The following is a 57671-nucleotide window of genomic DNA, read 5'->3' as shown; positions in this document are numbered from 1 at the left end:
CCTGGTGTTCGCCCATACGACGAGTTGTGGTTCACAACCAAACATTCACGCGTTCTTAACCAATCGCTAACCTTCCGCTCTGTGCGGTTGCTTAGACGTTGGGAGCTCCTGAACGGTTGCTTTCCATGTCCTTCGCGAAGAAGGCTCTCTGCTTCGGCGTTCTCTCCAGCTTCGGCATCGCTGCAGCAGCCTCCGCCCAAAGCGTGCTCAATGGCGCCGGCGCTACCTTCCCGGCCCCCTTCTACCAGCGCGCTTTCGCTGGTGCCGCCTCCAAAGGCATCAAAGTGAACTATCAGTCGGTGGGTTCCGGCGCTGGTGTTCGCCAATACGTGGCCGGCACCGTGGATTTCGGCGCTACCGACGAGCCGATCAAATCTGCTGAAGCCGCCAAGGTGAGCCGTGGTGTGGTGCAGTTTCCCGCTGTGGGCGGCACCATCGCCATCGCCTACAACAAGCCTGACTGCAAAGGCCTGAAGCTCAGCCAGAAGCAGGCTGTGGACATCTTCCTGGGCAACATCAAAACCTGGGATCAGCTGAAGTGCGGCAAGGGCCCGATCACCGTGGCGCACCGCTCCGATGGCTCCGGCACCACCTTTGCGTTCACCAACTCCCTGAGCGCTTTCTCCTCTGAGTGGAAGAGCAAGGTGGGCGAGGGCAAGAGCGTGAAGTGGCCCGTGGGCGTGGGTGGTAAAGGCAATGAAGGCGTGGCCGGTGTGATCAACAACACCCCTGGCGCCATCGGTTATGTGAACCAGAGCTACGTGAAGGGCAAGATCACGGCTGCCGCCCTCCAGAACAAGGCTGGTAAGTATGTAATGCCCACCCTGGCTGGTGGTGCCGCTGCTCTGAACAACATCAAGCTCGACGGCAATCTGGCTGGTGAGGATCCCAATCCCGCCGGCGCCAGCAGCTACCCCATCTCCACCCTCACCTGGATCCTGGCCTATCAAAAGGGCAACGGCGCCAAAGCCGGCAAGATCCGTGAAGCGATGCTCTACCTGCTGGGCCCCGCCCAGAACCAGGCTGATGAGCTGGGTTATGTGCCCCTCAAGGGCGACATCCTGAACAAGGCCAAGGCCGCTGTGGCCAAGATCGGCGCCTGATCTGAGGCAAACCTGGACCACAAGGGGGGCTGCGATGGCCCCCCTTTTTTTGCCTCAGACCTTTTCATCCACGCTGATTCGATGGCTGCCACCCCTCAGCCGGCTTTGATCCGGCTCGTGGCTGATGATCCGATCTGGAGGGAGCAGTGTCATCTCGCCCTGGTGCAGGAGGGCTTTCGGGTTGAGCAGCAACCCGCTCCTCAGCAGCTGAAAGACCTGCTCACAACGACCCCCGCAACCGAGCGGCCTGCGCTCTGGGTGGTGAATCTGCCCAGTGAACGGCACGATCTCGTGGCCACCCTGGCGCTGCTGCAGCGCTGGCGCCGCCGCGATCTGCTCACGCCCCTGTTGTTGCTGGCCGATGCGGCGAATGAAGCGGAGCGGGCCGAGCTGCTGGAAACCGGCGCCGATGATGTGCTCGTTCGCCCGATCGGCCTGCGGGAGTTTGTGGCCCGTTGCAGGGCGATGTTGCGCCGGGTGCGCCGGATGGAGCAAAGCGCCCGTTCCGCTCAGGCGGGCACCGTGTTGGAAGCGGGTGCACTGCAGCTGTTTCGTGAGCAGTGCCGCGTGTGTGTGAACGGGCGGGAGGTGGCGCTCACGCCGCGGGAATTTCGCTTGCTGGAGTGTTTCATGCTGCAGCCAGGCCGTGCCCTGAGCCGCGATCAGTTGATCGAGCAGGTGTGGGGGCCGGATTATTGCGGCAACAACAAGAGCGTGGATGTGCACGTGCTCTGGTTGCGGCGGAAACTCGATCAGCCCGGTCAGCCGTCGTTGTTCGTTACTGTTCGCGGTATTGGTTATCGATTTGCGCCTCCCCCTCGCTAGGCAGGGAGGCGAGATAGCGCTGGCGCTGCCGGGAAATCAGCGCTTCATCGCAAGGGTTGTTCTCAACTGTTTTGGAGACGTCCGGCTCGTGGTCCGTCGCTGGATCGCGATTGCTGGTTCTGCTCATGGGTTTCGGTTCGCAGGGGAGGAGGCTTGATCACAGAATTCACCCAGCAGCAACCCGCCACAAAGCTGATGCTGCCCCGGCCTGTGGTGACTAACATGATCATCTTTCGCAATCACGCCACCATAAACCTTGATTTGGGCTAGCGAGTAGCGATGCGCACCATTTGCGGCGTATTGGCTTGATCGTGTCGTCTGCGACACCAAGATTCAGCGAAACTGGGGTTTCTTGTGCTCATCAAAGCTGCGCTCGAGCACTTGGCCCACGGTGAGGCCAATCGGCAGTTTGCCTGCGAAGGCACTACCCAACACGTTCCGGTAGAGCTTGTTGGTGACGAGTCGATAGGTGGAATCCTGCAATGGGATCACACCCGCCTTCTGAGCCACCTTCACCCCTTGCTCCAAGGTGGCCACAATCAGAGAGCGCAGTGCTGGGTTGCTCTTGAGCGCCTGATCATTCACGTAGAAGAACAGCGGGCGCGACAGTGGTAGATAGCGGGAGGACTGAACTGCCGAAACACTGGGGGTCACGCTGCCCCGTAGGCCATCCACAGCCAGAGCCTTCAGGCGGCTGCGGTTCGCTTGGTAGTAGTCGAAACCGAAATAACCCAGGGAGTTGGGATCTTGGGCTACGCATTTCACCAGCACGTTGTCGTCTTCGCTGGCGGTGTAGTCCTGGCGAGAATTGGTCTCGTTACCGTTGATGGCTTTGTTAAACGTGTCGTAGGTGCCTGAATCTTTGCCAGGACCGCAGAGCCGGATGGGTGTGTTAGGCCAGCTGGGATTGACCTGACTCCAGCGCATCACCTTCCCCTGGGCATTGCGCTCCCACAGGGTGCGCAACTGAGCAGTGCTGATCTCTTTGGCGAAGCTGTTGGAGGGGTTTACCACCACTGTGATGGCATCAAAGGCAACGGGCAGCTCCAAGAAGCGAACCCCGTTGGCTTTGCATGCAGCGAGCTCTTTGCTGTTAATCGGCCTAGAAGCGGCGGCAATCACGATGCCTTTGCTGCAGAACTGGCGGAACCCAGCGCTCGTGCCCACTGCTTCAGCTTTGAAGGCCACCCCTTTGTTTTGCCGAGAGGCGTAGGTCTCAATGGCAGCTTTGCTGAACGGATAAACCGTGCTTGAGCCTGAGATCAGGATCGCGCTATTTGGGGGTGTGGCGCTCTGAGCCTGCTTTGCGACTGTGATCAGGCATGGCGCCAGGGCCAGTGCAACGAACCAGCGGGAGCGAAGGGCGATCACATTGACCACGCTTGATTTGAGCCCATTCTTGCCCTGGCCAGCAGCTGGCCGTTTAAGGCAGGGTTAACGCTTGGTTGAGCTGTGCGGCTCCATAAACGCTTCTGCTTGGCTCCTTAACCGGCTCTTAAGCCCTTTCTTGAATTTGCATGAGACGGTAGATGCAAGGGTTTACCGATCGATGGCAGCCTCTGAATCAACAGATCTTTTTGTTCTGAGGCGGCGCCCGCCTCAGGAAAAGCTAGTGGACCAGGGGTTCCGACAGCTTGCTGTGCTGTTGGCCTCACTAGTGGGCTTGGTACTTCTGGGCATCCTACTCGTCGTTTTATTTGGCTCGCGAGAGGCGATGGCTCGCTTTGGCCTCGGTTTTCTCGTGATTTCAGACTGGGATCCCGTTGGCGACACCTACGGGGCCTTCACAGCCATCTATGGCACGATCGTCACTTCGATTCTGGCTCTGTTTATCGCTGTTCCCCTCGGTGTTGGCACCGCGATCTTTATTACTGAGAATCTGATCCCCCTACGGCTTCGGCAGCTGCTGGGGATCATGGTGGAGCTGCTGGCTGCGATTCCCTCGGTGGTGTTGGGTCTATGGGCGATCTTCGTGATGGAGCCCTTCATCCGGCCAGGCCTCGAGTTGCTCCATCAAACCTTGGGGTGGATGCCCTTTTTCTCCACCGTTCCGCAAGGACCAGGCATGGCACCGGCGATCTTGATTCTGGTTGTGATGGTTCTTCCGATCATCACGGCTATCGCTCGCGACTCACTCCAGCAGGTTCCTCCTGAGCTGCGACAGGCTGCTTACGGCGTTGGAACTACGCGCTGGGGCGCCATTTTGCAGGTGATTTTGCCAGCAGCCGTGTCCGGGATCACCGGCGGTGTGATGCTCGCTCTTGGACGTGCGATGGGTGAAACCATGGCTGTCACCATGATTATCGGAAACTCGAACAACTTCAGTTTGAGCCTTTTGGCACCGGGTAACACGATTTCATCGATGCTCGCCAATCAGTTCGGTGAAGCCGATGGTTTCCAGGTGTCCGCCTTGATGTACGCGGCTTTCGTGCTGATGGTGCTCACTTTAATCGTGAATGTGTTGGCGCAGTGGATCGTGCGCCGTTTGAGCCTCAAATACAGCTGAAAACCATGGCACCCTCCACTACTCCCGCTCCAGCTGCATCCGTCTTCGCCCGTTCACTTGATTTTCGGGCCTCTTTGTCGCGCAATCGCTGGAACAGCTTTTTCAGTGTTCTTGCCGGTCTGTTCGCCGTGATTGCGGTGATTCCTTTGGTGCTAGTCCTGGGCTATGTGCTGTTCATGGGTGGCTCTTTGATCAGTGCTCGCCTGCTCACTGAGCTCCCACCAGCCCCCGGCCTTGATGGAGGAGGTATTGGCAACGCGATTCTCGGCACCATCGTTGTGACGTTGATCGCCAGTCTCATCGCCATCCCTGTAGGCGTGGGAGGTGGCATTTATTTGGCTGAATATTCCCGTTCCGGCTGGTTTGCTCAGTTTGTTCGTTTCGGCACCAATGTTCTGGCTGGCGTGCCGTCGATCATTTGTGGTGTGTTCATCTATGGCCTGATCGTCAGCACCCGTGTGTTCTTTGGTCAGAGCTACAGCGCCATGGCTGGAGGTATCGCTCTGGCCGTGTTGATGCTTCCCACCGTGATCAAAACCACCGATGAGGCGCTCAAGCTCGTTCCTCAGGAATTGCGTTGGGGTGCCATCGGTATTGGCGCCTCCAGGTTTGTCACCATCACTCGGATTACGCTTCCCGCCGCTTTCACGCCTATCGCCACGGGTGTGGTTCTGGGCATCGCTCGGGCGGCTGGCGAGACGGCACCCCTGATCTTTACCGCGCTTTTCTCACCGTTCTGGCCGGAGGGAGTGTTCAATCCCATTGCCACGATGTCGGTGTTGATCTTCAACTTCGCAATCATGCCCTATGAAGCACAGAACGCTCTTGCCTGGGCAGCTTCCTTTGTGCTTGTTGTGATGATTCTCGGCGCCAACCTTTTCGCGCGCTGGGTGGGTCGTTTCACACGTGCCTGATCTCTTGTTTCACCTTTGAACCTCTGAATCCCACACCATCCTTGAATCATGACTACTTCCATGCCTTCCCCCTCTCTCACCCATCACAACAGCTCTGAGTTCTGTATGGAACTGGAGAATGTGGGCATCAGCTACGGCGGTAATGAAGCCGTTAAGGGTGTTTACATGCAAATTCCGCGCGGCAAGGTTACGGCGTTCATCGGTCCCTCTGGTTGTGGCAAGAGCACGGTGCTGCGGGCGCTCAATCGGATGAACGACCTGATCGATGGCTGCACGATCAAAGGTCGCGTGATCTTCGATGGCCAGGATCTCTATGCCCCCCAGGTCGACCCTGTGGAAGTGCGTCGCCGGATCGGGATGGTGTTCCAGAAACCCAATCCATTCCCCAAGAGCATTTACGAAAATATTGCCTTTGGCGCCCGAATCAACGGCTATCGCGGCGATATGGATGAGCTTGTGGAGCGCTCCCTGCGCAAAGCCGCGATCTGGGATGAAACCAAGGACAAACTGAAGGAGAGTGGTTATGCCCTCTCCGGTGGTCAGCAGCAGCGCTTGTGCATTGCCCGTGCCATTGCGATTGAGCCGGAAGTGATCCTGATGGATGAACCCTGTTCAGCACTTGACCCGATCTCGACCCTCAAGATCGAAGAGATGATGCACGAGCTCAAGAAGAGCTACACCATCGTGATCGTGACGCACAACATGCAGCAGGCCGTTCGCGTCAGCGATATGACCGGCTTCTTCAACGTCACCCCGAAGGCTGATGGCGATGGCAAGGTGGGCTGCTTAGAAGAGTTTGCCGAAACGGAAACGATCTTCAATGCCCCCACTCAGCAGGCCACACAAGACTATGTCTCGGGCCGCTTCGGTTGATCATGCTGAACACCAATCCATCGCCTGCAGCGCTAGGGTTATTGCACCTCATCGCTCCAAGCCATGACTGAGTCAGCTGGCAGTGATGGCATCCATTCTCCCCTCGAGGGTTTCAGCCACTACCGCGGTGAAGATTGGAGTCCAGAACGCCTCGCCTTTCATCAGAATCTCGAGCAGTTTGCGGATCGCGTCGGCTTGATTGTTGGCCTCCAGGGCAACGGCAAGATTAGCCAGGAGGCTGCCTACGACGAGATCAAAAAGCTCTGGAGCAGCTTGCGGGGTAGTCGTTCTTCTTTGTTTGATTAGTGCGTGGCTGTCGGGTCCGCTACAGCTCCAGGTGATTGCCAGGGCACCTGATCACTGATCAGGATGGCGGTCTTCACCGATCCAGGTTTTTGCTATGCCGGATCAAATTCGTTTCCTGTTTTCTCTTGCTGCCGCCACGTGCATCCATGTGGCGGCCCTGAGTCAGGGATTTGGCTTGTCGAGCATTGTCACCGGCGACATTCATCCCCAGCTCCGCCCTTTGATCGTTGCCCAGCCGTAATTGCATGCCCTGGTGGGGCGTGACTGTGGTGGCCGTTCTCCTCGGCCTTGTGTTGTTTGTGTGGGATCTTGGTTCCATCGGGCTGGTGGACGAAACGCCGCCACTGTTTGCGGCATCGGCCCGCGCGATGGCCGAGAGCGGTGATTGGCTGATTCCCCACGTGAACGGTTTGCCGCGTTACGACAAGCCGCCCTTGGTGTATTGGCTGATGGCTGCTCTGTACAGCCTTCCAGCCCATGCACGGTGGGATCCACTGGGATCCTGGGCAGCCGGCCTGCCTTCGGCGCTGGCCTCCACCGCCACGCTGTTGCTGTTGTGTCTGCTCACGGCCTGGTGGGAGCGGCGTGTGCTGGATCAACCCCAGGGCCTTTGGCTGGTGGCCGGCCTTCTGTATGGGTTGAGCCCGCTGGTGATGCTGTGGAGCCGCATCGGTGTGAGCGACAGTTTGCTCACAGCCCTTGTGGCGCTCGCGCTGGTGAGCTCGTGGTGCGCCTTCACCAGCTCGAAGCTGCCGTGGTGGCTCTGCTGGTTGGTGTTAGGGCTGGCCACCCTCACGAAAGGTCCAGTGGCCTTGGTGTTGTTTGGCCTGTGCTGGGCTGGTTTTGCGCTGCTCGAGCAAGACACTGCGCGGGTGTGGCAACGGCTGCGCCCGCTGCCAGGCGTGCTGGTGAGTGTGGTGGTGGCAGCTCCTTGGTATGCGGCGGCGTTCTGGCGGGAGGGCACGCCGTTTGTGGAGAGTTTCTTCGGCTATCACAACCTGCAGCGATTTACGCAGGTTGTGAATCGCCATGCCTCGCCGTGGTGGTTTTACGGCGCCATGTTGCTTCTGGCGAGCCTTCCCTGGAGCCCGTTGGTGTTGCTGGGCCTTTGGCGGGGCCTTCGCCGCCGCCAAAGCCTGGCGCGCTTCGCCGCCTGTTGGTTGCTCGCTGTGCTCCTTCTCTTCAGCCTGTCTGCCACCAAATTGCCGAGTTATTGGTTGCCGGCTACACCAGCTGCGGCCCTGCTGGCCGTGTCGGTGTTAGCCGAGCGGGATGCAGCCGTGCGTTGGTGTGTTCGCGTGGGGGCGTGTGCTGACCTCGCGATCGGCGTGGCGCTTGCAAGCGCACCCACTTGGCTCGCGCGCCTCCGTGACCCTGATCTGGTGGACCTGCCGCAGCTGTTGGCCGGTTCCCCGCTGCTGCCGAGTGCCGTGGCATTGCTGGTTGCCGGCGCCTTGTTGGCGTTGTGGTTCAGTGCTGCGAACCCTCGCCTGTGGTGTTCGGCGCCGGTGCTTGCGGTGCAGTTCAGTTGGTTGTTGATGGTTCCGGCTGTGTTCTGGCCTCTGCTGCAACTCGGCGATGGCTTGCGCAGCCAACCGATGCGCACACTGGCTTGGCGTGCCCAGGCTCTGCAGACCTCAAGCCAGGCGCAAGGGGCACCAATCGCCATGTTGGGGCTGATTCGGCCGAGCTTTCATTTCTATTCCCGTGCTCCCATCGCCTATGAGGGCACCTCTCCTCAGGCCCTGGTGAACCTCAACCATCGCCTGCGGATGGAACCACGGGTGCGGGTGCCTGAGCACAGCCACCGGATTCTGGTGGCGGCGCCGCTCCAGCTCGAGCAGCACCGCCATTGGGGTGCCCTGCTCAGCCCACGGGTTGCTCAGCAGGGTCGTTTTGGCTTGTGGTGGTTGGATCTAGCGCGGCTGGATCGCAAGGCGCAGCTGTTGCAGCAGCGGCAGGGGCTGACGCCAACCTGGCAGGTGCCTCGCCCGGAGCGCTTCTGAGCGACCACAGCTCCATCAACTCGCGCTGCGCCATGGGGCCTTCGGCCTCCGGGTTGCGCACCACATAGGAGCCGTCCGGTTGCATCAGCCAAGCCTGCTGATCCTCGAGATAGAGCTGCATCAGCCATTCCAGCTGTACGCAGAGGTTTGAGTCGAGCACAGGCACCACCGCTTCCACACGCCGATCGAGGTTGCGTGGCATCCAATCGGCACTGCCCAGGAAGAGTTCAGGTTCGCCGGCATTGGCAAACCAGAACAGGCGTGAATGCTCGAGCAATCGCCCAATCACGCTGATCACGCGGATGTTGTCGCTGATCCCTTCCACACCGGGCCGAAGGCTGCACATGCCGCGCACCACCAGATCGATGCTCACCCCCGCTTGGGAGGCCTCATAGAGCAGGGCGATGAGGCCAGGATCCACCAGCGCATTCATCTTGGCTTGGATGGCGGCGGGCCGGCCGGCGCGGGCGTTGTCGATCTCCCGTTGGATCAGCTCCTGCATCCGCTGGCGCAGCGTCACCGGCGCCACGAGAAGGCGCCGAAAGTGCTGTTGTTTGGAGAAACCGGTGAGGTAGTTGAACAGATCCACCAGGTCGTTCACCAGATCGTCGTTGCAGCTGAGGATGCCGAGATCGGTGTAGAGGCTGGACGTTTTTGAGTTGTAGTTGCCGGTGCCGATGTGGCAGTAGCCCTGCAGCTTCTCGTCTTCGCGCCGCACCACCAGCGTGATTTTGGTGTGGGTCTTCAGCCCCAGCACCCCATACACCACATGCACGCCGGAGCGCTCCAGCTGCCGGGCCCATTGGATGTTGTTGTCTTCATCAAAGCGCGCCTTGAGCTCCACCAGGGTCATCACCTGCTTGCCGTTTTCGGCGGCGCGGATCAAGGCGGCGATGATCGGTGAGTTCTTCGACACCCGATAGAGGGTCATCTTGATCGCCAGCACGTGCGGATCGTCGGCCGCCTGGTTGATGAATTCCTCAACCGATGTGGCAAAGAGATCAAACGGGTGATGCAGGAGCACATCGCCGCGGCGAATCACGCGAAAGATGCTTTCAAAATCCTGGTAGAGCAGGGAACCGTCCTCCAGTTGGCTGCTCTGGGTCGTGCGCAGTTGTTTCGGCGTCCGGCCCCGGAAGGAGGCATCCTTGAGCTGCGGCGCGTTGATGGCGAGCAGGCTCATCAGATCATCGAGGCCCAGGGGGCCATTGATCCGATACACGTCGAATTCGTCTACCTCCATGCCGCGCATCAGCTGATCCACCAGCTCCGCTGGCATTTCGTCGGCCACCTCTAGGCGCACCACCTCTCCGCCCATGCGCCGTTTGCGCAGGCCCTGCTCGAGGGCCTGCATCAGATCATCGGCTTCGAGTTCCCGCAGCTCCAGGTCGGCATCACGGGTCACGCGGAAAAAATGATGGCCTTCGATCAGCATCCCCGGGAACAGGCGCTGCAGGTTGAAGGCCACCAGCTGCTCAAGCGGTAAGCCCATGAACACCGGTTGGGGGATGCGGCCGCCGTGCAGTTCCGGTGGGATGCTCACAAACCGCGGCAGGTTTTTCTGGGGAACCTTGATCCGCGCAAATTGCTGTTGCTGGGTGTTCGGGTCACGGATGGTGACCGCAATGTTCAAGCTGAGGTTGCTGATGAAGGGGAAGGGGTGTGCCGGGTCCACCGCCAGAGGCGTGAGCACCGGAAACACCGATGTTTGGAAATAGCTGTTCGCCCAGTCTTTCTGTTTGCGCGACAGCTGCTCGTAGTCGAGCAGCAGGATTCCCTGCTCTGCCAGGTTGGTTTTCAGGCTTCCCCGGTAGTGATCCTGCTGTTGCTGGAGCAGCGGTTCCAGTTGGCGGCGGATCTGATCGAGCTGTTGCCTTGGCGTGAGGCCATCTTCACTGAGTGCCTGCACACCGGCATGCAGTTGTGACTGCAAGGATGCCACCCGCACCATGAAGAACTCATCCAGGTTGTTGCTGAAGATGGCGCTGAACTTCGCCTGCTCCAGCAATGGCGTGCGTGGATTGAGGGCCTGGGCCAGCACGCGCTGGTTAAACCGGATCCAGCTCAGCTCACGGTTGAGATACAGCTCCTGAGGCAGCTGAGCCGGGGCCATGGATCGCTTGGTGGGTGATTCTGTTGTAGGGGTGCGAGGTTGTGCGCAGGTTATGGATCGGTTGGTCTGAGCAGTCGCCTCAGCCTGAGCGCCACTTCCCAGCAGCGGGTGGATTCCGGATGATCGAGCTCTGTGCTCTGCACGCTGATGTGGCACAGGCTCGAGCGTGAATCCTTCCAATGCATCGTGACGACTACGGCTTCGGATTGGCTCTGGCGCGGCAATCCGGCTTCTCGCAGAAGCAGAAACCCATCACGGCATTGGCGGCGTTGCAGTTCCAGATCCAGGCTGCTGGCGATCAGTGGTCGCAAGCGCAGGATGCTGTCCTGGTGCACCTTCGCCGTCCATGCGAGTTGTGGCATGGCGCAAAGATGGCGGCCAGAGCCACTGTGTTGCCGCATCGGGGCAGCGTTCGGTGTTGCATTGCACCCACCGATGTCGCCTCGGTGATGGTGGGTGCTGGGAAGGGCCGCACACTGGGATCGCAGGTTTGAACGCGTTGGTTGGTCGTGATGGCACCGCCACTCATCCCGTGGTTGGGCGGTTTTCTGCTCCTGTTGGCTGGTCAGGTTCTGGCGCAGCAGCCGGTGCAGTCGCGTCCTGCGCAGGTGCTGCTGATGCGCCATGGTCACAAAGATCCAGCGGCCCATCACTACAACTTGTCGCCCGCCGGGTTTCAGCGTGCCCTGGCCCTCGCCAGTGTGATCCCAGCCTGTTTTGGCAGACCCACCCAGATCACCACCTTTGCTCTCGATCCAGATACCAGCAAGAACGCCCGTAGTTATCAAACGGCCGTGCCTCTGGCAGTGGCCAGTGGCGTGAACATTCGCCTCGATCGTTCTTCACTGCAGGATTCCAGGCTCTCGGGTGAACGCCTCCGGGCGGACCCTGCTCTGCAGGGTGGTCTGTTGGTTCTGTTCTGGGAGCATCGCCATTTGCCCGCCTTGGCAGCTGGTCTCGGCTGGGCGGCCATGCCCCCCATCGCCGATAACGATTTCGACACTCTCTATCGCTTCACTTACCCCCAAGGCTCTTCGACGCCCTTGGTGACGCGCTACAGCCAGTCAGCGTTGCTGGATGGGTCGCAGCGTTGCTCAGCTCTCACTCCCCGTGCACGTCAGTGATGGTTTTTCGCCCAATCCACGTTGCCCCTCGGCCACTGATTACCGCGCTGGCGTTGCTGGTGGGTTTGGTTTCTCCCGATTGTGGACGGGCCGAAATAGCCGGCTCCACCGGCGTGGTGCTCAACCCCGACTCCCTGATCCAGGTTGTGGGCTTGCCGCCTCCCCCGGGTAGCGCTGCGGCCAGAGAAGATCTAGCGATCCTGCTCTGGTTGCAGGGTGCGCGAACGCCTGAGATGGAGGCCAATGCCTGGTTGCTGCTGGAGCGCAATCTGGGCAGTTTCAGCCGTGCGCTCGGGGTTGATATGGACAAATCCACGCCGACGATCAACGCCGCGCTGAAGACGTTTCTCACGTCTGTGGATGCTGTAATGGGCAACCTCAAGAATCGCTATCAGCGACTCCGCCCGTTTATCGCCCACTCTCAGATCAAGCCCTGCCTACCTCGGGAGCAGGGCTACTCCTTCCCCTCTGCTCACTCCACCTGGTATCGCACCGCCTCCGAATTGTTGGCTGATCTGGTGCCCGAGCGTCGCAGCCGTTTAGTGGCCGTTGGAAGCCACGGGGGCAACAGCCGGGTGCTCTGCGGCGTGCATTACCCCAGTGATGTTCAGGCTGGGCAGCGTTTGGGTGTCGCTGCTGCAGCTCAACTGATCACCAGCCCCCAATGGAAAGCGTTCAAGGCCGATCCTGCTGTGATCGCTGAAGTGGAGGCGATCCGTCGGGTGCGGGATCACGCTCTTCCGGAACTGGTGCGCTGAGGCTGTGGTCGGTGGGCTGTGTTGCACAGCACAAGCCTGCCGGTGTGACCTCAATACCTTCGGCTTATCCGCCTCTGTGCAGCATGGCCGAGCGCTTTTTTCTGGAGCTTGAGTCGCCTGAAACAGCGACATGGCCCCACGTGGTGGTGGTGGGTGGTGGGTTTGCGGGCCTGCGGGTGTGCCGCGCCCTGAAGGGCGCGAAGGTGCGTGTCACCTTGATCGATAAACGCAACTTCAATCTCTTCGCGCCATTGCTTTATCAAGTGGCGACCGGATTGGTGTCGCGCGGGGATGTGGCGATCCCCCTGCGCATGCTGGTGGGCGATCAGACGAATCTGCAGATTCTGCTGGGAGAGGTTCGCGAGCTCGATCCGATTGAACGCAGTGTTTCCTTCAATGGCACCCATCTGAGATACGACCATCTCGTGCTGGCCACGGGCTCTGGCAGCACTTACCTCGGCCATGAGGAGTGGCGTGCCTTGGCGCCTCCGATGAAGATCCTCGAACACGCTGAGGAAATTCGCCGTCGCTTGCTGATGGCCCTTGAAGAAGCCGAACGCACGGTGGATGCCAAACAGCGCCAGTTCCTGCAGACCGTGGTGGTGGTCGGCAGCGGCCCCTCCGGTTGTGAATTGGCAGGGTCGGTGGCGGAGCTGATGCGCCGCGCCCTGGCGAAGGACTTTCGCCGCGTTGACCCGGAGCAAACCCGAGTGGTGTTGGTGGTGTCGGGTGGCCGCGTGCTGAAGGAGTTGCCGGAGCTCCTGTCTGAGGCTGCTGCGGCCGATCTGCGTGCCAAAGGGATCGAACTGCTTCCCGGGCGGGTGATTGCCATGCAGCCGGGCGAAGTTGTGATCCGCTGCGCCGATGGCGAAGAGCGTGCGCTGCAGGCGGCCAATGTGTTCTGGACGGCCGGTGTGCGCGCCTCCAAGCTGGGCCAGCGCCTGGCGGAGACCACCGGTTGCCGTTTGGATCGCGGCGGACGGGTGATTGTGGAGCCTGATTTCTCCATCCCGGGCCACCCCAACATCCGTGTGGTGGGCGATCTCTGCCATTACGCCCACGCTGCTGCAGGGGGCAAACCCATTCCCGGCATGGCAGGGCCGGCCACCCAGATGGGCCAATGGGTGGGCCGCGACATCCGCGCGCAGGTGGATGGGCGGAGCCATGCGCGCTTCCGCTATCTGGATTTCGGCAGCATGGCGGTGCTCGGTCGCCTCAGCGCCGTGGCCAACCTGCGCGGCATCAAGCTTGCCGGCTTCCCCGGCTGGGTGCTCTGGGCACTGGCGCACCTGGCCTTCATGCCCGACGACGAAAACCGCATCACCTTGCTTGTGAAGTGGCTATGGGCAATCCTGAGTGAACAGCGCAGTTCGCTGTTGATCACTGGTTTGCCCAATGATGTGCAACCCGGGCAGGGCAACGCCCCCTTCCCGATGGGTTGGGAGAACGAACCCTCGTTTGCCGACCTGCTCGGTCCGATGGCAGAAGCCGTGGAGCAGTACCAGCAGCGTGAGCAACAAAAAGCCTTGAGCGAATGTTGACCAGGCCTTAACGCACGGCTCAATCGCTGTTGCCATGGTCGAGGAGTCACCTCTTCGTCCATGGGCCATCCAAAGAGCGTTCAGGCTTTTATCGAGGAGATTCCCAGCTGGGACGACGGCGACCACCTCGCGGGTCCGCCCCTCTCCTCGATGCAGTGGCTGGTGTGGGCCCTCGCCACCGCGGGCAAGTTCTTCGAGGGCATGATCGTGTTCATGCAGGGGGTGGGCCTGCCGCTGATCAGTGAGGAGTTTGCCCTCACCGATATCGATAAAGGGTTGATCACGGCGGCCACCCTGGCGGGGATTTTGTTCGGTGCCCTCTTTCTCGGGGGGCTTGCCGATCGCCTGGGCCGCAAGCCCGTGTTCATCGGCGAGATGGTGCTGCTGCTGGTCGCGTTGATCGTGGCGGCCTTGGCACCCTCGAAGGAGGTGTTGATCGGAAGCCTGTTTGTGACTGGTTTGGCCCTCGGTGCTGACTATCCGACAGCTCACCTGGTGATCTCTGAAAGCATCCCCTCGGCTATTCGTGGCCGGCTGGTGTTGGGTGCCTTCAGTTTTCAGGCGGTGGGTGCGGTGCTCGGCACGGCCATCGCGGCGGTGATCCTGGGCGCGAAACCCGATCTCGATGCCTGGCGCCTGTTCTATCTCGTGCCGATCATTCCCGTGGCTGCTGTGATCTGGGGGCGTCTGTTCCTGCCTGAAAGCAGCCATTGGCTGGTCACCCGCGGTCTCACCGCCAAGGCGGAGAAACAGCTGCGCAAGCTGCTCAACCGCCAACATCTGCAGCTCAAGAGCGTCCAGGTTGAGTCAGAGTCTGGGCGTCCCCATCGCCGGGGTTCCTGGGATCAGCTGTTCATCGGGAAGTATCTGCGGGGCACGATCCTCGCCTCACTTCCCTGGTTTCTGCAGGATCTTTCCACCTACGGCATCGGCATCTTCACCCCTGTGATCATTGGACTGGCCTTTGGGAAGGCCAGCCACGACCACAACGTGGCCTCCATCATTCATGCCGATCTGATCGGTGCACGGGGCACCGCTCTGATTGATGTGGGCTTCCTTGTGGGGATTGCAGTGGCGATTGTGCTCGCGGATCGCTGGGGGCGAATCCCGTTGCAGGTGATCGGCTTTATCGGCTGTGCCCTTGGTTTGTTCCTCGCAGCTCTGGGTGGTGGCGGGGATGAATCCACCGATCATTTGGTGCTGATCGTGGCTGGTTTCCTTGTGTTCCAGTTCATGACCAACTTCGGCCCCAATGCCACCACCTATCTCCTGGCCGGAGAGGTCTTCCCCACACATATTCGCGGCCTGGGTGCCGGCTTTGCGGCCGCCAGCGGCAAGGTGGGCGCGGTGCTTACCGCCTTTTTCTTTCCCATGTTGCTGAAGGCCTGGGGCACCGAACGCCTGCTGATGGCTCTGGTGATCACGTCGTTGCTTGGGGCCGTTGTCACGTGGCTCTATCGGATTGAAACCAAGGGTCTGGATATGGAAACGCTCTGAGTGTTGGCCATTCGTTGTCCACTGTTCTTCTTCCGTCATGACCATCTCGCCTCAGGTTGCAGCGCCCGCAAGCTACGGCGATGCCCAGCGCACCGGCCTCACCGCCAATGATCTGTTCGATGGGGTTACTGAGCACCTGTTCTTCAGCCAGGGTGCCAGCACCACCGCGCCAACCGATCATGATCTCTACATGGCCTTGAGCTATGCGGTGCGTGATCGGCTCATGGCACGGCACCTGGCCTACAAGGATCTGCAACGGCAGCACCCGGCTAAATCGGTTGCCTATCTCTCGGCCGAATTCCTGATCGGCCCGCAGCTGGGCAACAACTTGCTGATGTTGGGTATCCGCGAGGAGGCCCAAGAAGCCCTGGCTCGCTTCGGGGTGAGCAGCCTCGATCGCATCCTGGCGGTGGAAGAGGAACCGGGCCTGGGTAATGGCGGCCTTGGGCGACTGGCCGCTTGTTATGTGGAATCGCTGGCCAGCTTGGAGATCCCGGCCACCGGCTACGGCATCCGCTACGAATTCGGCATTTTTGATCAGCTGATTGAGAACGGCTGGCAGGTAGAAATCACGGATAAGTGGCTCAAGGGTGGCTGGCCCTGGGAAGTGGTGTATCCCTACAAATCCTGTCGGGTGGGCTTTGGCGGCAGCACGCGCACCTATCACGATCGCGATGGGCGGCTGCGGGTGTGCTGGGAGCCGGCGGAGCAGGCCCTTGGTATCCCCCATGATGTGCCTGTGTTGGGCTACGGGGTGAACACCTGCGGACGCTTACGGCTCTGGCGAGCAGTGGCAACTGAAAGCTTTGATTTCCGAGCCTTCAACAGTGGTGACTATCACGCTGCTGTCGAAGACAAGGTGAACAGCGAGACCCTCTCCAAGGTGCTCTATCCCAACGACGGCACGGATGCCGGTCGGCGCCTGAGGCTCAAACAACAGCACTTCTTCGTGAGCTGTTCCCTGCAGGACATGTTGCGCAATCTGCTCGAGCGTGGCATTCCGATCCAAGAGTTTGAGCATCACTGGGCCGTACAGCTCAACGACACGCATCCGGCGATCGCCGTGGCCGAACTGATGCGCTTACTGGTGGATGAGCATCAACTCGATTGGGATCAGGCTTGGGGGATCACCACCCGTTCACTGGCCTACACCAATCACACCCTGCTGCCGGAAGCACTCGAGTGCTGGGGCCTTGCGCTGTTTGCCAGTTTGCTGCCGCGGCATTTGCAGATCATCTATGAGCTCAATGCCCGCTTCCTGCAACAGGTGCGGCTGCGCTACCCCGGTCGCGACGACATCCTCAGCCGCGTGTCGCTGATTGATGAGCGCGGCGGTAAAGCCGTGCGCATGGCTCACCTCGCGGCCCTGGGTTCTCATCACATCAATGGTGTGGCGGCCTTGCACAGCGAGCTGGTGCAGCGTGATCTCTTTCCTGATTTCGCCGCGCTTTGGCCGGAGAAATTCACCAACGTCACCAATGGCGTGACCCCGCGGCGCTGGGTTGCCTTGGCCAATCCTCCGCTGGCTGCCCTGTTGAGCGAACAGCTGGGGCAAGCTTGGCCCACGCAGCCGCAACGCTGGCATGAGCTGGAGCTCCTGGCTTCGGATTCCACTTTCCTGGAGCGATGGGCTGGCTGCAAGCTGGCGGCCAAGCGCCAGCTCACCAACTTGATTGCAGAGCGCAATGGGTTACTGGTGGATCCCACTTCATTGTTTGATGTGCAGGTGAAGCGGATTCATGAATACAAGCGCCAGCATCTGAATGCCCTGCAGATCGTGGCCCGCTACCTGCGCATCAAGAAGGGTCTCACCCAGGGGATGGTGCCGCGCACGGTGGTGTTTGCCGGTAAAGCAGCACCGGGCTATTACCTGGCCAAGCTGATCATCCGCCTGATCAATGGCATCGCCGATGTGGTGAACAATGATCCCGACTGTAAGGATCTGCTCAAGGTGGTGTTCCTGGCAGATTTCAATGTGAAGTTGGCCGAGCAGGTTTATCCGGCAGCTGACCTTTCCGAACAGATTTCCACGGCCGGTTTGGAGGCTTCCGGCACCGGCAACATGAAATTCATGATGAATGGTGCGCTCACCCTGGGCACCCTGGATGGTGCCAATGTGGAAATCCTTGAGCAGGTGGGCGCAGACCACTTTGAACTGTTCGGGCTCACCACCGACCAGGTGGCAGCCTGGCGTGCCTCCGGCTACCGCCCCTGGGAGGTGTTGCAGGGCTCACCGGTTCTTCAGGAGGTTGTGGAGCTGCTGTATTCAGGTCAGTTCAGCGAGGGCGATGGCGGCCTGTTCGCTCCGTTGCTGGATGGGCTCTCGCATTCCGACCCGTTCTTTGTGTTGGCCGACTTTGAGGCCTATCTGCAGGCGCAGCAACGCATTGATGGGCGTTGGCAGGATCAGCGGGGCTGGCGCCACTCTTCCCTGATGAATACAGCTCGCAGTGGCTTCTTTTCATCCGATCGCTCCATCCAAGATTACGCCGAGCGTGTCTGGAAGGTTGATCCGATGCCGGTCGAGCTGGCCTGCTCGTTGTCAGAGCAGAGCACACAACATCTGTCGTCTTGAATCTGATCCATGGCAGCTCAAGACAGCACCCGCGCCTGGTTGGATGCGGCTGGTCGAATGCCACAGAGTTCATCCCGGTTGGTGATTAGCCGTGGTCAACAGATCCGGGCGGCAGATGCCCCCGAAGCCACCCCTGCCCAGCGCCGTGCTGCGGCGCGGGCCCGCAGCCGCATGATCAAGGAAAATCTGCGCCTTGTGGTTTGTCTGGCCAAGCCGTATCAAGCCCGGATTCAGAGAAGCTCTTCACTTGAGTTCGCTGATCTGCTGCAAGCTGGCACGATCGGTTTGATTCGGGCGGTTGAGAAATTTGATCCGGCTCTTGGTTATTCCTTTTCCACCTATGCCAGCTGGTGGATCCGCCAGTCGATCCGCCGTGAGATTGAAGCCAGCAGCAGTTGCATTCGCCTCTCAGCTCGCCAACAACAGCTGCAGCTGAAGGCGCATTTCGCCCCGCCAGGCCTCACTCAGGCTGAGCTGGCTGTCTATCTAGAGGTTGACCCCGATCAGCTCAGGGAGCTGCAGCAGGCGTGGAGAGCCTCCCAGGTCGACAGCCTCGATCGTCCGCTCGAGATGGGGCACGATCAGCCGCTCAATCTGAGCGATTGCCTCGCCGCGCCACAGGATGGCTCTCTGGATCAGCAGGATTTGCACGATGCAGCAGCGCGGTTGCGCCGCAAAGCTCCCGCTGAGCTTGCCCTGCTCGATCGCCTTGTTCGGGGGGAAACCCAGAGCGATGTTGCCCGCAGCATGGGCATCACTCGCCAGGCATTGAATCGCCGCTTGGAACGGGCCACCAAACGCCTACGGCTTGTGGATCCTGGCGCCCGCGAGCTGCTGGCTGAGCGGGCTTAATTCAGATTGGTGGGAGCAACGCCCCGCCCTGGCTGCGGCTCACAGCCACGATGCCCGGCCTCGGGGGACGGCCGGGCACGCCGGAGGGCCAGTTCGAACCCAACGGCACGCTGCGGAGCTGATCAAAGCGTTGGCCTGAGCGATCCTCCAGCGTGAAGGCCTGCATTTCGAGCTGCTCGCGTTGATGGCAACCGTGTTGCTCTCCCGGATGCTGAACGGCCAGAAACAGGGTGTGTTCCTCGGGATCAAAACAGGGTCCGCAGAGTTCGGATTCGATCGGGCCGCTGGCAAATAGCACCGCCTCCTGATCGCCTGAAACGGTTCGAGGCAGGATCCAGCAGGCGTTCTTGCCGAAGATGTCGCTCTCGCTGCTGCCAAACGAACGATCCGTCACCATCCAGATGTTGCCCCGCTGATCGATCGCCAGGTTGTCGGGGTTGGCGAATCCAAGGCCTCCTTTCCAGGGTGTGCCGCCGGTGGCCACCATGCGCCACTGCAAAGCGCCGCCCGGCACCGTGCCATCGGCTGGAGCGTCGCTCAAGCGCATCACCCAGCCAAAGGGCCAGGGCGTTTCCCCCTTCGGCCCCCGAAAAATCGCGGGGTCAGGACTGCCCGTTTCATCCGAGCCTCCCATGGTGAATGTGATCAGCAGATCACCGCTGATCGGATCGATGTCGGTGTCTTCGGGGCGAGCGGTGGGGGTGGCTCCGATGGCGTTGGCGGCCAGGTGGGCATCGATGAGGATGGCGCCCTGCAGTTCCTCGGCTTCGCCGTTGTAGAGATCGGCCAGCGTTGGATACAAGCTGCGGTAGCGCTCACGTTCCGCAGCGCTGCGCAGCACTTCGCCCCCGGCACGGCGGCGATCACTGTGGGGAACTTCAATCTGGGTCGGACTCCCCAGGATCTCCTCCTGCGTGGAGTTGAAGGGATCGATGGGTGTCTTGGGAGACAGGGGAAGCCACTGGCCGGTGCCATCGGCCTTCAGCTGCGCCACCTCCAGCCGGCCTTCCTCCAGCAGCTGTGAGTTGGCGGGATTGCGGGGATCGCGCACCGGACGACGACTGACAAAGCGATACAGATGCCCGCTATGGCGATCACAGGCTGAATAAACCACCAGCGGTTCGCCGGGCCTGGCGCGTACGGCCACCGCTTCATGGCGGAACCGTCCCAGCCAGGTGTGCTTCACCGCAGGCTTGTTTGGATCTCGCGGATCCAGTTCCACCATCCATCCATATTTATTGCCGGCCAGGCCGAAGGGATTGCCAAGGCCAGCCACGCGTTGGCGTGTGAACTGAAACGGGCGCTGGGATGGCGGCGGTGAGCTGCCGTCGGCATACACCGCCTCAACCACCTGCGATTGGAAGTTCTCTTCAGCAGAGAGCACGGTGCCCCACGGGGTCTGTCCGCCGGCGCAATTGGCGAAGGTGCCAACAATGCGATCACCAAGTCCGTCGTCGTAGCCCAGGCGGTTGCGCTTGCGAAAGACCGCAGCAGCTGGACCACTGCTGCGCAGCCTCTGGTTGGGCTCCTTCAAGCCACTGAGACCATGGATCCGCCGTTCCAGTGGTGTGGGTTCATGGCGCCATCGCCCATCGGCCGCTCGCCGTAAGCCGGCTACTCCGATCCCCAGATCTTCAAGCGCCGCTTGGGCGACCTGTTCCGCCAGGTTTCGCAGTGGGCTCGCCGAGGGCAGGGCAGGGATGTCTGCCCGACCACCGGCTTGTCGCAACAGCTCCTCCAGTGCGGCAAAGGGGAGACTGCGCCCATGGGCTTCCAGATATCCCTCACACCAGTTGAGTGCGCTGATGTACTCAAAGTTGATGGTGAGTAGGGCGCGATCAGGAGCCAAAGGCGTGAAGGCGAGGTAGTCGTTGTTGAACCCCATCACGCCGTCGCCGAGCCGATCGCCCCAAGTGAGCACCACATCCGAGCGGTATCCCTTTGGCACCTCGAGCCGATCCAGCAGGCTGATGCGCCGGTAGGTTTGCCGCTGTTGCGTGCCCGTCAGGCCGTCTCCTGGCAAGGGCATTGGCCCGCTGATCGATGGCCACTCCGCCACTGGCGTTGCTCTCGCATCGGCCTGGCGATCGCTGAACACCCCTGCGGCGGCACTGACGGCCGTTAGCCCTAGGCACTCCAGCAGTGAGCGTCTCTTCATGGCTGCCATTGCGTGCAGGTGGCCGAGCGATGGGGCTGGAGCAGCGCCAATCGGCTGGTCTGTAAGGGATTGCGATTGTCGTCGCTCACCAGCAGCCAACTGGGTTGTTCAGACGACATCGTTGGTCCCAAGCTGAGACCTTCCCAGTTTTCGGGGGTCAAGCCGTCTGCCTGGAGATCCCAGTGGTGGATCGCCCTCTCCACCTGTCCTGGTTCAGGCAGGCGATAGAGACGCAGCTGGTTGCTCCATTGCAAGGGCTCCCGATAACGGCGCCAAAGGGTGAGCAAGAGCGGTGAACCCGGCTGCTGCGGATGCAAGACCTGGAGATCGGTCAGCCCCCAAGGACCATCTGCTGGTGCCTCCAGCGCCCCCTGCTCGAGGGGCTGGGGCGGGTCGAGGCGTGAAGCGCTCTGCCGTGGCCAGTCCCAGCGGAGCAGGCGAATCTGATGGGCTGGGTCCTGAAGGAGGGGGTGTTCGGCTGCCATCAGCAAGGCAAGTGGTTCTCCCGGGCGGCTGAGCCGCGCCAACCCTTCTGGGCCTGCATTGCTGTTGAGGCCCTGCTGGGGTTGCGGCTGCCAGAGCGGCGGCAGTGGTACCGCCTCCAGCAGCGCTCCGCTCACCAGCGAGAAGCGCAGCAGTAGGGCCGGACGCTCCTGGCTGCGTCTCCCTTCTGTGGCCACCCAGGCCTGATCGCCGTCGATCACCAGGCCCTCGCCATCGAGTTGTTGGGTGATCTGCTGGGGCACCCGCAGCTGCAGGGCGTCCAGGCGGCGGGGTGCGCTGTCACCTGAGGGCAGTGTCCAGGTGCTGAGCTCACCCTCTGGCAGGTCGCTCAACAGCCAGAACCGGAGCATCGGGTTCTCAACCGCGATGGCCGAATACCCCCCGCCTGGCCCCGGTAACGGCACGTCGCGGTGGATGGTCCAGCCCGCATCCAATGGGCAGGGCAGCAACGGGCTGACCAGTCCCCAGGCCGGGCCTAACAGCAGCCGCGCCCATCCGTCAGTCATGGTCGATCTGCGCAGTGGAGAGCTCGGCGGCGCTGCACAGCCGTGTCTCCACCCGTAGCCGTTGCAGTTCCCGGCACATCAGCTCCGCCAGATCGCGATCCAGAGGCTGGCTTCGTTGCCACGCACCATCCAGCCAGCTCTGCACTTGCCCAGGAGCGAGGTTCAGAAAGCGGGCGAGGCACTGCTGCACCACAAATCGCTCATGGGTGTGCGGATTGGCCCGCAGCTCCACGCAGCACGGCGCTGGTTCCCGTTCACCGCACTCCACCCGCCGGAGACTGTCGAGGTTGGCCAGCACACTGATCTCATCGCCTGGTTGCAGCGACCAATCCAGGGGAGGGATGGCACGGCCGCTGGTGTGATGACGCCGTTGATGTCGCAGCACATTCATTCCGTAGCCGTTCTCCACCCGGGCGATCGTCAGCCCGCAGAGTTGATCGTTGGGCTCCACCCGGTAGCGCACCACTAGTTGGTTCTGCCCGTTGATCTGCAGCACTCTCTCCACCCGTTCACCAAAAGCCGTGGCCACGAGGGCATCCGCGGCCAGATCCACACTGGAGATCACGCTGATACCTCCGAGTAAGCGGCCCAGTTGATCGCTGGCCTCCATGGCGTGGGCGAGCACCGCGAAGCGACAGCTGGGGTGGCTCTGCTGCAGGGTCAGTGCCGCCTGCACATTGCGGAGCAGATTGTTGCTGAGGAGTCCGATGCCCACCAGTTGTGTGTGTTTGAGCTGCTCCAGCTGACTCTCCAGCCCACTTCGGCCCTCTGCGAAGCAGGCGGTTTGCACGCCGATGCGTTCTCCTTCCAGCAGCGTTCGAATCGGTTCCACCACCTCCTGGCCGCCCACGATCAACACCTGGCGGCTGCCAACCCGAAGGCGCTCGCGCCGTTGCAGCCCCAGCCGTTCGGTGAGCAGCTGCTCGAGGATCAAGGCCACCAAGGCCGATGTGACCAGGGTGCCCAGCAGGGCGTAACTCAGGCCGGCCAGCAGTTGCCACAGGCTGCGCTGACCGAGCAACATCACCGGGTCGACGAATTCGCCCTGCAGCAGCCCAAGGGTGATCAACAGGGCACGCCGCCAGTCGCCAGCTCGCTCGGCAAACAGCACCAATCCCGTGGCGACTGCACCGAGCAAGAGTGGTGCCAGCCAGCCCAGCTGACGCTGCGGTATCGCTCGCCAACGCCGTTGCCAGCCGCGCTGTAGCTGGGCAAGCCGTTGGAGTGTTGTTTGGGTTGGTTGCGCAGCAGCTAAGCCTCGTTGCCGCCGGATGATCCAGAGATCGGCATCCAAACCCCCGGCCTGACGCAAGCGTCGGCCGGTTGGCTCTCGGATGGCTTCAGCTGCGCCCACCACGCTGATGGTGTCGCCCTCCGTATCGCTATCGAGCTGGATCAATCCCGCCTGGGGCTGCACAGCGCTGGCGATCGCTCCAGCGGTGAGCACCAGCGGGTCGACAACCGCCACCTTGGGGAGCCGTTGTTCCAGCAGCTGTCCGATCGCCTGCTCGCCGCTGCTGGAGCGCACGACGACATCGGCATCAGGATTCAACAGCCGTACCAGCAGCGCGGCCTCCAGATTCACCTGACTGTCGGCGCTGAGCAGCAACACCGACCGGCACTGCCGAATCCCGGCCTTCTCCAGCACCTGGGCATGACGCATATCGCCCTGCACCAGTTGGCTGATGCGTTCAGCCAGTTCGGCATGGCGCCACTGGGGCTCAAGCAGATCCACCGCTGACAGCGGAACGTCGAAGGGAAGCAGGCGCTCGAGGCAGGCCTGACCCAGCGCGCCCAGACCGCAGATCAGCACACCTCCGTCGCCGATCGTCACCTTGGCTCAAGACCGCCTGCCTCACCGTAGAAACCGGCTCCACGGCTGTCCTTCACCGTCCCTTCATCAAAGCTCAGCACGATGGTGCAAGGTGCATCACCTTGCATGAACTCCGGTCTGCTTCACACCATGCAGGCCCTCGCCAGCAGCCTGCCCCTGCGCGTGCTCACCGCTGGGGAGGTGTTGTTTGAAGCGGGTGAACCTGGCGACACCATCTTCTGCGTTCTCACCGGTGCGATTGAGCTCGGCTGGGGTGGTGAGGCCCCCGAGCTGTTTGGCCCTGGGGATGTGCTGGGTGTGGGCGCCCTCGTGAGCGAGAACCATCGCCGGCATGGCACGGCCCGAGCCTTGGAGCTCACGGAACTGATTGAGATGGGCCGCGAACAATTTCTGTTTGCGGTGCAGGAAACCCCCCTGTTTGCGATCGAGCTGATGGCCAGTCTTGAGCGAAGGCTGCGCGGCCTCGAAGAATGACGCATCTTCGCTGATTCCAGCGGGTTTTAGCGGCGAGGTGCGGTCCAGTCTTCAAACCAGCCACGCCGCCAGAGGTAGATCGCCTGCATGCTGGCGATCGTGCCCATCAGCACTAGCGAGGCGATGTAGCCATAGCGCCAGTGCAACTCGGGCATGTTGTCGAAGTTCATGCCATAGATTCCGGCAATGAAGGTGAGGGGCGCGAAGATCGTGGACACGATCGTGAGTGTTTTCATGATCTGGTTCATCCGATTTCCCGTGCTCGCCATGTGCGCTTCGGTGACGGCATCGCACTGATGACGCAGGATTTCACAGCTCTCAAAGATCTGCTCCACGTTCTGAGCCATTTCCTGAAATCCCTGTAAACCATCGGGCCCCATCACCGGTTGGTTTTGGCGCAGAAACAGCAGGATCTGATGCCGCAGCGGCCAGAGTTGCTGGCGGATTCGCCGTAGGTTCGCGCGCAGTTGATAAGCGCGGGTGAGCACCCGTGGCCGCGGATCCCGCAGTGCCGCTTCCTCGAGATCATCGAGGCGATTGGCCATCTGCTCCAGCATCGGAAAGATGCCATCGAGGATGTTGTCCACCATGTAATGGAGGAGATCGTCGAGGTCTTCGGCGGCAGCCACCGGGCTCTTCTGCATCAGCCAATCGGTGAGCGAGGCGAAGGGCTCACTGCTCGGCGCTTCTTCGATCGAGATCAGGCAGTTGTGGGTGAGCAGCATGCTCACCTGATCGCTCACCAGATTGAGTGGATCTCTGGAGAAGCGCAGCCGATGCAGCACCACGGCAATCACATCGCCCATGGAATCGACACGGGTGGATTGCGGTGTGTCGAGCACCAGGGGGCTGAAGGCCGCCGGAATCCGGCAGAGCTCGAGAGCCTCGCGGATCAGATGCGGCTGCCCCATGCCGCTCACCCGCAGCCAAATCGGCACCCGCTGGCTCAGCAGATCTTCAAGCTGCCCGCGATCCTTGAGGCGGCACAGTTGAGGGCCTTCCGGCCAGAGCACCAACGCTGAGAAGGTGGTGGGTGCGCGTCCGCCGGCCAGATAGAGGCTGTTGGGCATCTGGCCCGGACGTTCCTCCAGGCGGCGCGAATCCAGGGAGCCGGGCGTTGGCCTCAGTTGGGGGAGGCTCTGCATCCGTCCGTGCACGCAACCATCGGCAAGGTAGCGAGGTGTTCTGAACCCGCCGATGTGAGCCGGAGCACGGCCCCTCGGTGTTGCCTGCCACAGCCCTGCTGCGCGGAATCGACTCGAATACTGCAACGCCCAAAGGCCTTCGCATGCAGAGCATTCGGATCTGGCTGCCGCCGGTGGCCTGCTGTATGGCCATCCAGGGTTTTTGGTTGGGCACCCTGCGCATTCTGAACCCGCAGAATGCACCGGCAAATCTTCAGGATCTGCATCGCTTCGGCGGCAAAACTGCGCCTACGCTCACAAGCAGCGCCCTGAAGCCCCGTGTCTGATACGCCAAGCCTGGAGGCTCATGTGCAGAGCCTTGAGAGCTTTCGCGATTGGTTGCAATCCCTGGTGGCTGCTCAGCAGCCCCTTGAGGAATGGGCGATGAGTCCCGAGGAGCTGCGCCAGCGCTGGTTGCCGAAGCTGGCCGAGCGGGAGCAGTCGTCCAGTCGGCTCTATTTCTGAGCTGGCCACAAAGGCCTGTCCTCAGCAGCTCAGGCTTTGAGCCAGTGATCGGCTGAGCTGCCGGTGGAACTGCTGGTAATCGCCGCTGCTGAGGATGGTTTGGCGGGTGGGTTCATGGCGAGAGGCGGCCTGCAGCAAGCCGAACAGCATCAACGCCTCGCGCTGATTCAGGCAGAGCAGGTGTTCCTTCTGATGCAACGTTTCCCATCGATTGATGCTCTCTTGGGCAGCATCTGAGGCGCTGATTCCATCAGCTTCGGTCTCGGATGTGCCATTGGATGTCGATGTAAGCGATGGCCCCGCCAGGGGTTCTCGGATCAGTGTGGACAGCTTCACGCAGGAAGACTTTTTCAAGGAACGTAGCAGCGCTCCAACGGCAACCAGGGTCCATAACCACCCCTTAACTCCTTAACCTCTGCAGTGTGTTCAGAGTGAGCCTTTCGCTGTTGCCCTGTGGGCGATCTGGATCGGTCAACACCCGTGAGCGCTGATGGTTGCGGTGCGTTTGCTGCCGTTTTGCTCGAGCAGCGTGCGCGCCGTTTGGTGGCCCTGCAGCTCGATGTGCTCGCCGATCGCGATCCTGAGCCGTTGCATCAGATGCGGGTGTGCTGCCGCCAGATGCGCAGCACGGTGGAGCAGTTCGCGGCAGCACTGGTGTTGTCGGAGCAGGTGTCGGCCCAGCGGTTGGCCCGGATCGGTTCGGATCTGGGGCTCACCCGTGATCTCGATGTGATGCGCCATCGCCTGGAGCACCACTGGTTGCCCCTGCTGCCGGAGCGCGAACAGGCGCCCCTGCGCAAGCTGCTCAAGCAGCTCAAGCGTGAGCGCAAGCTGGCCTTCACGATCACAACCGACACGCTCAAGGGTCGCCGCTATCTCAAGCTGCTGGCGCGGCTGCAGCTCTGGTTGCGGGAGCCTGCTTTCACGGCCATGGGGGCAGAGCCCATGGCGGCGTGGTTTGCGGACATGCAGCAGGTGGTGTTGGCTGGCTTGTTCACGCTCCCCGGCTGGTGGGTGGAGCGCCCCCACGAGATCGATGGCGCTGTGGCGCTGCATCAGCTGCGCCGCCGGATCAAGCGAGCCCGCTACGGCCTGGCCAACCTCAGCACCCTTGCCCCTGAAGCCTTTCAGCCCTGGCTGCTGCAGCTCAAACGGATGCAGACGGCCCTTGGGGATCTTCAGGATCTGCGGGTGTTGGTGCTCACCCTGGAGCGCTTGCTGGAGGAGCGCCCCGATGCCGTGTTGCCGGTTCTCTGCAGCCTGATCTGCGAGGCCCGCGATCAGGCCTGGCTGCGCTGGCTCGAGGCCTCGGCTGAGCTGCGGTCACCAGCCGGTCGCCAGCAGCTTTTAGGGCTTCAGTTCAACACCTAACCCAGCCTTAACCGCGCCTCTACCCGGGCTTTGCTCAAGCGCTGGTGATGCTCCATACAGTCCGCGGGTCCCGTCGGCACAACAGCTCGATGGTTTACACACCAAGTGGTCAGCAGGGTCTTCGCAGCTCGCTGGAGGAGGTGTATCAGCGCCGTGATCTGGTGCACCTCAGCGCCGGCAGCAAGGTTCCCCTGCTCCGCAATCACGTGTGGCTGGTGACCCGCGGCATGGTCAAGCTCAGCTGCATGAATGAGCAGGGCGACGACCTGCTGCTCGGCCTGGCGGGCCCCAACGAGATCTTCGGTGAGCCGCTCACCAACATCGATCTCTACGAAGCCACCACCATTGGCGACAGCGATCTGCTCTGTCTGCCGATGGATGAGATCGAATCCACCCCCCATTTGGCCGTCACCCTGGTGCGGGCGATGACCAGCCGCATGCGTCAGTCGGAAGCGCTGATCGCGCTGCTCGGCCTGCGCCGCATCGAGGAGCGGGTGCGCGGATTCCTGGAGCTGCTCGCTCAGGATTACGGCCAGCCCTGCGAGCAGGGCCTGCTGCTCAACCTCCGCCTCACCCACCAAGACATCGCCAATGCCCTGAGCACCACGCGCGTCACGGTGACCCGTGTGCTCGGCCTGCTGCGGGAAGAGGGTTGGTTGCAGCTCGATGAGCAGCGGCAGTTGGTGGTGAGCCATCTGCCCCGGGGTTGAGGGTTCAGGCGGCGCGCGGCACGAGCAACTCGAGCAGTGCGCCGCCATCGGGGTGGTTGCTGGCCCGCACCATTCCTCCTTGGGAGAGGGCGATCTGCTGCACGATCGCCAGGCCCAGTCCACTGCCGCTGCGGGGTGAACGGGCCCGGGCGGGATCGCCGCGATAGAAGCGCTGGAACATCCGCTCGAGGTCGGTGTCGCTCAGGCCCGGCCCGTGATCGCGCACCGACACCATGCACCAGCGGTTTCGGGCACTGATGTCGACATCAATGGTGGCCTGATCGGGGCTGTAGCGCAGAGCGTTGTCGAGCAGGTTGAGCAGCGCTTGATGAAAGCGGGCGGGATCAATGGCCGCCAGTTCAGGTCCACCACCGCCCAGCTGCTGTGCTGAGACCACCTGCAGCTGCACGCCGCGCTCCGAGGCCAGCGGCTCGAGCGTGTTCCACACACGGTTGATCAGGGCCGCTGGATCCACCGCCGCCTGTGGGCTTGCCTCCGTGAAGGGGGTGTTGTCGAGGCGCGAGAGGTCGAGCAGATCGCTCACCAGCACCTGCAGCCGCTCCAATTCCCGCTGCAGCCGCTGCACCAACACCGCCTGGCGCCCTTCGGCTTTGAGGGCAAGGCTGTCGCCCACCAGCCGCAGGGCGGTGAGCGGTGTCTTCAATTCATGGGCCACATCGCTCACCCATTGCTCCTGGCGTTCCAACTGGCTTTCCAGTGGATTGCGCCCCTGCAGCACCACAGCCACCCAGCCGTCGTCGCCGGGCATCACCCGCACGTCGAGGTTGCTGCTGCGCAGCGGCCAGGAGCCGCGTTGGGGCAGGCCCTTGTCGCGGGCCAGGTTCACCAGGTGCAGCAGTTCATCGGAGGGATCCAACAGTGCAAAGGGCTCACCCCGCAGCCCCAGGCTGGAATCCTCCAGTTCGAGCAGCAGTTCGGCGCGGGGGTTGAGCCCGGCGATGCGGTTGTCGCCATTGAGCAGCAACCACCCCTGCGGCACCTCCTCCATCCAGGCGCGCAGTTGTGTTTCGGGTGGATCGAGGGGGCGCTGGCGGCGGCGGCGCCGTTGCAGGCGCGGCTTGCGCCGAACCAGCAGCCCCAGGCTCCCGCCAGCGGCTGCGCCGATCAATAGGGCCAGGGCCGTTTCCTTGCTCACCCGTTACCCGAAGCGATACCCAAAGCCACGCACGGTGACCAACTTGGCGGGATTGGAGGGATCGTCTTCGATCTTTTCTCGCAGCCAACGGATGTGCACATCCACCGTTTTGCTGTCGCCGATGTAATCCACGCCCCACACCTGTTCGATCAGCTGCTCGCGGCTCCAAACCCGGCGCGGGTTCTGCATGAACAGCTCCAGCAGCTTGTATTCCTTCGGTGACAGGCGGATGTCGATGCCATCGCGGGTGACCCTGCATTCACCCGGATACAGCAAGAGATCGAGATGTTCGAGGCTGCTGGTGGTTGGTAGGGGTGTGCGCTGGCGGCGCAGTAGGGCCCGGCAGCGAGCCACCAGTTCGCGCATGCCGAAGGGTTTGATCAGGTAGTCGTCGGCACCCACCTCCAGCCCCAGCACGCGATCGGTTTCGGTGTCGCGGGCACTCACCACGAGGATCAGGGGTGGTGTGCTGCCCTGGCGCAGCTGGCGGCAGAGATCCAGGCCGTTGATGCCCGGCAGCATCAGATCGAGCACCACCAGATCAAACGAGTCGCGGCTAAGCAGATCCCAGGCGCTGCGGCCGTTGGTGGCGGCCGTTACGGCGAAGCCTTCCATCTCCAGGGCTTCGGCCACGGTTTCGCGGATGGTGTCGTCGTCCTCCACCACCAGCAGCCGGGTGGTTGGGGTGGCGTCATCAACCTGGTTCATCGCTCAATTCTGGGCGTGAACCCTTGTGTTGCCCGATACCCGCCCTCAATCGGTGTGAGCGTCTTGCTGGAGGCTGCACTGGGTGAGGGCGGGATCGGTGAGGCGCTCCAGCACACGCTGGAGATCCACCGGCGAGAGTTCACCGTTTTGGCCCCATTTGAGGCTGGTGCTGGAGCCGGCGTCGCGAGGTGTGAGCTGGCCTGACGGGTTGAGATCGGCGCACATGCCGCTCGTTCTGTGCTGGAACGCACACTAAAGCCGCTGGGGGCTGATTTGCTTGTGTTAAGCGTCAGCCCCCTGAAGGTTTCAGGCTGCCTGCAGCTCCGCCGGGCGGTAGGGGATGAAGTTGGCCTTTCGGGTGCCGCAGATCGGGCAGCTCCAATCGTCGGGGATGGCTGCAAAGGCGGTGCCGGCGGCGATGCCCGAGTCGGGGTCGCCCACGGCGGGGTCGTAAATCACGCCACACACCTTGCAGATCCACAGGCCGCTCACCGGTTCGCTGGCCTCGCCGGCCGTGCCGTTGCCCTGCAGCGCTTCCAGGGCGATGCTGTAGCGATCGGCGTGGTGGTGCTCCACGAGGGTGAGCAGGCCGAAGTTGCGGGCCGCGGTGCGGAAGATGCCCGCGTGCTCCTGGGATTCGCTGATCTGCTCGTTGAACTCCGCCTCGGCGCCGCTGTCGCGGTCGGCGCGGGCCTGAGCGGCGAATTCCGGGTACATCGTTGTGTACTCGTAGGTTTCGCCCTCAATCGCCAGCTCCAGGCAGCGGCTCAGCACCGCCTGTTTCTGGGCATCGCTGAGGGAGGCGGGGTCGTCGACGACCAGCTCCGGATGCAGCAGCCGGAAGTGGGCAAACGCGTGTTCGGTTTCCTGGTTCGCGGTGTCGCGGAACAACTTGGCCAGCTCACTGTTGCCGAGCTGTTTGGCTACGTCGGCGAAGAAGAGGTATTTGCGGTTGGCCATGCTTTCGCCGCCGAAGGCGGCTTCGAGGTTGGCCTGAGTGCCGGGTTTGGAAAGGTCCATGGGTTGCGGTGCTTGCGGATGGCGCCCTGCGCTGGCGCGAGCATAGCCCGTCTTAAGCGAAGTCGGTCCGACTTTGAGAAAGTGGGTGGCGTGGTCAGACGCTGCAGGTCTGGTTAGATCTGGGGCAGCTCTTTCAATCCCAGGGTCATGGGTCATCACCAGGTGTTGATCGTGGGCGGTGGTGCGGGCGGCATCACCGTGGCCGCACGCCTCAAGCGGTTCCGCCCCAGCCTGGAGGTGGCCATCCTCGAGCCCTCCAGCGAGCACTACTACCAACCGGGTTGGACCCTGGTGGGGGGTGGGGTCTTCACCATGGCCCAGACCCGCCGCCAGGAGGCCGATCTGATTCCTGCGGGTGTCACCTGGATCCGCGAAGCGGTGGCCGGTTTCGACCCCAGCAACAACAGTGTCAGCACTAGTGGCGGTCAGACCCTTACCTACGACGCCCTGGTGGTGGCCACCGGCCTGAAGCTCAACTGGGACGCCATCAAGGGACTGCCCGAGGCCTTGGGCAAGGGCGGCGTGTGCAGCAACTACTCGAAGGATTTCGCTGCCTACACCTGGGAGTGCATCCAAAACTTCAAGGGCGGCAACGCCGTGTTCACCTGCGCGCCGATGCCGATCAAGTGCCCTGGCGCCCCCCAGAAGATCGCCTACATGGCCGACGACGCCATCAAGCGTGATCCGGCGCTGGCCGCCAAAAGCAAGGTGATTTATGCCACGGCCACTCCCGGCATCTTCGGCATCCCGGCCTATGCCGCACCACTGCGGGAGGTGGTGGCCCGCAAGGGGATTGATGCGCGCTACAGCCACACCCTGATCGAGGTGCGGCCGGAGAGCAAAGAAGCGGTGTTCAAGGTGGCTAAGGACGGGGAGGAACCCCGGGAGGAGGTGATCTCTTACGAGCTCTTGCATGTCACTCCGCCCATGGCGGCGCCGGATGTGGTGGCCCAGAGCCCCCTTGCGGCCGCCAGCGGTTTTGTGGAGGTGGACAAGCACTCCATGCAGCACCTGCGCTACCCGAACGTGTTTGCGATCGGCGATGTGAGTGGTATGCCCAACTCCAAAACCGCCGCTGCGGTGCGTGGACAGGCGCCGGCGCTGGTGACCAACCTGCTGGCCCAGCTCGATGGCGGCAAGGGCGATGGCTCCTACAACGGCTACAGCTGCTGTCCGCTGATCACCGGCTACGGCAAAACCATCATGGCCGAGTTCAACTACGACGCTCAGCCAGAGCCCTCCTTCCCCCTGGATCCCACCAAGGAGCGCTGGAGCATGTGGGTGATGAAGACCACGATCCTGCCGTGGGTGTATTGGAACCGCATGCTCAAAGGTGCCGACCACGAGAAGCGCTTCATCCCCGGCGTGAAGCATTGAGCTTGAGCGTCAGGCGGATGTTCTGCTGACCTGGACAGGGCAGGCGTGCGCTCTGTTCCTTGGGGGCTTTGTGTAGATCAGAGGCCTGTCCAAAAGCGGATATCCATGGATATCCGCTTTTGGACAGCACACCAAGACATCACCCTGAGACAGCGCCCCAAGACAGACCAACAACCCAGCCCGTGAGCACACGGCACCGACTCCTCACCCGCTGATCAGGGAGCTTTGTCCAGCTCGGCGCGTTCGCCCCAGGCGTGAAGTCCATCAAGAACCGGCACGAGTTCATGGCCTAGGTCTGTGAGGGCGTACTCCACCCGGGGCGGCACCTCGGGATACACCGTGCGGCTGATCACACCATCGGCTTCGAGTTCGCGCAGTTGGGAGGTGAGCACCTTCTGGCTCACCCCTTGCTGAACATCGGCCAGGGCCCGCTGCAGATCGGAGAAGCGGCGGATTCCCTCCAGCAATTCCCGCAGGATCAGCAGCTTCCAGCGCCCCTGGATCACCTTGAGGGCCAGCTCCGCCTTGCACTGGCTGTGCTGATAGCTGTTCTGAAAACCCTGGTCCCCACCCATCGCTCACGTTTGGGTAACCACCCCACTTTGCGGTGCGCTCTTGTGTTCCTGCCGCTGCCCAGCGCACGATCACATGTGAAGGGGGCTCATCCGGACCGGCAGCCGCATCAGGCTGCAGATCCCCAGGCGCCCTGGCTGCACATTCAGGAGTTGAGTTCAACCGTGACAACCCCTCTGCCCCCGGACCTCTTGGTGATCGCCGCCAGTAACGGTGAGAACCTAAAGCTGGCGGAGCGCTTTGCCGAACAAGCCCAGGCCCAGGGCCTCCATGCAGAGGTGTTGGATCTCACGGCATTGGATTTGCCGCTGTTTACGCCGCGGGCCTTGGCTGCAGGCGCGCCGCCTGATCTGGCGCCACTGCAACACCAGCTTGAGGCCGCAACGCGCTGGGTGATCTGCGCACCGGAATACAACGGCTCCATTCCGCCGGTGCTCACCAGTGCCATCGCCTGGTTATCGGTGCAGGGCGACGATTTCCGCGCCCTGTTCAACGGCCGTCCTGTGGCGATCGCCACGCACTCCGGCGGTGGTGGCCATGCGGTGATGGCGGCGCTGCGTTTGCAGTTGGCCCATCTCGGCGCCCATGTGGTGGGCCGCCAGTTGGTGAGTAACGCCATGAGCAGCGCTAAGGATGAGTCGATCGCCGACCTGATCCACCGCCTTAAACAGCTCCAACCTCTCCAGCCTTGAGCCGATTGATTGGCCATGACAACCACTCCCATCGCCATTCCCGCCAGCCATGCCGTTCTGGCTCAGGCCCTGGGAGCCGATGCGCTGGTTCTGCGGCCCGCCGCTGAGCGCTTTCACAGTGAGCTCGATTGGCTGGATAGCTGGCACAGCTTTTCCTTCTCCAACCACTACGACCCGGCCTGGATGGGCTTCGGCCCGTTGCGGGTGATCAACGACGACACGATTGCCGCGGGCCGGGGCTTCGGCATGCATCCCCACCGCGATATGGAAATCATCACGGTGATGGTGCAAGGCGAATTGCACCACCGCGATTCGATGGGGCATGCCGAGGTGCTGCGCGCCGGGGAGGTGCAGCGCATGAGCGCCGGCACCGGCGTGGTGCACAGCGAGATCAATGGATCGGATCAGGCCTGCCGCCTGCTGCAGATCTGGGTGGAGCCGAGCTCCACGGGGATCGCGCCGGCCTATGAGCAGAAACCCTTCCCGCTCCAAAGCGGCTGGACCTCGTTGCTCGATCCCCAGCGTCAAGGCGGCGCCCTGGCGATTCATCGGCCGGTGCGCCTTTGGCGGGCGCAGCTTCAGGCTTCAGCGGTGGTGGAGCTGCCTGAGCTCTCGGGTGCCGCCTGGATCCAGATGATCGATGGAACGCTGGAGCAGCCCTGGTTGCTGCAGCGCGGTGACGGGCTCGGCTGGACACCTCGACCCGCTGCAGCTGCGCCTCCGCTCCCACTGAGGGCGGGGGCATCCGGCGCCGATCTGCTGCTGTTTGAGCTGCACTGACCCGGCGCTGACGCGGGCACGGCCGCCTGTGCTCCAGGGCACCCGCCTTCGCGGCTGATCCAATCAGACTGATCGCATGGCTTACACGCCCCGGCAAGCGATCTCCACGCGGCTTTATCGCCTCACCGACCGGCAGGGTCAGCCCCATCCGGTGTTGGATGAGTGCTTCGAGAGCCTTGAGCTGGCGCTGGAAGCGGCGATGGAGTGGCTGGAGTTGCAGGGCCTGGTGGATGAGCGGGCTGATCAGCGCGAACGGGAGCGTCAGCTGGCCCTGCAGGTGGGCATCGAGATGAGCACGCCCAGCGGCTGCTGGCGCACCTTGCGCCATGCCGGTTTTATGGCCTGGCGTGCTTCTGGCTGTTGATGCGAGCGAACCAAAGCCTCGATCGTTCCTTGGCCTGGGCCGGTTTGTTGCTAAATGCCGCTGGCTTGCCCTGGTTGGTGCAGCTGCTCACCAGCGGCGGCTCCATGGCGGCGGCCAATTGGGCGGTGGGGCTCAGCGCGATCCTGCCCGCTTTGGTGCTCGGGGTGGTGGCCTCGGCTGCTTTGGTGAAAGGTCGCCGTTGGGGCCGTGTGGTGGCGATCGTGGCCCTGGGGCTCTCGCTGGCCGTCACCCTCAGCTACGGCGTGGTGTGGCTTGTGCTGGTTCCACTGGCCCGGCCGCTGCTGGCAACCGGGCTGGGCGTGTTGGTGGTGGTTGAGCTGCTGCTGCTGATCTACTGGTGCCTGCCAAGGCCCTGGTGGCGCAACGGCGCGCGCTGAGCCGGCGCTGATCAGATCGCAAATTGGTATCGCTTGATACCAATGAGTCCGCCGTGGACGCCTTGCATGGTTTGGATTGATACACATCGGCCATGCCCAGCGCTGAGCGTTTTGCCGCCCTGCAGACCATCCAGCGGCGCAAGCCCGCGGCGGTGCAGGCCCCATCCGCTCTCTCGGACATCTGGGCCAGCGATGTGTTCACCCTGGATCGGATGAAGGAGGCGCTGCCGCGCAGCGTGTTCAAGTCGATTCAGGCCACGATCCGCGAAGGCGGCCGCCTCGACCCTTCCGTGGCGGATGCCGTGGCCGGCGCCATGAAGGACTGGGCCACCAGCCGCGGCGCGCTCTACTACGCCCACGTTTTCTATCCGCTCACCAACCTCACCGCCGAGAAGCACGACGGCTTCATCGTGCCCAAGGGCGATGGCCGTGCCATCACTGAGTTCACCGGCAAGCTGCTGGTGCAGGGTGAGCCCGATGGCTCCTCCTTCCCCAACGGCGGCCTGCGCTCCACCTTCGAGGCCCGCGGTTACACCGCCTGGGATGTGACCAGCCCCGCCTGGCTGATGCGCACGCCCAACGGGGTCACCCTCTGCATCCCCACGGTGTTCGTGTCGTGGACCGGCGAGGCCCTCGATAAGAAAACCCCGCTGCTCCGCTCCAATGCGGCGGTGAACGCCCAGGCGCGCCGCGTGCTCAAGCTGCTGGGTGAGAAAGAGATTGCTCCGATCAACTCCAGCTGTGGCGCTGAGCAGGAGTACTTCCTGGTGGACAACGCCTTCATGGCGCTCCGCCCCGACCTGCAGCTCTCCGGCCGCAGCCTGTTTGGGGCTCCGCCGGCGAAGGGTCAGCAGTTTGACGACCACTACTTCGGCGCCATCCCCGAGCGGGTGCAGGTGTTCATGCAGGACGTGGAGGATCAGCTCTACCGCCTGGGTGTGCCCGCCAAGACTCGCCACAACGAAGTGGCCCCTGGCCAGTTCGAGATCGCGCCGGTGCATGAGGCCGCCAACGTGGCCACCGATCACCAGCAGCTGATCATGACGGTGCTCAAGAGCACCGCCAAGCGCCACGGCTTCACCTGCTTGCTGCATGAAAAGCCCTTCGCCGGCGTGAACGGCAGCGGCAAGCACGTGAACTGGTCGATCGGGAACAGCACCCAGGGCAACCTGCTCGATCCCGGTAAGACCCCCCACGAGAACATGCAGTTCCTGCTGTTCTGTGGGGCTGTGATCCGCGGCGTGCACCAGTACGGCCCGCTGATGCGCGCGGCCATCGCCACCGCCAGCAACGACCACCGCCTCGGCGCCAACGAAGCCCCTCCGGCGATCATCTCCGTGTACCTCGGAAGCCAGCTCGAGGATGTGTTCAACCAGATCAAGGCTGGCCAACTGAAGAGCTCCACCAGCGGCGGGCTGATGCAGCTCGGCGTCGACAGCCTGCCTGAGTTCCCCAAGGATGCTGGCGATCGCAACCGCACCTCCCCGTTTGCCTTCACCGGCAATCGCTTCGAGTTCCGCGCTGTGGGTTCAGGCCAGTCGGTGGCCGGCCCGCTGGTGGTGCTCAACACCGTGCTCGCCGATGCCCTCAGCTGGGTGGCTGATCAGCTGGAAGCCCGCCTCGCCAAGGGTGAACGCATCGAGCAGGCCAGCTTCGGGGTGCTGCAGCAGATCACCCAGGAGAACGGCGCTGTGATCTTCGGCGGCGACGGCTACTCCAGCGCCTGGCATGAGATGGCGGTGAAGGAGCGCGGCCTCGAGAACCTGCGCACCAGCGCTGATGCGTTGCCGGTGCTCCAGCGTGATGCCATCCGCGATCTGTTCACGCGTCAGAACGTGCTCAGCCCTGTTGAGCTTGAGAGCCGCTTTGAGGTGTACGCCGAGCAGTACATCCTGGCGATCGAGGTGGAGGTGCGCCTGGCGCTGCGCATCGCCCGCACCGTGATCTACCCGGCCGTGAGCGCCTACCTCGGCGAGCTGGCGGGCTCCCTGCAGGAGCAGGAAGCGATTGGTCTGCAGCCCTCCAAGGCCATCGCCCAGCAGATCGCCGGCCTCAATCAGCAGCTGGTGGATCGAGCCAATGCGCTCGAAGCAGCGCTGGGTTCAGCCCCCCACGGCGCGGAAGCGCACATGCGCCACTGTGCCGATCAGCTGATGCCGCTGATGGGTGAGCTGCGCGCCGCCGCCGATGCCCTCGAAGCGTTGGTGGACGACGCTGCCTGGCCGCTGCCCACCTACCAGGAGATGTTGTTCGTCAGATGAGTTGCGGTGCGGGCGAGATGCAAGTCAGAGACTTAAGTCTTGCCCGCTCTCTGTCTCGCTGGCGGCGGCTAGCTATGGCCTGTTGCGCTAGCTCTGCGCTAATTTCTGCGCTATGTCCCTGGTCCCGATAGCGCAGTGGCGAAGCCCGCAACCTGGGACCAGATCCTGCGGAAGCAGGTCAAGCTGGAGCACGGTCGCGGCTGGAGCATTAGCCCTCAGTCCGGTAAGGCCAAGCTCACCCGTCGGCATTCAGACGGCAGCCGGTCCAGCGTGACTCTTTCCATACCGTGGGCAGCTAGCAGCGGTAGCGCCATTAATGCCGCAGTTGCTCGCCTTCGCCAGCTCATGGAAGAGCGGGGCTTGGGGCTTTCCGAGGCTTACGGGCTTATTGGTTTGGCCGATTCCGTCGCTACCGACGAGGGCGGGCTCAATTGGCAGCGGGTGGCGGAACAGTTTCTGGAGAGCCGTGCTGATCGCCGCAGCAGCACCCTTGGAGACCTGCGCTACCGCGTAGGCAATTTTCTGAAGACGCTTGAAACCAAACCCAAGCCGAGAGATGGGCGCAGCCTGATGCGTGCCTACACCGCTCAGCATTTCGCGAAGTGTCCGCCTGGCGGGAAAGGACGCAGAGCCCACCTGGGCGATGTGGCGGCACTGCTGGACTTTGCGGTGACTCGCTGCGGCGCCGATGCCTGCTGGAAACCCATTGAGGGGGACGAGCTGCGCGAGTTGATCGGTTCTGTCCACCGGGTTGCTGGGGAAGAGCTCAGGCGGCCGATCAAGCCGGAACAGCTCGCCGGGCTCCTTGATGCTCTTGCGGCCGACGGAAAACCAGAGCTGCGCCTTGCGGTGGGGCTAGTGGGGCTGTTCGGCCTACGCCCAGCTGAACTGGCCGTTCTACGGATCGATGACGGAGGGCGTCTCAGGGTTGGAGCCGACGTGAAGCGCAACCGCTGGGCGATGAAACGGCCAAAGGCCGAACGCTTGGCTTTGCCTCTCGACATCCCTGGCCGCGAGGGCGAAGGCGGGCGGTTCCTCCAGCTCTATGCCAGCGGACTGGTGAAATTGCCTCCACGCATCCTGACCACTATCGAGCTGGGCGAGTTCAAGCCCGTCGGAGAGGCATTCCGCAAGCTGTTGGAGCGTTACCCCTACTGGCAGAGCCTGGCTGAGGCCAATCCTGGGCTCACGCCCTACAGCCTCAGACATGGCTACGCCTGGCGCGGGCACAAGTCCTACGAACGCAGCCTTTCGGTCCGGGACCTGTCGGCTCTGATGGGCCACACCCCGGCAGTCCATCTCCAGAACTATGGCAAGTGGACCGACGAAGAGGGGCTAATCGAGGCGGTTGAGCGCCTATCGGCATTTGCGAAAGTACAGGAAGTGGCAGCCACCCATCAGATTTCCTAAGGACACATTTTTTACTGTCAACAACTTTCTGGTCGCAGCCAAGAATGCAGCGTTAGCGGTCAGTTCACCAATACGTCAAAAGAGCTCCCCTGAAAAGCTCTAGTGTCGATTACTGCTTGCACCCCCAGATCTGTCCTTTATGGTCTTGTCAGCGACCAAGATCAACCGGACCAGGACAACCCCGCCCACCCAAATTCGGCGTCTCTCTACATCACGCTATTTCCGGCAGCTAATGCTGCTGGCTCCAGTATTGGGCAGGGGCATCCCCCGAGTGATCGCATCGCTACTGACCACGAGCTACTCATGCAATGGCAACCGCATCAACAACATGGGCGACGGCACGTGCTGCCGCCGATCACCTGCAGGTCTCCGAACGCACGCTACTCCGCTGGCGTAATGCTGGATTGCTCAAGCCCGGCGTGCACTATCGACGGAAGTTTGTAACAGCACCAAATTCACCAATCCTCTACCGGTTGGACGAGTGCGAGCAAGCGATGGCAGCCGTCTTCGCAAGCGATTACCTGACCCTCGAGCAGGCGTAGGACTGAGGAAATGCTTTTGACTCCTATCTGGTTGCCGACCCCAGCCGCCGCTTTGGCACTCGGCCGCTCGACGTCCTACCTCAAACGCCTGCGTGACACCCACGGGGGCTTCCTTGAGTCCGGCAAGCACTACTGCGTCGCTCCCAGCAGCAACGCGCCAATCACCTGGCACGTTGAACTTGTTCGCCAAGAACTGAACCGTCGGGGAATGGAGGGCTGAGCCATGTGGATAGCACTTGCCCTCGATGAGCTTTGGAAACGCGAGGCTCAACTCGAAGGAAAAATCAGTGATGAGGACGCAATCAGAGATTACATCGCTACCCACCAAGCAGAAGCAGAACTAGATGTTCTTCTTGATGTGATCCTGATGCAGATCGAAGACATTCGTCAGGGGGAGAGCTGAGCAATGCAGGCGAATTTCTACCTGGATCGCACCGATACTCTCGAATTGGCGAAAGCACTCCTGACTCTGCTGGCAAGGGATACGGAATGGGGAGAACCCGAAGATGCAGCGAGTTGTTGCTGGGTGCAACAGCGTGTCGCCATGGCACTGCGGGCAATTGTTGATTGCACCCCCGAGCAGGCCGACTTTTACGTCGATGCTGCTATGTGCGGCGATGCGGAGTGGCTGGAGCAGATGCCATGAAAAAAGACGCTGCTCTATCAGCGCCAAGAGGCAGGCTCTCATCAGAACATGAGCGGCATCTCTACGAAGAACTTGGAGGCGCCGAAGGAGTCAAGGCGGCGTTGAAGTACGGCGCTCGGTCGATTTCATCCAAGGAGGCGCAATCTCTTGGTTACCGCATCCGTGGTGTCGACGATCAGGTCCACCACCCCGAAGGGCTGCTGCTGCCCTTCAAGGGGGAGTTCGGACAGCTCAGGCCCGACAGTCCCGTCATCCCCAAGGGCGGGAAGAAACCGGCCAAATACATGGGCAGAGCTGGACACAAGCAGACAATTGCCGTGTTTGGCGACGGCGATCCGGTCATGGCCACCGAGGGTTGGAAAGATGCTCTGCGACTTCATCTGGCCACTGGCAAAACAGTCTGCGCCATCGCTGGAGTCTCCGCCTGGAAGCTGCTGCCCCCTTCGGTGAAGCTCCTGATCTATGACGCCGATGCCGCCTGGAAACCTGGCGTCTGGGGTGCGCTCGTAGCGGCTGGCCTTGATCGCTGTGACCTGAAGCTGGCCTTCTTCCCCCCGGTGGACGACAACAGCACCGCCGGTGCTTGTGAGTTCTTCCGTCACCACTCGCCCAAGGAGTTCGAGGCCATCGCTCACAAGGCCTACTCCGCCCGTGAGCTGATCCATTCCATCCGTGAGCACTGGTCTCGAGACATCCGCGCCGATCTGCAGATCTCCAATGTCCGGGCTCTGGCCACCATCGCCTTCCGGGCTGGCTTCGATGAGAACACCGTCACCCTGATGGTGGAGAACGCCGCCAAACAGAACCTGAAGATGCGGGTGGAGCTGGCCCGCAGCATCCTCAAAAAGGTCGCTGGCTACAAAAGCCGCCAGCAGGCACGGCGACGGAAGGCAGAACGGCTTAAAGGGATGCGTGCCGCCGTGGAATCAGCAAGCACCAGCGACACCGACGCCACGCCGCCAGACAAGGACGACCTGGGCAGTCTCGCCACCCGCTTCGGCCACATCGTCCTGAACGAGCTTTTCGATGGTGGCTGCGGCTACGCGTCTATGGGCGACACTCTGTACAAGTTCGTTGGCGATCACCACAGAAAGATCGAGGTATCGGAGCTCACAACAAAGATCGTCTGGTTCGCTTCTCACTACGTGGTGGAGGACCGCTTCGGGCAGGAGACCATCCCATATGCCGCGCCGCAGTGCATCAAGGAGGCCATTGAGTTCCTGCTGCTCAGCACCGTGAAGGACTCGTCAGCGTTCAACCCCGGCGGCTACGTGAACTGCAGCAATGGAGTCCTCCAGCTCTCCTGGGGTGGCGAAGGCGGCCGGACCCTCCAGCATCGATTAATCAAACACAGTCCTGAGCTGATCTTCACCTCCTCTCCCGGGTGTGCCTTCAACCCTGAGGCCAGCCCCGCTGAATTCCAGCGGCTGATGGAGTGCCTCACCCCAGAGGAGGGCGACATGCTTATGGAACGATTCGGCGCGTCCCTGGATGTGCCAACCATCCGCCGATTCCGCGACCGAATCCCCGCCAGTTTCTGCCTGGGGGATGGCAATAACGGCAAAGACACCCTGGAAAAGATGCTGGCTCAGATCGTTGGAGCCGGCGCCGTCTCCGGCTGCCGCATTAGCGACTTCAAGAGCTTTGACACCGGCTCCGGGGCAGGCCGCTTCAACCTCGCAGATCTCGGCACCGCCAGGGTGAACATCTCCTCAGAGAACTCAGCTGGGGTGAAGATTGAACACTGTGAATCCCTGAAGGCTGCCATCTCGGGAGACTGCCTCAGGGTGGAGAAGAAGAACGTGCAGTCCTGGGCTATCAATCCTGAGGCTGTGATGTTCTTCAACTTCAACAAACCCCCGCTGATTGATGCGGCGCAGGCTGCTATCGGTAGCCGAATCGACGTGTTCAGTTTCGACAGGACCTACTCCACAGAAACGCCGCTGCCCCCAGGGACTCTCAAGGCTGACCCCAGGTTCAAGAACGACCCGCAGTGGGTGAGCGCCAAGGTATTGCCGGCCATGCTCAACGCCATGCTCGCTGGCCTCCAGCACGTCGCCCGGCACGGCTTCACCCGCGAGCCAGCACGCGCAGCCATGCGCCGCATCCAGGAGGAGTCCACCCACCTCGTGCGTCTGCTTGAAGACCTGAAGCTGGAGGCAGGCACCAGGAAGGACCAGATCGGGCCACGCTTCGGCCCCTCTGAACTGTGGCCTTACATCCGGTCTTGGTATGTGGCCGAGGGGTGGGCCACCTGGGAGCTTGATAGAAGCGACGCACCCACTGGTCAGCTTCGCTTCACCGTGACGGACAGGGGAGCCGAGGGCGACCCCCCGATTAAGGCTGCGCACCGGATCGTGGCCCTGCTCAAACGGCTCGCGCCCAGCATCGGCACCGTCTCCGCTGGCCAGGGAAAGAAGGTGCTGGTGGGGCTCAAACCGCTGCCTGGCTGCTCTCTTGCGGGGGCGGAGATTGGAGCGACTGCACTAAGCGCTTCCCCGCCACCGGCAGTGGGGTCACCAGGTGACCCTGCCAGAAAAAAACAGGTGACCCCAGATCGATTGCAGCAAAACCAAGGTGACCCTAGTGACCCTATTTCTCGACTCAGTGTAGAAAGTCAAAAGGGATATACATGTGATGAAGAGAGTGCAGGGGACGTATCACCCCTTACGTATAAAGAAGAGGGAGATGTGAAAAAACAGGGTCACCAGGGTCACCTTTTCTCCAGCGCAATGGATCTGGGGTCACCCTCAGGGTCACATGCAGGGTCACCTGGGGTCAGTGAGGGGCTGCACCCCTGGCAGCAGGAAGCCATCCACCTGGCGATTCAGGATCCCACCGCCATCCCCGCTGTGCTGGTGAACCGCATCTCAATCCCACCGCCAGGGCTAACTGGGCGACTGGTCAAAAACCTGCTGGAGACCCCGGCCATCGCCGCCCACATCCAACAGCAGCTCCAGCAGCAGGGTCCAGAAGGTGAGGCCGCATGATCACCCCAGCTTGTGGGTTGGGTTCACCCCCAAGTGCCGGGCCAGAAGAAGTCCAAAGAAACGCACTGGATTTACGAGTGGGTCCTTCTAAAGAGGTGTCTCGAGAGGTGATTCGGATCTCTATCATCACCCAGGCATTTGCCTTCAAAACTTGCCCCGATAATGGACATATGCCAACGTAAAAAGTAGGCAGGAAAACTGTGATCTGCAACCTCACCGAAGCCTCAGCCCTGCTCGGTTACCGCAGCCGCAGCGTCCTGCAGCGGCTTCTGAAGGCCGGCCGCCTACGTAACTACGAACGCGGCAGCCAAGGGCGCTCAGTGCTGCTTGAGACTGAGCCACCAGGTCTATCCAGCCTCCAGGAGGCGGTGCGCTCGCTGACGGTGGCCCGGGTTGGAAGCCCCCTCACTAGGTCAGCCGAAAGGGAATGGGATGCCATCGCCGAGGAATGTAACTCGATGCTTGATCCCGGCCTCTGGGGCCCGCCGCCATGGTCAGCGGATCGGTGGGCGGGGCTGGCTGGTGTTCTGTCAAACGCCATTAGGTAACAATTCGCTAACGGCCCGTTACTGAAGAAGCCTCGCTGACGTCATGGCCAAAATGAGAACCGCAGCCACGAACCTGCTGCGTCGGGCTGGATTCGGCTCGATCTGAGAAAGCCTAGAGGCGGTGATTCCATAACATCGCCGACACCGCTGGCAATGATGCGGCAAGAGATAGGACTTAATCCATAGCTGGACTTGATTCAGCCCCCCCCCCCAAAAAAAATCTGAGCTGCGACCGCCATTGGCCTCCTGAATGGCGCTGATTTTCCAAGGCCTCCCTCAAGGAGCCAACTAGAACATTAAAGAGCAGGCTGGGGCATTTCTATGCTTTAGGGGGCTGCGCCCAATGCAACGCCAACAAGTCACATGCCAGTTGTGGTGACGCCGCCACAACTGGCTGATGCCAAGGAATCAAGTATCGAGCATCACATTACTTCCTGCTCAGAGGCTGAAGATTGCTATGCGAGTCCTGTGAACAACAGGGCGAATCCTTTGGGCTTGTATTGGGCGGACTTTGTTCCTTAAAGCAGAAGTTGTTTGGCTGAGAGTGAACCGCGAACCTCAATTGCGAAGTCATCACGAAGATCCCCATTTGTATCTGCGGTGAGCAGGCCGTTAGCGAAGCGAAGCTCGCCAGCGCTGCCGCTGTAGGGGGATGTACCAATGAAAGTGAGTGGCTCTGGGAATTGTGTGAAATCAATTCGATCGTTGCTAAACAAGTCGGCAATAACGTCACGGCCGCGGAGTCTGTGTCCAACCGGACTGTGGTAGGGGTGGAAGTGGAAAATATCGCTACCGAATCCTCCACGTAATACATCGCCACCTGGCCCGCCGTGAATCAAATCATCACCAGCACCGCCCCATAACTTGTCTCGGCCGAGTCCACCGAACAAGGCATCGTTGCCGGCCAGACCTGCAAGACGGTCCCCGTCATCGCGGCCGCGGATACGGTCCCCCAGGCCTGCGCCGCTGAGCTCGTCGGGTTGGGGGGTCCCGATCAGTCTGAGCCCTTTCCCGGAACCGGAGCCCGAATCGGGATCGCTGGAGGGCACCACCGAGAAACTCTGGCTGGCATCCGGGGTGCTGCTGCCAGGTGAGGTCAGCGTCAGGGTATGCAGGCCTTCACTAAGCAGGGTGAGATCGGCGGCAGGAATGGAGAAGCTCGCGGCGTTGTTTGCTGCGGTGGCGGTGTAGCTGCGGCCATTGAGCCCCAGGGTCAGTGGCTGGCCGTCTGGCATCGATGCAGTGAGGATCGCGACCGTCTGATCGCGCTTGCGTTCCGCAGCCGTGAGGCTGGCGCCGAAGGAAGGATCGATATCGAGAATATGAGGGACATCGGGATTGCCACTGACGACGAAGGTGCGCTCCAGTGCCGGCACCTTGAGATTGGCTGCGGTGCGTGCATCGGCGCGCAGGGTTTCAATGCCAGCGACCAGTCGCTGCAGATCCTGCTGAGGGATCACAACGTTGGCATCGCCGTTGGCATCGGTCGGAGCGGAGTAGGTCTGACCCTCCAGGCTGAGCCGCACGATGTCACCCGCTGCCAAGCCGCTAGTGCCGACCACGACGGTCTGATCGCGACCGATTTCGCTTGCTTCAAGGACCGACCCGAATGCCGGCGCGATTTGATCGATGTGGGCCGTGGGCTTGGCGGGCGGCCTGTCGACAGCGAAGGACTGGCTGGCTGTGGGTGCGGCGATGCCGCCGCGATTGCTAACGCTGACCGTCAGAGCATGCAGACCGGCGGGCAGCTTCTGAAGTTGAGCGGAAGTGAGCGAGAAGCTGGCGGCGTTGTTGATGACCTGACTCTTGACCCGCAGACCGGCCGGTCCCTGGAGCTCGATCGGCCGGCCATCCTCAACGGCCGATGTGGTCACGACAACGGTCTGAGCGGTGGAGGTTTCGTCACTGGTGAGGATGGTGCCGAAGCCGGGCACGATGCCCAGCACATGGGGCGACAGCTGTGCGGGTGCCGGCTCCACGGAGAAGCGGAAGAGCTGGGGCGGGGTGAGATTCCCATCCGTGGCAGCGATCAGCGTGTGCAATCCAGCATCCAAGGCATCTAGCTCTGTGGTTGACAGGCTGAACACGGCCTGGTTGGCCTGCACCAGAACGGCGTTGGAGAACGAGGCGCCATCGAGGGTGAGCCGCATGGTCGTGCCATCAGGCAGATCGGCCGTGCTGACGATGACGGTGTGATCAACGCCGAGCTCGTTGCGCTCAATCACCCCCCCGAAATCAGGCGCGATGGCGGTGATGCGCGGTGCTGCCGCCGGTGTGGCGCTGCGATCGACGCTGAATGAATAGAGCAGTTCGGGAGCATCGAGACTGGCACTGCGGCCGTTGATGCGCAGGGTTTGGCTGCCCTCTGCCAGAGCCTGGAGGTCAGCGGTGGTGAGGGTGAACGTCGCTTGGTTGTTTTGCAGCGTGGTTGAGAGATTGCGACCGGCCAGATCGAGGGTGAGCGTGTCACCATCGCTGAAATTCTCGGTACTCACCACCACGGTCTGGTCCAGAGCGCTTTCTGAAGCGTCAAGTAGGTGCCCGAAACTGGGCACGATTGAAAGGAGATGCGGTGGCGGGGAGAAGATTGTGGTTTTGCTGAAGCTCTGCTGTGTAGCCGGAGCCTGCAACAGTGCATTGAGCGGCCCGGAAACGCTCAGCAGGTCACTCCCGGCTGGTAAGGCCTGCAGATCGGCTGCGGGGAGAGAGAAGGTGGCGCGGTTGGTGGTGACCGTTGCGTCGTAGGTCTTCCCGAACAGGCTTAGGCGCAGTGTGGAGCCATCAGCAATGCCGTCGCTGGTGACGATCACGGTTTGATCGCTCATGGCTTCCTGGGAGGTGAGTTCAGCTCCGAAGGACGCCACGATGCTGGTCAGCTGGGGTGCCAGGGCATGGATGCCCTCCACTGAGAAGGGCAATTCGGAAGCGATCGCCTGCAGCCCTGAGGCGTTGGTGCCGCTGATACTGAGGCGGTGTAGGCCGCTGCGCAGGCCGGCGATCAGGGCTGCGGGAAGGGTGAAGGTGGCTGTCCCCTTGTCAGAGACGAGACCGCCTGTGATCCCCGGATCGGCTACGCCATCAAGCAAAAGCTGCAGCCGGTCGCCCGCCGAGAAGCGCCGCGTGCCGACTAGCACCTGTTGCTCCTGTTGAGCGGCGCTGCTTGTGAGCAGTGTCCCGAAAGCCGGGGCGATGCTGGTGATTAGCGGGATGGTCTGGGGTGGGGGGCCATCAACCGTGAAACTGATGCTCTCTCTTGGAATAAGCGGGGTGTTGCCTGATCCGCCCCCGCGCCCCTCTACGGCAAGGAGATGAATACCGCTGGCCAGCGTCTGCAGATCGCCTGGGCTGAGGCTGAGCGTGGCTTGGTTGTTCTGAACGACGGCTGTGTAGCTCTGTGAGCCGAGCGTCAACTTGAGGGGAGTGCCGTCGACGGTGTTCTCTGTGATCAACCGCACGGTCTGCGTGCGGCCCTGCTCTTGGGCATCGAGCAGTGAACCGAAGGAGGTGGAGATCTGAGTGATGTGCGGGTAGGCGGTGCTGGTGGCCCCACCACCAGCACCGCCAAGCCCCGGACCGCCGTTGGAGATGGGGCTCAGGCTGAAGCTGTTGGAGGCGCTGCTGCCCAGGCCGATCACCAGCTTGGAGTCGGCAGCGCCCGGAGCGAGCTGCAGGGAGAGTGGTGTGGTGAAGGTTGCTGGGCTCTGTAGCTGGAACGACCAACTGAGGCCTCCATCACGGCTCACCGGGGTGTTGGCCACCTGCCACCCGGCAGTAAGGGCGTTCGAACCGAGGGCTTGGCGCAGGTCGGCGTTATCGAAACCGCTCACAGGTTCGGTGAAGCGGGCCGCCAGCGAAAAGGTGGTGGCACCGTTGCCTGCGACCTGAGGCAGGGCGGACTCGCTGAGCAGCACGGGCAGCGTGCGGCTCACCCCACCAGGATTGAGCGCAGCACCTGTCGGTCCCTGAAACTGAAAGCGGACCTTGCTACCTGTACTGTCTTTGTCGGCCCAGCCTTCCAGGTTTTGCGGGGCCACTGGCGCAGCAAAGGTACTCAGTGCGCTGTAGGTTGGTGTAGTGGTGGTCGAAACAGTCCACGGAGTTGCAGAAGCGAGGATATGAGTGTTGTTGTCTTGCTGTAAGTTTCCGCCGCTAATAAATCTCGTGTCTAGGCTGTCAATTAGGCTGTTCTCGATATTGACTGATCCCCCATTGAGTTGAATCAGCGATGCGCCTTGGCGCTCGCCTACAGGGTCGCCAGCGATGACGGAATTGCGGACCGTGAGACTGTTGCTGCCTATGTCGCTGATCACAGAACCCAGGATCCTAGAGTTCAGGATCTCCATCTTTCCGCCTATTCCGACGTTGAGTTCGCCGTTGGATATTTTATTGTAATCATTGTCGCCCCAAGGTCGAGTCATATTAGTCGCTATATCCATGTACTCTCCCTGTGGCGTTCTGTACTCTTCTCGAAGCAATGTAGAATTCGAAAGGGTTACCAGCGCATTGTTTGAGGCGGAGATCAAGTGAGCGATTGCTGCTGAGCCCGGATTCTCTGAGAACCGAGCCCAATCAAGTCCTGCTCCCTGGATTAGTGGGGCATCGCTATTAGAGCTGCCAAACCCGTAAACAGTTGAATCTTTGATGCTAAGTACCGCATTATCCCTGACATCAATCATGGACTCAAACCCGCGGACTGAGCCAAGCAAAATCTTCGCCTTGTCGAATGTGGCTCGACTGTTGGTGCCGGTAATCTGTACGGCACCTTGAATTGCAGTGGTTCCGTTGAAGACCTGTGTGAATTGGTCGACTACAAAGTCTCCGCCTATTATTACGTCGCCAGAATAGATGTGTAGTGCTGTCCCCTGGGATGCGTTGTTGCTGGTTGTGAAATCGAGGTTGTCTAGCGCTGCCCTGCTCTCGCCTAGGCCTTGACTGGTAGCCGAGAAATTGAGCAGAGTGACTACTCTGTTGGCTCCGGCCTCAATGCTGAGGCCGTAAACAGGGCTCCCGTTATCATCGCCTAAGATAATATCTGAGTGGATGGATTGGTACAGCTCTCCGCCATTAACAAAGCCGCTTGAGCTGAGAACAGACTGTCCGATATAGCTTGCTGTCGGTATGTGATGTCCGCTGTAGTCGATAAATGCTGCATCTGTCACTTTGCCACCAAAGGCAATGAACGGGTTCCCTCGAGGGTTGGAACCTGTGTCAGCGTCTTTCCATGCTCCTGCTGTGAAGACATGCGTCTGTAGTTGATTTGCCGCGCTGTACGCGCCGGCACTGATCACTGAGTAGGTGCTCGTGGCGTCCATCAGCGAGGCCTCGCTCCAGCCGGCAGGCGGTGCCTGGTTGATACTGGCTTTTACCATTGCCTTGATGGCAGTCCACTGTTCAGCGCTGACCATGCCCTCAAATTCGGCTGGTGTGAGCCTGTTGCTGACCGGATCATTGGTGCCGCCAACATGGAGAGGTCCGGCGGCAATCGCCGTTTCAATGACGCCTAAACCCGCTGATGCGGGATTCGAGGGATCGACGCTGCCCGTTTTGACGGCGAATGGCACGATGTACGACATGCCGCCATCGGTGTTGGCCAGATGGATCGCCTGGCCCAGGGCGAGGTTGTCGGCGGGGTCGTAGAGATAGTAAAAATCGCTCATTTGTATTTCAAATGCTTTTCGGCCATTCTACGCAGGGTCGCAGCGCCTCGTAACTTGAAATGCAATCGAAACGCAAATTTATATCTTTTTTTAACAACGACCTTGTTGTCTCCAGGTGAAAATGGAGATTTCAGGATGCCCCAAGGTATCGTTGAGCCCTGAAATGCATTGATCCATCGCTTCGCGGGTCCAAGGAGACTCTGCAAAACCTTGATTAGTTCGCTCTCTGCTCCACCGTGGGCAGATTCTTCTAGAACATTGACAGCCAACTCGGCTACGGGGCAGGCCTCCGCTGGCGCATTGGCGGTGCTCCCAAAGCTTCGATCGCCATGGCCCTAGCATTGACCACTCCAGCGAGCATCCCAAGCGATCAGTCAAGCCCTGCAGATGAAACCCAGACGGTCCGAGGGCTCTGGTCAGGCAGAGATGTGTTGAGTTGAGACGACCTCGACATTCGATCATGATCTCTCAAGCCTGATATGCAACGGCTGAGTTACTCACAACTCGCTGAAGGTCCAGGCCTGCAAACGTTGTTGCAGAGTCGTGATTTCAGTGAGTGGGATGCAATGGTGGCTGCGACCCTCGGCCACCACCGCAGCACCCTGCTTTCCGCGGCGGGATCTTTTGATGCGCTGATGCGTAGCGGTTCTGTGGATGAGTTCCCGGTGATGCTCATTCGTGGCCATGGCCAAGTCCAGCTCCAGCGTGAGCAATGCGATCACGGTGTCCTCTGGCTTCCATTAGAGGGCCTGACACAAGAGATCATCAACGGAGTCGAATTCATAGCGGAACCTGGCATGGCCCTTCTGTTCCAGCCAGGAGATCAGATGGATGGCTACACAAGTGAAGAGATGCTCGGTATCTCCATTTTTATCCCCAAGGACTATCTTCAGGGAACCGGTTTCACATCGCCGCTCATCGAACGCGGCCCACTGCAGCGCAAACTGATCAATGCGGCACTCCAGCTCAGCGAGGCAGCCGCCTGGAAGACCCGTGGCGCGACACATAGTGCTGCGCTATTCGCAGAAGCGTTACACCAATGGGGCAATGCTTCTTATTTGTCACTGGGCAAGGAAACACTCAGCTTTCGCCGTCGTCGAGACACAGTGGCCCAGGCCTGCGAATGGATGAGCTTGCGGCTTGCAGACCGTTTCACTGTTGTTGAGCTCAGTCAGAAACTAGGTGTTTCTGTGCGGGCTCTGCAATATGCATTTCAAGAGGAACTTGGCCACTCACCGATGGCGCAAGCCAAGCTGATGCGGCTCCGCAAACTACGGCGGCTGCTTCAGCAGGACAGCAACAGGCACCACCACATTGCATGGCTGATGGAGTGCTCGGGGTTGCTGGCCTGTGGCGCCACTGCCGCCGATTATCGACGTTGGTGCGGCGAATCACCGAAGCAGACGCGGCTGAAGGGCTGAGACCGCGACAGCAAGGTGCGCGATGTAATAGAAACGCAAGAACAGCAATCTGATGGACCTTGCGTGAGCAACAGACGATGAAGAGATAATGACAGACGGTGAGGCGCCCCTAGGTTTGCATGGCCTAACACGTCAATATCATGCGGTTAATCTCAGCATTGGCTAGCGCAACACTCATCGCGTGTGCGGGCGCATCGATCATGCCCGCAGCTCAGGCGGACGAAGATGCCAAGATCAATGCCCGCATTGAAGCCTGGGGTCGCTCCTGCAAAAACGCAGTAGCTGCCAAGTATCCGAAGGCAGCAATGGCGGACATCCGCATCGAGCTCGGAGCCACGCTTAAGCAAAGCATTGATGCAGGTGAAACCACCCTGAAAGACATCAACAAAGATGGCCTGAGCTACAACTGGTCGTTCAAGAAGTCCAGCGGTTACTGCAACACCGACGGCAGCGGCAATGTGACTGAACTGGTCAAGCAGTGAGCTTGGGCCGGCCATTCACGAGCCGAACCAACACCTCCGCTAGTAGGCCCCTTGGTAGCAACGCCAGGGGCACGAACCAGGCCACATTGAAGAAAAACAGGGGTAGGTAGGCGCTGCAGGCCACCAGCACCAGCAGCCCGGCGGAGAGCAGATCACTGAGGATCAACGCCCTCCAGCGCCGGTGCTGCACTTGCCAAAAGGCCACGGCCACAGATGGCAGCCACCCTGCCAGGAGCAACATCACCGCCACCATCTCCGGCTTTGGGGCACGGATGGCGATCAGGCCAAGCCAGCCCAGGCCAAGCCCCAGCTGCAACGCCAGCCATCGCCAGGATTGACGCTTCAGTTGCATCGGCTTCCTTGGGTCGCTATTGACCCAAACTCTGGCTGCGTCACATGCATCCTGCCCCCCCCCCCCCCCCAAGCCGCCCGCCCGGCAGGCGCAATGGACCGGACCGCATTGCGTGATCAACGCTTCGCGTACTTCGCCTCGCAACTCCTCAAGAGTGGTGGCATTGATCTTGACCGGCAGGTTTCGGCTTCTGCTTTCAGGTGGCTTGGGCGTTCATTCAGAACCCGGAACACAACCTGTCGCCGGCGAGGGTCATTCTTTCCGTTGTTATCCTTGGACTTCTGACGTGTTCTGTCAGGTGTGCCCGGATATGGGGAACCGGCCCTGTTTCAACATCTGACTCCAGCGTGTAGCAGAACTGTGGCGGCGCGGATGTTCGCAGCCGGCGGTGATCTCACGTCTGCGGGGCTCTATGTAAGCCCACGGATGGAAAGCTTCGGGGGGCCTGTGCCAAGCTTGAAGCACGCCCAGCATGACTCGGATCAGCTGGATACCTCCCAGCCGGATCGCGTAGCCGACAGTTGAGTTTCTGGTATCTCCTTATAGAATCAAAGGTACCGCGCTACAGCTGCAGGATCGGTGGAACTGATTAACGGATGTGGTAGTCAGATGGAAGTCGATCCACCCAGAGAAGTGCCGCGGTTCGGCGACCAGGTTCTGGTTGATCTGCCAAGGACCCGCTGGGACCACCGCCAAGGAAGCCTCCACGAGATCAGGCACGAGGCGGGGCAACCAAGCCAAGGCTTTGTCTATCTCGACTGCAAGGTGGTGAGATTTCCGCTGGCCAGGCTGCGCATTACCTGAGTTGCCGCTGGGGTTGGGGTGTACCGCAAGGAGCCCACCTCTGGCACAGTGCCGCTTGTCGCCGTACCTGAGATTTCACAGCCCCACAACCATGTCAACGCGGAAGGGGTGGCAGCTGAATCGGCCAGAGTTACTGAGATAACTGCAGCACGGTAGATTCAGCTGGCATCTATTAAGCAAGTATGGTCATCTGAAGCTGGTCAGTCTCTTCACACCAAGTGGGTGGAGGTCACCGATGCCGACATCACCAACACAGACAGGGACCTAGGGCCCTGGTCAGGCACAACAAGCTGATACTGCGTTTCATCGCGGAAAAGCGTTTGTACAACATGATCCGCCAGGAGCGAAACCGCGTGCCGCCGCAGTGGTGAAGGGCAAAAGAAAACTGAGGTGGACTGAATTTACTGGACAGGTCCCATAGCCAACCTCTGAGACGGGTTAGCGAACTCATACTGCATAACTACCGATCAAGCTGATTGGAGAGTATAGCTAGCTCCGTGGCTCAGATCCAGGCTGCGCTCTCAGCCTCTCGCTCCGGTGATTTGAGTGCGCGTATTTTTTCTGAGCCGGTTCCGATCATCAGTGCTTATCATGGACTTGCGCGGGAAAAAATGATCAAAAACGGCTTTATTCAGGCCATCCTCCTTCACCGCTTCCCAGAAATCAGAGGCCAGTTGAGCGGCTGCGTCGAGACCAAGTTGTGCTATTAGATTAGTACCCTTGAATAAGGCTGCAGGGGATCCCGGAGACTGATCCTCAATAACGAATGTGTAATAATGGAATCCTTCCGTGGTGGCGAGGCTGCTAGTTCTGACTTTCAGAAAGAAGTATTCATCGCCTTCTAAGATGTCGTCCTTGAGTGCCTCGATCCTGATTCTGCCAGGTTTATTGGTTACATTCGGAAGCAGGCTGGCCCCGACGGCAGTGATGTTACCAGTAGTAGCTTGAAGATCTTCGGGGCTAGCGCCATTGAGGAAAGCGCTGAGTGCTGGATCGATGGTGTTTGAGGCGTAGGGGATTCTACTCCCGCTGAGGCTGATACTCACCTCAGTCATTCCTGCTCTGGAAGGAGGGGACTCCTGCATGAACTTATCGAGGGTGGGAAGGGTTTTCCAGATCTCGTAGTTCCGCCATGCCTCTTCAGATGTCCAGACATTGCCATCTTGCACATTGACGGCAACAACATCGCGGTTGATGTCTATTGTGATCTTTTGCCCCTCCTTGATTGTGCTGGCCTCGATCAGGTTGTTAGACCCGTCCCCAAGTCCCTCGCGGCTGGGTGTCTTGGTCTGATCCCAGGCGGCCCAGAAAAGTTCGTCGTAGAAAGGAATCGCGCCACCTCCGATTGGAGCCAGGGATGTCCGAGCCATCAAACTTGATGCTCCTAGCACTCCATTGGCAGCGCAGTCGATGACCCCAGTGAGCGTATCAGCAGCGGGTTGGTTGTGCGCGGCCCTGATGTTTTTTGGGCTGATTAAAACATTCTTGCTTGCCCAGGCCTGGGCTGCGCTGTTGCCAACAGGTTGCAGCTCGGCGCCTGAGAGTAGAGGGGCAGGATTGACCAGATCCATGACCCGATCGCCCGGAGCCATGCTCAAGGGATCGGCCATCGTGGAGTGAAACAGGTGGGCAGCAGATTCGAGGATCATTACTAGTGCTGTCTCAGCAGGTTGTTCAGTAGCCAATCAAGCGCGAGGTCGCTACCAGTTGAGCGATCACCGCCCAACCGAGACCTCACGCCATATGTATGGGAATGGTAATCCCTGCCTGACGCAGCGAGGCCTGCTGCGATTGATTCCTCAATACCTCCATGAGAACACCTCACTACCTGAACTGGCAACAGAAGCTGGTATACATCGCCGTTATGCCTAAAGCCGCCGGCTCGTTACCGCTCAGGTGGGTCATCCGCACTGGGGCATTGACAGAGTGTTCGCCCCAGCCAGCTTCAATCTTGCTAGCGACTGCAGCGCGGTACGGGGTTGACTTCCGTGGGGGCATTCCGCTGACTCGGGTGCGTCGATGCAAGTCAGCTAGATCGTGGTTATGTGGCCTGCCTCACCAAGGTCAGTATGTCCCCGTCGCCGATTGAATTGACAGTCGCAGGTCCAGCAAGGGCAGGTATGCGAAAGCCGCATAAAAGAAGCAGGAGGGTAGTGGCAAATCACGCGATGACCGCACTGACAATCACCTGGGCATGTTCTCGCCGTTGCTGCCGCAGAGGCTCTCGTATGGGATGCCGTCTTTGTCCCGATGCAGCTTAGTGTTGCCGGCATTCATGGAGGCAACGGCCTGAGCGCAGGTCTGGAAGGAAGAGCAGCTCTGGGCCCAGGCAGTTCCAGAGCTGACAACCAGAATCCCGAGGCAGAGGAGCGCGGCAACGAAAGAGGGCTTCATGGCAAAAGGCTTACTGATCCCGGCTTGGCCCGGGTCAGCAAGCCATGGCAATCCTTGTCGCGTTCCATTAAGGGATGTGCTGTTTGCACTGAAGTGGATCCGCAAGTGCTGAATGGGTCTGATGTCCAGACACTGTGCCGATGCTGGCGCTAGCCAAGTTGCAGTTCCTTTCTCCAGTCAGTAAGCGGCCGGTCCCAACCCTCTTCCAATTTCTGGGCGATCACACATTCGGCCTTCAATCCAAGGTCGAACCCGCGGGAGAGAGCAGTGAGCAACTCCTCATGTGGTTCATCGTTCTGAAGTGCGGACAACATTCCGCCAAAGATCAGCATCACCGCTAAGGGCGAGCGATTCTGGGCGAGGTTGAATGCTTGCAGGCCAAGCACTCCAAGACCATCCACCCCAAAGCCTGTCAGGACGTGCACGATGTCGTGGGTCTCACGTAGACGGTGGGTCACAAAGTCCTGGGGACTGGTGATCGGGTTGGGGTCAATCAGACTATCGGGCGTGAGTCCCTGGCTACGAAGCTGGTGGGCGTATTCATGGCCGAGAGTGCCCTCCGGCAAGCATTCCAGCTCATCGAGTTCTATCGGTCTTGGTCGCTAGTTTTCCTTGACCAACGCGGCCATCGATGGGTTGTCGAGCAGGTGCCGGAACATCTGCGCCGACAGCGCACTGTTTTTAAGGCTTGCTGCCATCTTGAAAACGTTCTCCAGCGAGTCTGGATGCTTCAGAAAGTCAGCGAGACTTCCCACCATCCGAAGAGACTGGAGCCTTTGGCTGAGGTTGAACAACATGCTGGGTGGGTTTGTATTCCTGCCCGCATGCTGGGCGGTTAAGAGCGATTAGGCAACGACATTGGTGCAGCTGCCTGGACGGGTGCCAACGCAGTGGTGACCTCTCTGGCCGGGATGCCCAGTTGTTGATCGACCCAGTGGATTGCAAGTGCTGCTAGGAGGCTCTGACGGTCTCCGCGAAGTCTGACCATTGCGTTCGTGCAACTCAGATCACGTTGCCGCGGCTCAGAAAATCCCGTTGTCAAAGCGTTTCAGTAGTGAGCAACAAAAGGCACACCCATAGAACCCAGATGCAACAAGACCTCGGGCAGAACTCACCCGAGGTCCGTTGGCGGAAGGCCATGGGTGCCTGCTTCAACCCGGTTATGGCTGCAGCGGGGATGCTGCGTCAAGGGTGCTGGTGGGAGCAGCTGTCATCCTCTGCTTGCGCAAGGCGCGTCTCCAGAAACTTGATCGTTGTGCAGCTGACCTGCGGGGCAAGTGCTGCCGAATACATCAACCTTGAGAGATTCCACGGATTGCGCCGGGAGGGGCAGCTGGTGGTGCCCGAATGGGCGTCAGTCGCCTGATCGTTCAAGGATGTATGCGATCAGCCCGCTGAGCGAGCGGCCTTCCTCATCAGCCCGTTTCTGGAGCTTCTGGTGGAGCTGCCAGTGGGCAGTGAAGGTGATCCGTTGCGGCCGCCGGCGCAGTAGATCAGCTGGACGCACTGGGACAGCAGCCCCCAGCGGCTGTGACAATGAAGACATCAGTTCGATCACGAGTTGGACTGGTCACGAGGTCGGCTGTTGACGCAGCGCGGCCTCACCACCAACCATAAACCGCATGCTGCGGCGCCTCTGCAGCGTGTGTTGCAGTTCTGCTGCGGGGATGCTGTTGCTAGCAGTTGGGTAAGGCCAGCTTCCTGCCCACCAAGCAATCTCTGGTGCGGCTAGACCAGCTCACCTGCCGTGAGCCGAGCGACCCGAATGTGGTGGAACTGTTCGATCAGCTGGTGCTCCGTGGCCACCTGACGTCGTTTGTGCCGGGCTGGTGGGAGCTGATCCGGTGGGATGAGGTGGAGCGCGGAGTGGCGACTAGGGGGTGAGCTGGGCTGCGATGCGCTATCTACTGCGCTAGATGGGCGCCTGATACCTCAAGATTGCCCTTGCAGAGAAGGTTCTTCGCCAGCTGCTTTCTGCCCACCTATCAGGAGATGCTGTTCGTGCGTTGAGCTGGGCTGAACGCGGTCAGCGCCTGCTGGCCGCGTTCCCGCTCACTGCACCACCCAACCGGAGATCTGCAGGTCGGAGCGCTCCACTCCCAGGAGCAACGCGCTGCTCTTGCCTGCATCAATCAGCACTCCATCGCTGGTTTGACTGACCGCGTCGATCCGAGATTCAAAGACCAGCGGATCAGCCTCTTGGGTTGAGAAGTCATGGATGGTTTTCTCGCCAGACCTGACCCGGAACAGATCGCTGCCGCCGCCTCCCCAGAGCTGATCCTGGCCGCGCCCCGGCTTGATCAGGTCGTCTCCCGCATCGCCCCAGATCTGATCGTTTCCGGCGAATCCTTTGAGGCGATCATCCCCCTGGGCTCCGTAGATCGTTTCGTCCAGGGCTGTGCCGATGATCAGGTCATCGCTCACACCACCTGAAAGCGCCAGGCCCGGAACGCCACGGGCGATGCCAATCCCGTTCTTGGCGAATTTGATCTGGAAGAAATTGTTGGTGAGATTGTCGCGGAACTGGTTGTAGATGTGCCTGTGGCCAGCTCCGGCACCAGGTTCAATCGTGAGGTCTTGCTCGAGTTGTCTGACCGACTTTCTCCATCCGTCCGGCAGCACTGCCGCTTGAAATGCGGCCACGGGATCATCGGCATAGAGGGTGTCGATCGACCCCATGATGAAGACATTGCCGTTGGGGTCTCTGGCAAAGCAATAGTCGATGGGCTGGCCGGCTTCATCACGCGCTGCAAACGTTTGCGGCTGGTTTTTGTCATTGATCACCAGCTGAAGGCTGCCCGCAGGCGCCGGTGCAATCAGGGCTGCTGAGTATCGGGTGACCCCAGGGCCGATTCAAAGTCTGATCACGGGTTCAGCTCTGGTTGTCGTCGCGCCAT

The 57671-nt window shown here is 61.1% G+C and carries 50 protein-coding genes and 1 pseudogene; 31 read left to right on the top strand and 20 right to left on the bottom strand.

The genetic code is table 11. The annotated features are described in order from the left end of the window. Positions 1–125: 125 nt before the first annotated feature. Positions 126–1103: a phosphate ABC transporter substrate-binding protein PstS gene (pstS, locus tag H9532_RS09560; RefSeq protein WP_296367791.1), complete on the top strand. Its 978-nt coding sequence runs from the start codon at positions 126–128 to the stop codon at positions 1101–1103. 81 nt (positions 1104–1184) lie between these two features. Further along, the gene (locus tag H9532_RS09555) at positions 1185–1928 is read left to right on the top strand and encodes a response regulator transcription factor (RefSeq protein WP_296367789.1); all 744 of its coding nucleotides are present in this window, start codon (positions 1185–1187) and stop codon (positions 1926–1928) included. Positions 1929–2261: 333 nt separating this feature from the next. Here H9532_RS09555 and H9532_RS09550 read toward each other — a convergent pair whose 3' ends face one another. Next, positions 2262–3299: a PstS family phosphate ABC transporter substrate-binding protein gene (locus tag H9532_RS09550; RefSeq protein ID WP_296367787.1), complete on the bottom strand. Its 1038-nt coding sequence runs from the start codon at positions 3297–3299 to the stop codon at positions 2262–2264. 178 nt (positions 3300–3477) lie between these two features. Between H9532_RS09550 and pstC the strand changes: the two genes are divergently transcribed. The 5 genes and pseudogenes from pstC to H9532_RS09525 all read left to right on the top strand — a co-directional run. Beyond that, a complete protein-coding gene (pstC, locus tag H9532_RS09545) occupies positions 3478–4434 on the top strand; it encodes a phosphate ABC transporter permease subunit PstC (RefSeq protein ID WP_296367785.1) in 957 nt (318 codons plus the stop codon). Positions 4435–4439: 5 nt separating this feature from the next. Then, positions 4440–5348, top strand: coding sequence for a phosphate ABC transporter permease PstA (gene pstA / locus H9532_RS09540; protein ID WP_296367783.1), 909 nt, complete (start codon positions 4440–4442; stop codon positions 5346–5348). Between the two features lie 48 nt (positions 5349–5396). After that, a complete protein-coding gene (gene pstB, locus H9532_RS09535; RefSeq protein ID WP_296367781.1) occupies positions 5397–6221 on the top strand; it encodes a phosphate ABC transporter ATP-binding protein PstB in 825 nt (274 codons plus the stop codon). 63 nt (positions 6222–6284) lie between these two features. Continuing rightward, positions 6285–6527 carry a hypothetical protein gene (locus H9532_RS09530; protein WP_296367779.1) on the top strand — a complete coding sequence of 81 codons (243 nt, stop codon included), beginning with the start codon at positions 6285–6287 and terminating at the stop codon, positions 6525–6527. A gap of 245 nt (positions 6528–6772) precedes the next feature. Further along, positions 6773–7450: pseudogene (locus H9532_RS09525) on the top strand (glycosyltransferase family 39 protein); the annotation flags it as partial. A gap of 943 nt (positions 7451–8393) precedes the next feature. On the opposite strand, the gene ppk1 reads toward H9532_RS09525, so the two are convergent. Further along, positions 8394–10646 (bottom strand): polyphosphate kinase 1, encoded by a 2253-nt coding sequence (gene ppk1, locus H9532_RS09520; protein ID WP_296367777.1) that lies wholly within the window; start codon positions 10644–10646, stop codon positions 8394–8396. 50 nt (positions 10647–10696) lie between these two features. Further along, positions 10697–11008, bottom strand: coding sequence for a hypothetical protein (locus H9532_RS09515; protein WP_296367775.1), 312 nt, complete (start codon positions 11006–11008; stop codon positions 10697–10699). A 150-nt stretch (positions 11009–11158) separates the two neighbouring features. On the opposite strand from H9532_RS09515, the gene H9532_RS09510 reads away from it, so the two are divergent. The 6 genes from H9532_RS09510 to H9532_RS09485 all read left to right on the top strand — a co-directional run bounded on the left by H9532_RS09510 (position 11159) and on the right by H9532_RS09485 (position 18993). Next, a complete protein-coding gene (locus tag H9532_RS09510; RefSeq protein ID WP_296367773.1) occupies positions 11159–11770 on the top strand; it encodes a hypothetical protein in 612 nt (203 codons plus the stop codon). Continuing rightward, positions 11770–12528 (top strand): phosphatase PAP2 family protein, encoded by a 759-nt coding sequence (locus tag H9532_RS09505; RefSeq protein WP_296367770.1) that lies wholly within the window; start codon positions 11770–11772, stop codon positions 12526–12528. The genes H9532_RS09510 and H9532_RS09505 overlap by 1 nt, the downstream gene beginning before the upstream one ends. An 83-nt stretch (positions 12529–12611) precedes the next feature. Next, positions 12612–14069, top strand: a complete 1458-nt coding sequence (locus H9532_RS09500) for an NAD(P)/FAD-dependent oxidoreductase (protein ID WP_296367768.1) — start codon at positions 12612–12614, stop codon at positions 14067–14069. Positions 14070–14129: 60 nt separating this feature from the next. After that, positions 14130–15566, top strand: coding sequence for an MFS transporter (locus H9532_RS09495; protein WP_296367766.1), 1437 nt, complete (start codon positions 14130–14132; stop codon positions 15564–15566). Positions 15567–15603: 37 nt separating this feature from the next. Next, a complete protein-coding gene (locus H9532_RS09490) occupies positions 15604–18141 on the top strand; it encodes a glycogen/starch/alpha-glucan phosphorylase (RefSeq protein ID WP_296367764.1) in 2538 nt (845 codons plus the stop codon). A gap of 81 nt (positions 18142–18222) precedes the next feature. Continuing rightward, positions 18223–18993, top strand: a complete 771-nt coding sequence (locus tag H9532_RS09485; protein ID WP_296367762.1) for a sigma-70 family RNA polymerase sigma factor — start codon at positions 18223–18225, stop codon at positions 18991–18993. Between the two features lies 1 nt (position 18994). Here H9532_RS09485 and H9532_RS09480 read toward each other — a convergent pair whose 3' ends face one another. The 3 genes from H9532_RS09480 to H9532_RS09470 are packed head-to-tail and all read right to left on the bottom strand — an operon-like array spanning position 18995 to position 23995. After that, positions 18995–21151 (bottom strand): alkaline phosphatase PhoX, encoded by a 2157-nt coding sequence (locus tag H9532_RS09480; protein WP_296367761.1) that lies wholly within the window; start codon positions 21149–21151, stop codon positions 18995–18997. Further along, positions 21148–22161, bottom strand: a complete 1014-nt coding sequence (locus H9532_RS09475) for an esterase-like activity of phytase family protein (protein WP_296367759.1) — start codon at positions 22159–22161, stop codon at positions 21148–21150. The genes H9532_RS09480 and H9532_RS09475 overlap by 4 nt, the downstream gene beginning before the upstream one ends. Further along, positions 22154–23995: an NAD-binding protein gene (locus H9532_RS09470; protein ID WP_296367757.1), complete on the bottom strand. Its 1842-nt coding sequence runs from the start codon at positions 23993–23995 to the stop codon at positions 22154–22156. The genes H9532_RS09475 and H9532_RS09470 overlap by 8 nt, the downstream gene beginning before the upstream one ends. A gap of 105 nt (positions 23996–24100) precedes the next feature. Between H9532_RS09470 and H9532_RS09465 the strand changes: the two genes are divergently transcribed. Next, the gene (locus tag H9532_RS09465; RefSeq protein ID WP_296367755.1) at positions 24101–24469 is read left to right on the top strand and encodes a Crp/Fnr family transcriptional regulator; all 369 of its coding nucleotides are present in this window, start codon (positions 24101–24103) and stop codon (positions 24467–24469) included. Between the two features lie 26 nt (positions 24470–24495). Here the strand turns inward: H9532_RS09465 and corA are convergent, their stop codons facing one another. Beyond that, a complete protein-coding gene (gene corA, locus H9532_RS09460) occupies positions 24496–25614 on the bottom strand; it encodes a magnesium/cobalt transporter CorA (RefSeq protein WP_296367753.1) in 1119 nt (372 codons plus the stop codon). A gap of 143 nt (positions 25615–25757) precedes the next feature. Here corA and H9532_RS09455 point away from each other — a divergent pair, with 143 nt between their 5' ends. After that, complete coding sequence (locus H9532_RS09455) at positions 25758–25940, top strand: hypothetical protein (protein WP_296367751.1); 183 nt, start codon at positions 25758–25760, stop codon at positions 25938–25940. Then, positions 25933–26118: a hypothetical protein gene (locus H9532_RS09450; RefSeq protein WP_296367749.1), complete on the top strand. Its 186-nt coding sequence runs from the start codon at positions 25933–25935 to the stop codon at positions 26116–26118. Before H9532_RS09455 ends, H9532_RS09450 begins: the two co-directional genes overlap by 8 nt. Positions 26119–26139: 21 nt before the next feature. Here H9532_RS09450 and H9532_RS09445 read toward each other — a convergent pair whose 3' ends face one another. Next, a complete protein-coding gene (locus H9532_RS09445; protein WP_296367747.1) occupies positions 26140–26316 on the bottom strand; it encodes a hypothetical protein in 177 nt (58 codons plus the stop codon). Between the two features lie 282 nt (positions 26317–26598). On the opposite strand from H9532_RS09445, the gene H9532_RS09440 reads away from it, so the two are divergent. Continuing rightward, positions 26599–27489, top strand: a complete 891-nt coding sequence (locus H9532_RS09440; RefSeq protein WP_296367743.1) for a CHAD domain-containing protein — start codon at positions 26599–26601, stop codon at positions 27487–27489. Between the two features lie 89 nt (positions 27490–27578). Further along, positions 27579–28199: a Crp/Fnr family transcriptional regulator gene (locus H9532_RS09435; RefSeq protein ID WP_296367741.1), complete on the top strand. Its 621-nt coding sequence runs from the start codon at positions 27579–27581 to the stop codon at positions 28197–28199. 4 nt (positions 28200–28203) lie between these two features. On the opposite strand, the gene H9532_RS09430 is transcribed toward H9532_RS09435, so the two are convergent. The 4 genes from H9532_RS09430 to H9532_RS09415 all read right to left on the bottom strand — a co-directional run bounded on the left by H9532_RS09430 (position 28204) and on the right by H9532_RS09415 (position 31083). After that, complete coding sequence (locus H9532_RS09430) at positions 28204–29355, bottom strand: HAMP domain-containing sensor histidine kinase (RefSeq protein WP_296367739.1); 1152 nt, start codon at positions 29353–29355, stop codon at positions 28204–28206. Positions 29356–29358: 3 nt separating this feature from the next. Next, positions 29359–30063, bottom strand: a complete 705-nt coding sequence (locus H9532_RS09425; RefSeq protein WP_296367737.1) for a response regulator transcription factor — start codon at positions 30061–30063, stop codon at positions 29359–29361. A gap of 45 nt (positions 30064–30108) precedes the next feature. Continuing rightward, positions 30109–30288 carry a hypothetical protein gene (locus H9532_RS09420; protein WP_296367733.1) on the bottom strand — a complete coding sequence of 60 codons (180 nt, stop codon included), beginning with the start codon at positions 30286–30288 and terminating at the stop codon, positions 30109–30111. An 81-nt stretch (positions 30289–30369) separates the two neighbouring features. Continuing rightward, positions 30370–31083, bottom strand: a complete 714-nt coding sequence (locus tag H9532_RS09415) for a rubrerythrin family protein (RefSeq protein ID WP_296367731.1) — start codon at positions 31081–31083, stop codon at positions 30370–30372. Between the two features lie 147 nt (positions 31084–31230). Between H9532_RS09415 and H9532_RS09410 the strand changes: the two genes are divergently transcribed. Next, a complete protein-coding gene (locus H9532_RS09410) occupies positions 31231–32460 on the top strand; it encodes an FAD/NAD(P)-binding oxidoreductase (RefSeq protein WP_296367728.1) in 1230 nt (409 codons plus the stop codon). Between the two features lie 215 nt (positions 32461–32675). Here H9532_RS09410 and H9532_RS09405 read toward each other — a convergent pair whose 3' ends face one another. Further along, positions 32676–33035: a helix-turn-helix domain-containing protein gene (locus H9532_RS09405; protein ID WP_296367725.1), complete on the bottom strand. Its 360-nt coding sequence runs from the start codon at positions 33033–33035 to the stop codon at positions 32676–32678. A 174-nt stretch (positions 33036–33209) separates the two neighbouring features. Here H9532_RS09405 and H9532_RS09400 point away from each other — a divergent pair, with 174 nt between their 5' ends. The 9 genes from H9532_RS09400 (at position 33210) to H9532_RS09360 (ending at position 43116) form a co-directional block, all read left to right on the top strand. Then, the gene (locus tag H9532_RS09400) at positions 33210–33725 is read left to right on the top strand and encodes an NAD(P)H-dependent oxidoreductase (RefSeq protein ID WP_296368248.1); all 516 of its coding nucleotides are present in this window, start codon (positions 33210–33212) and stop codon (positions 33723–33725) included. A 15-nt stretch (positions 33726–33740) separates the two neighbouring features. Then, positions 33741–34505: a pirin-like bicupin family protein gene (locus H9532_RS09395; RefSeq protein WP_296367723.1), complete on the top strand. Its 765-nt coding sequence runs from the start codon at positions 33741–33743 to the stop codon at positions 34503–34505. Positions 34506–34581: 76 nt separating this feature from the next. Further along, on the top strand, positions 34582–34869 hold the full coding sequence (locus tag H9532_RS09390) for a hypothetical protein (protein WP_296367721.1): 288 nt from the start codon (positions 34582–34584) through the stop codon (positions 34867–34869). After that, complete coding sequence (locus tag H9532_RS09385; protein WP_296367719.1) at positions 34869–35267, top strand: hypothetical protein; 399 nt, start codon at positions 34869–34871, stop codon at positions 35265–35267. The genes H9532_RS09390 and H9532_RS09385 overlap by 1 nt, the downstream gene beginning before the upstream one ends. A 92-nt stretch (positions 35268–35359) precedes the next feature. Next, on the top strand, positions 35360–37528 hold the full coding sequence (locus H9532_RS09380; protein WP_296367717.1) for a glutamine synthetase III: 2169 nt from the start codon (positions 35360–35362) through the stop codon (positions 37526–37528). 135 nt (positions 37529–37663) lie between these two features. Further along, positions 37664–38938: a site-specific integrase gene (locus H9532_RS09375; protein ID WP_296367714.1), complete on the top strand. Its 1275-nt coding sequence runs from the start codon at positions 37664–37666 to the stop codon at positions 38936–38938. 765 nt (positions 38939–39703) lie between these two features. After that, positions 39704–39883 carry a hypothetical protein gene (locus H9532_RS09370; protein ID WP_296367712.1) on the top strand — a complete coding sequence of 60 codons (180 nt, stop codon included), beginning with the start codon at positions 39704–39706 and terminating at the stop codon, positions 39881–39883. Positions 39884–39886: 3 nt separating this feature from the next. Further along, a complete protein-coding gene (locus tag H9532_RS09365; RefSeq protein ID WP_296367710.1) occupies positions 39887–40126 on the top strand; it encodes a hypothetical protein in 240 nt (79 codons plus the stop codon). Between the two features lie 101 nt (positions 40127–40227). Beyond that, positions 40228–43116 carry a DUF5906 domain-containing protein gene (locus H9532_RS09360; protein ID WP_296367708.1) on the top strand — a complete coding sequence of 963 codons (2889 nt, stop codon included), beginning with the start codon at positions 40228–40230 and terminating at the stop codon, positions 43114–43116. Positions 43117–44182: 1066 nt separating this feature from the next. Here the strand turns inward: H9532_RS09360 and H9532_RS09355 are convergent. After that, the gene (locus tag H9532_RS09355) at positions 44183–49321 is read right to left on the bottom strand and encodes a hypothetical protein (protein WP_296367705.1); all 5139 of its coding nucleotides are present in this window, start codon (positions 49319–49321) and stop codon (positions 44183–44185) included. A 479-nt stretch (positions 49322–49800) separates the two neighbouring features. Between H9532_RS09355 and H9532_RS09350 the strand changes: the two genes are divergently transcribed. Both H9532_RS09350 and H9532_RS09345 read left to right on the top strand, forming a co-directional pair. Continuing rightward, positions 49801–50742: an AraC family transcriptional regulator gene (locus tag H9532_RS09350; protein WP_296367704.1), complete on the top strand. Its 942-nt coding sequence runs from the start codon at positions 49801–49803 to the stop codon at positions 50740–50742. A gap of 200 nt (positions 50743–50942) precedes the next feature. Continuing rightward, on the top strand, positions 50943–51224 hold the full coding sequence (locus tag H9532_RS09345) for a hypothetical protein (protein WP_296367702.1): 282 nt from the start codon (positions 50943–50945) through the stop codon (positions 51222–51224). Here the strand turns inward: H9532_RS09345 and H9532_RS09340 are convergent. The 5 genes from H9532_RS09340 to H9532_RS09325 form a co-directional block, all read right to left on the bottom strand. Beyond that, positions 51214–51576, bottom strand: coding sequence for a hypothetical protein (locus H9532_RS09340; protein ID WP_296367701.1), 363 nt, complete (start codon positions 51574–51576; stop codon positions 51214–51216). The two genes, H9532_RS09345 and H9532_RS09340, sit on opposite strands and share 11 nt — an antisense overlap. Positions 51577–52901: 1325 nt before the next feature. Beyond that, positions 52902–53990: a hypothetical protein gene (locus H9532_RS09335; RefSeq protein ID WP_296367699.1), complete on the bottom strand. Its 1089-nt coding sequence runs from the start codon at positions 53988–53990 to the stop codon at positions 52902–52904. 933 nt (positions 53991–54923) lie between these two features. Continuing rightward, positions 54924–55364, bottom strand: coding sequence for a Coq4 family protein (locus H9532_RS09330; RefSeq protein ID WP_366664561.1), 441 nt, complete (start codon positions 55362–55364; stop codon positions 54924–54926). Between the two features lie 12 nt (positions 55365–55376). Then, the gene (locus tag H9532_RS16040) at positions 55377–55571 is read right to left on the bottom strand and encodes a hypothetical protein (RefSeq protein ID WP_366664554.1); all 195 of its coding nucleotides are present in this window, start codon (positions 55569–55571) and stop codon (positions 55377–55379) included. 557 nt (positions 55572–56128) lie between these two features. Further along, on the bottom strand, positions 56129–56320 hold the full coding sequence (locus tag H9532_RS09325) for a hypothetical protein (RefSeq protein ID WP_296367697.1): 192 nt from the start codon (positions 56318–56320) through the stop codon (positions 56129–56131). Between the two features lie 137 nt (positions 56321–56457). On the opposite strand from H9532_RS09325, the gene H9532_RS09320 reads away from it, so the two are divergent. Then, positions 56458–56658: a hypothetical protein gene (locus tag H9532_RS09320; protein WP_296367695.1), complete on the top strand. Its 201-nt coding sequence runs from the start codon at positions 56458–56460 to the stop codon at positions 56656–56658. A gap of 168 nt (positions 56659–56826) precedes the next feature. Here H9532_RS09320 and H9532_RS09315 read toward each other — a convergent pair whose 3' ends face one another. After that, positions 56827–57558, bottom strand: a complete 732-nt coding sequence (locus H9532_RS09315) for a hypothetical protein (RefSeq protein ID WP_296367693.1) — start codon at positions 57556–57558, stop codon at positions 56827–56829. Between the last annotated feature and the right edge of the window lie 113 nt (positions 57559–57671).

It is taken from the genome of Vulcanococcus sp. Clear-D1, assembly GCF_014654725.1.
Classification (GTDB): domain Bacteria; phylum Cyanobacteriota; class Cyanobacteriia; order PCC-6307; family Cyanobiaceae; genus Vulcanococcus.
The sequence above is the reverse complement of the archived record's forward strand: the minus strand, read 5'-3'. Positions and strand labels throughout refer to the sequence as shown.

Excerpts from the sequence above, each read along its gene's own strand:
- H9532_RS09340 (WP_296367701.1), bottom strand. The coding sequence starts at position 51,576 with ATGCAACTGAAGCGTCAATCCTGGCGATGGCTGGCGTTGCAGCTGGGG.
- H9532_RS09325 (WP_296367697.1), bottom strand. The coding sequence starts at position 56,320 with ATGTCTTCATTGTCACAGCCGCTGGGGGCTGCTGTCCCAGTGCGTCCA.
- H9532_RS09410 (WP_296367728.1), top strand. The coding sequence starts at position 31,231 with ATGGGTCATCACCAGGTGTTGATCGTGGGCGGTGGTGCGGGCGGCATC.
- H9532_RS09475 (WP_296367759.1), bottom strand. The coding sequence starts at position 22,161 with ATGACTGACGGATGGGCGCGGCTGCTGTTAGGCCCGGCCTGGGGACTG.
- H9532_RS09500 (WP_296367768.1), top strand. The coding sequence starts at position 12,612 with ATGGCCGAGCGCTTTTTTCTGGAGCTTGAGTCGCCTGAAACAGCGACA.
- H9532_RS09335 (WP_296367699.1), bottom strand. The coding sequence starts at position 53,990 with ATGGCCGATCCCTTGAGCATGGCTCCGGGCGATCGGGTCATGGATCTG.
- H9532_RS09420 (WP_296367733.1), bottom strand. The coding sequence starts at position 30,288 with ATGTGCGCCGATCTCAACCCGTCAGGCCAGCTCACACCTCGCGACGCC.
- H9532_RS09495 (WP_296367766.1), top strand. The coding sequence starts at position 14,130 with ATGGGCCATCCAAAGAGCGTTCAGGCTTTTATCGAGGAGATTCCCAGC.
- H9532_RS09395 (WP_296367723.1), top strand. The coding sequence starts at position 33,741 with ATGACAACCACTCCCATCGCCATTCCCGCCAGCCATGCCGTTCTGGCT.
- H9532_RS09455 (WP_296367751.1), top strand. The coding sequence starts at position 25,758 with ATGCAGAGCATTCGGATCTGGCTGCCGCCGGTGGCCTGCTGTATGGCC.
- H9532_RS09530 (WP_296367779.1), top strand. The coding sequence starts at position 6,285 with ATGACTGAGTCAGCTGGCAGTGATGGCATCCATTCTCCCCTCGAGGGT.
- H9532_RS09390 (WP_296367721.1), top strand. The coding sequence starts at position 34,582 with ATGGCTTACACGCCCCGGCAAGCGATCTCCACGCGGCTTTATCGCCTC.
- H9532_RS09365 (WP_296367710.1), top strand. The coding sequence starts at position 39,887 with ATGCAGGCGAATTTCTACCTGGATCGCACCGATACTCTCGAATTGGCG.
- H9532_RS09510 (WP_296367773.1), top strand. The coding sequence starts at position 11,159 with ATGGCACCGCCACTCATCCCGTGGTTGGGCGGTTTTCTGCTCCTGTTG.
- H9532_RS09380 (WP_296367717.1), top strand. The coding sequence starts at position 35,360 with ATGCCCAGCGCTGAGCGTTTTGCCGCCCTGCAGACCATCCAGCGGCGC.
- H9532_RS09490 (WP_296367764.1), top strand. The coding sequence starts at position 15,604 with ATGACCATCTCGCCTCAGGTTGCAGCGCCCGCAAGCTACGGCGATGCC.
- H9532_RS09465 (WP_296367755.1), top strand. The coding sequence starts at position 24,101 with ATGAACTCCGGTCTGCTTCACACCATGCAGGCCCTCGCCAGCAGCCTG.
- pstS (WP_296367791.1), top strand. The coding sequence starts at position 126 with ATGTCCTTCGCGAAGAAGGCTCTCTGCTTCGGCGTTCTCTCCAGCTTC.
- H9532_RS09350 (WP_296367704.1), top strand. The coding sequence starts at position 49,801 with ATGCAACGGCTGAGTTACTCACAACTCGCTGAAGGTCCAGGCCTGCAA.
- H9532_RS09425 (WP_296367737.1), bottom strand. The coding sequence starts at position 30,063 with ATGAACCAGGTTGATGACGCCACCCCAACCACCCGGCTGCTGGTGGTG.
- H9532_RS16040 (WP_366664554.1), bottom strand. The coding sequence starts at position 55,571 with ATGTTGTTCAACCTCAGCCAAAGGCTCCAGTCTCTTCGGATGGTGGGA.
- H9532_RS09385 (WP_296367719.1), top strand. The coding sequence starts at position 34,869 with ATGCGAGCGAACCAAAGCCTCGATCGTTCCTTGGCCTGGGCCGGTTTG.
- ppk1 (WP_296367777.1), bottom strand. The coding sequence starts at position 10,646 with ATGGCCCCGGCTCAGCTGCCTCAGGAGCTGTATCTCAACCGTGAGCTG.
- H9532_RS09555 (WP_296367789.1), top strand. The coding sequence starts at position 1,185 with ATGGCTGCCACCCCTCAGCCGGCTTTGATCCGGCTCGTGGCTGATGAT.
- H9532_RS09355 (WP_296367705.1), bottom strand. The coding sequence starts at position 49,321 with ATGAGCGATTTTTACTATCTCTACGACCCCGCCGACAACCTCGCCCTG.
- H9532_RS09515 (WP_296367775.1), bottom strand. The coding sequence starts at position 11,008 with ATGCCACAACTCGCATGGACGGCGAAGGTGCACCAGGACAGCATCCTG.
- H9532_RS09345 (WP_296367702.1), top strand. The coding sequence starts at position 50,943 with ATGCCCGCAGCTCAGGCGGACGAAGATGCCAAGATCAATGCCCGCATT.
- pstA (WP_296367783.1), top strand. The coding sequence starts at position 4,440 with ATGGCACCCTCCACTACTCCCGCTCCAGCTGCATCCGTCTTCGCCCGT.
- pstB (WP_296367781.1), top strand. The coding sequence starts at position 5,397 with ATGACTACTTCCATGCCTTCCCCCTCTCTCACCCATCACAACAGCTCT.
- corA (WP_296367753.1), bottom strand. The coding sequence starts at position 25,614 with ATGCAGAGCCTCCCCCAACTGAGGCCAACGCCCGGCTCCCTGGATTCG.
- H9532_RS09480 (WP_296367761.1), bottom strand. The coding sequence starts at position 21,151 with ATGAAGAGACGCTCACTGCTGGAGTGCCTAGGGCTAACGGCCGTCAGT.
- H9532_RS09505 (WP_296367770.1), top strand. The coding sequence starts at position 11,770 with ATGGTTTTTCGCCCAATCCACGTTGCCCCTCGGCCACTGATTACCGCG.
- pstC (WP_296367785.1), top strand. The coding sequence starts at position 3,478 with ATGGCAGCCTCTGAATCAACAGATCTTTTTGTTCTGAGGCGGCGCCCG.
- H9532_RS09435 (WP_296367741.1), top strand. The coding sequence starts at position 27,579 with ATGGTTTACACACCAAGTGGTCAGCAGGGTCTTCGCAGCTCGCTGGAG.
- H9532_RS09370 (WP_296367712.1), top strand. The coding sequence starts at position 39,704 with ATGTGGATAGCACTTGCCCTCGATGAGCTTTGGAAACGCGAGGCTCAA.
- H9532_RS09415 (WP_296367731.1), bottom strand. The coding sequence starts at position 31,083 with ATGGACCTTTCCAAACCCGGCACTCAGGCCAACCTCGAAGCCGCCTTC.
- H9532_RS09405 (WP_296367725.1), bottom strand. The coding sequence starts at position 33,035 with ATGGGTGGGGACCAGGGTTTTCAGAACAGCTATCAGCACAGCCAGTGC.